Genomic DNA, 57,671 nt, shown 5'->3' with positions numbered 1-57,671 from the left:
CTGGTTGGCAGGTAAAGTAAAAGGAAAATCAAGACAAGCAGAGCTTGAAAAAATCAAAACTGGTGCGGTGCAAATGGTGGTGGGGACGCATGCTTTATTCCAAGAAGAAGTCGAGTTTTCCGACTTAGCATTAGTGATTATTGATGAACAACATCGTTTTGGGGTGCATCAACGATTAATGTTGCGTGAAAAAGGCGAAAAAGCAGGATTTTATCCCCATCAGTTAATTATGACGGCAACACCGATTCCAAGAACGTTGGCAATGACCGTCTATGCAGATTTGGATACATCAATTATTGATGAATTGCCTCCAGGCCGTACGCCGATAACAACCGTAGTGGTTTCTGAAGAACGTCGCACTGAAATTGTGATGCGTGTAAAAAACGCTTGTGTTAATGAAAAACGTCAAGCCTATTGGGTGTGTACGTTAATTGATGAATCAGAGGTGTTAGAAGCTCAAGCAGCTGAAGCGATTTGGGAAGATTTAACGAAAGCGTTACCGATGTTAAATATTGGTTTAGTGCACGGGCGCATGAAACCCCAAGAAAAACAAGATGTCATGATGCGTTTTAAAAATGCAGAATTGGATTTATTGGTGGCGACGACAGTTATCGAAGTGGGGGTTGATGTTCCGAATGCAAGTTTGATGATTATCGAAAATGCAGAGCGTTTAGGTTTATCGCAGCTTCATCAGTTACGAGGGCGCGTTGGTCGAGGCAGCACGGCTTCTTTTTGTGTACTAATGTATAAACCTCCGCTCGGCAAAGTTTCGCAAAAACGTTTGCAAGTGCTACGAGATAGCCAAGATGGGTTTGTTATTTCGGAAAAAGATTTAGAAATTCGTGGGCCAGGTGAAGTACTTGGAACGAAACAAACGGGAATTGCTGAATTGCGAGTAGCAAATTTAATGCGAGATAGAAAAATGATACCAACGGTGCAACATTATGCGAAATCACTTATCCAAAAATACCCTGATGTGGCAGAAAGCCTAATCCGTCGCTGGCTCAATAATAAAGAAATCTACTCGAACGCTTAAAAGTGCGGTCAATTTTCAAAGAGTTTTAAATGGATAAAAAAGAAAAACGCCCAACTGTACTTTTTTTTGACTCTGGAGTGGGTGGGTTTAGCGTATACCGTGAAGCCAAAAAACTATTACCAAATTGGCGTTATCTCTATTGTTTTGATAATGCCGGTTTCCCTTATTCAGAACGCAAAGAAGAAAGTATTATTCACCGCACTTTAGCGGCGTGTCAGCTTATTAATCAACGTTATCCATTAGATGCAATGGTGATAGCTTGCAATACAGCGAGTACTGTTGTGCTTCCGCCTTTGCGAGCTGCTTTTGATATTCCTATCATTGGGACTGTACCCGCTATTAAACCTGCATCAGAAATAACAAAGACAAAACATATTGGTTTATTAGCTACAAAGGGGACTGTAAAACGTCATTATATCGATGAGTTGATTGATAAATTTGCGCAAGATTGTATTGTTGAGAGACTGGGAACGACAAAATTAGTCGAAATTGCGGAGCAAAAAATTCGTGGTCATTCCGTTGATCTCATTAGTTTAAAAGATGAGTTATCTTCGTGGGCAGGCATGGCAGATTTGGATACATTAGTTTTAGGTTGTACTCACTTTCCTCTCATCAAAGATGAAATTCAGTTATGCTTGCCACAAGTTAAATATTTTATGGATCCGAGCGCAGCAATTGCTAAACGGATCAAATATTTACTTGATGATAAAAATCTACAAGCGCAAAATGAAAAATATAATCAAATGTTTTGCACCGCACATTTTCCCGAAGAATCTCAATTTAAAAAAGCTTTACATCTATGGGGATTTGAATCTTTGGAAGTAATCAAAATAGATTAAAAGTTAATAGATTAATTGTGTGATATTGATAAATTCACAATTTTTCCTAATTTTATAGGTGATTTTTCTACTTATATCATTTCTATATGTCACTTTTTTAAAATAAATTGTGATCTAGTTCTCAAAATAATTATGATTTTTATTGAATTTGTTAAAATAGTGTTATAATACTTCTCAGGTTTCTCACTATTTTATTGAATAAGAGGTAAAAATGATTATTTCATCAGCTAGCGATTATCGTGAAGCGGCGCGTCGCCGTGTTCCTCCCTTTATGTTCCATTATGCCGATGGCGGTTCTTATGCCGAGCAAACACTTGCGCGTAATGTGAGTGATTTGGAAAATATTGCTTTAAGACAACGTGTCTTAAAAGATATGTCTGAATTGGATACTAGTATAGAATTATTTGGTGAAAAACTTTCAATGCCAACTATTCTTGCACCAGTTGGGGCGTGCGGAATGTATGCACGTCGTGGAGAAGTACAAGCAGCACAAGCGGCAGATAATAAAGGTGTGCCGTTTACCCTTTCAACAGTATCAATTTGTCCAATTGAAGAAGTCGCTCCTGCGATTAAGCGTCCAATGTGGTTTCAGCTTTATGTGTTAAAAGATCGTGGTTTTATGAAAAACGCGCTTGAGCGTGCGAAAGCAGCAGGCTGTTCTACTTTAGTGTTTACGGTCGATATGCCTACTCCAGGTGCGCGTTATCGTGATATGCACTCAGGTATGAGCGGTCCCTACAAAGAAATTCGTCGTGTATTGCAAGGCTTTACGCACCCATTCTGGGCGTATGATGTGGGTATCAAAGGCAAACCGCACACCTTGGGTAATGTTTCAACTTATATGGGTAGACAAATAGGTTTAGATGACTATATTGGCTGGCTAACAGAAAACTTTGATCCATCAATTTCGTGGAAAGATTTAGAGTGGATCCGTGAGTTTTGGGAAGGTCCAATGGTCATTAAAGGCATTCTCGACCCTGAAGATGCGAAAGATGCGGTGCGTTTCGGTGCTGATGGAATTGTCGTTTCAAATCACGGTGGCCGTCAGTTAGATGGCGTGCTTTCAAGTGCAAGAGCGTTGCCACCGATTGCCGATGCAGTGAAAGGGGATATTAAAATTATTGCTGATTCAGGTATTCGCAATGGTTTAGACATAGTCCGTATGTTGGCATTAGGGGCAGATGCAACAATGTTAGGTCGAGCATTTGTTTATGCTTTAGGGGCAGCAGGTCGTCAAGGTGTTGAAAATATGCTCGACATTTTCAAAAAAGAGATGCGCGTAGCGATGACATTAACCAGCAATCGTACTATTGCCGATATTAAACCAGAGGCTTTGGTTGATCTAAGTAAACTTTAATTTATAAATTGAGATCACAAATCAACCGTTTGTTGGCGGAATTATGTATTTTACGTATTTATTTTCAACAAACGGTCGAGTTTTTCAAAAATTTTTGCAAAAAGTACTTGCAAGGGATTTGAAAATCCCTATAATGCACCGCACACAACGACGCACTGTTGTGAAGCATTTAAGTTTCCAAGTGCGTCGTTGTTTTTTGCTCTTTAACAATGTATCAGACAATCTGTGTGGGCACTTGTTGATTGACTTGTTTTAAAACTATTTTTAATTTTGAAGTCTTAATAGGTGCTTAACTGAAAATTCATCATTACTTTTTTAAGTAGTGTTTTATTTATAGCTAAGCAGTTTATTGAGCGATTGAACTTGAATTGAAGAGTTTGATCATGGCTCAGATTGAACGCTGGCGGCAGGCTTAACACATGCAAGTCGAACGGTAGCAGGAGAAAGCTTGCTTTCTTGCTGACGAGTGGCGGACGGGTGAGTAATGCTTGGGAATCTGGCTTATGGAGGGGGATAACGACGGGAAACTGTCGCTAATACCGCGTAGTGTCGAGAGACGAAAGTGCGGGACTGAGAGGCCGCATGCCATAGGATGAGCCCAAGTGGGATTAGGTAGTTGGTGGGGTAAAGGTCTACCAAGCCTGCGATCTCTAGCTGGTCTGAGAGGATGACCAGCCACACTGGAACTGAGACACGGTCCAGACTCCTACGGGAGGCAGCAGTGGGGAATATTGCGCAATGGGGGGAACCCTGACGCAGCCATGCCGCGTGAATGAAGAAGGCCTTCGGGTTGTAAAGTTCTTTCGGTATTGAGGAAGGTTGATGTGTTAATAGCACATCAAATTGACGTTAAATACAGAAGAAGCACCGGCTAACTCCGTGCCAGCAGCCGCGGTAATACGGAGGGTGCGAGCGTTAATCGGAATAACTGGGCGTAAAGGGCACGCAGGCGGTTATTTAAGTGAGGTGTGAAAGCCCTGGGCTTAACCTAGGAATTGCATTTCAGACTGGGTAACTAGAGTACTTTAGGGAGGGGTAGAATTCCACGTGTAGCGGTGAAATGCGTAGAGATGTGGAGGAATACCGAAGGCGAAGGCAGCCCCTTGGGAATGTACTGACGCTCATGTGCGAAAGCGTGGGGAGCAAACAGGATTAGATACCCTGGTAGTCCACGCTGTAAACGCTGTCGATTTGGGGGTTGGGGTTTAACTCTGGCGCCCGTAGCTAACGTGATAAATCGACCGCCTGGGGAGTACGGCCGCAAGGTTAAAACTCAAATGAATTGACGGGGGCCCGCACAAGCGGTGGAGCATGTGGTTTAATTCGATGCAACGCGAAGAACCTTACCTACTCTTGACATCCTAAGAAGAGCTCAGAGATGAGCTTGTGCCTTCGGGAACTTAGAGACAGGTGCTGCATGGCTGTCGTCAGCTCGTGTTGTGAAATGTTGGGTTAAGTCCCGCAACGAGCGCAACCCTTATCCTTTGTTGCCAGCGACTTGGTCGGGAACTCAAAGGAGACTGCCAGTGATAAACTGGAGGAAGGTGGGGATGACGTCAAGTCATCATGGCCCTTACGAGTAGGGCTACACACGTGCTACAATGGCGTATACAGAGGGAAGCGAAGCTGCGAGGTGGAGCGAATCTCATAAAGTACGTCTAAGTCCGGATTGGAGTCTGCAACTCGACTCCATGAAGTCGGAATCGCTAGTAATCGCGAATCAGAATGTCGCGGTGAATACGTTCCCGGGCCTTGTACACACCGCCCGTCACACCATGGGAGTGGGTTGTACCAGAAGTAGATAGCTTAACCTTTTGGAGGGCGTTTACCACGGTATGATTCATGACTGGGGTGAAGTCGTAACAAGGTAACCGTAGGGGAACCTGCGGTTGGATCACCTCCTTACCCAAGACGAGAGACAGCGAGTGCTCACACAGATTGGCTGATAGTTGTAGACAAGATTAAAAACGAAGCGAAAGCAACGTTGAAAAATAAACGTTAAAAGATAAAAAGAAAATAGAGTATCTTTAATTGATGTCCCCATCGTCTAGAGGCCTAGGACATCGCCCTTTCACGGCGGTAACCGGGGTTCGAATCCCCGTGGGGACGCCAATTAAAGATAACTTTATTAGATTGTCTTACTGTTCTTTAAAAAATTGGAAACAAGCTGAAAACAAGAGATTTTCGAGAGAAAGTCTGAGTAGGCAAGACAGGAAAGTGAAAAGAGGGAACTGAGAAGGAAACTCTAAAAACAAACCTGTTTTGTAAAAAAATCTTGATTGAACAAAAGTAATCAAGTGTTTAGTTGAATTAATGAGGCTGAAAGTGCAGTCAAAGCACGGTATCTATTTTATATTGAGTTTTGAAAACATTTGAGGTTGTATAGTTAAGTGACTAAGCGTACAAGGTGGATGCCTTGGCAATCAGAGGCGAAGAAGGACGTGCTAATCTGCGAAAAGCTTGGATGAGTCGATAAGAGGCGTTTAATCCAAGATATCCGAATGGGGAAACCCAGTAGATGAAGAATCTACTATCAACAAGTGAATTCATAGCTTGTTGAGGCAAACCGGGAGAACTGAAACATCTAAGTACCCCGAGGAAAAGAAATCAACCGAGATTTCGTCAGTAGCGGCGAGCGAAAGCGAAAGAGCCAGTAAGTGATAGCAATATAGTTAGGAGAATGTGTTGGGAAGCACAATCAAAGAGGGTGATAATCCCGTATCTAAAAACCATATTGTGGTACTAAGCTAACGAGAAGTAGGGCGGGACACGTGATATCCTGTTTGAAGAAGGGGGGACCATCCTCCAAGGCTAAATACTCCTGATTGACCGATAGTGAACCAGTACTGTGAAGGAAAGGCGAAAAGAACCCCGGTGAGGGGAGTGAAATAGAACCTGAAACCTTGTACGTACAAGCAGTGGGAGCCCCATCACTTAATCCGATTGGAAGGTGATGAAAAGCAACCGCACTTAAACAATGGTAAGAGGAGCGAAGCGAGTCAAACCACCCAAAAGAAGCAGTGGGATTAAGTGATGGGGTGACTGCGTACCTTTTGTATAATGGGTCAGCGACTTATATTTTGTAGCGAGGTTAACCGAATAGGGGAGCCGAAGGGAAACCGAGTCTTAACTGGGCGTTGAGTTGCAGGGTATAGACCCGAAACCCGGTGATCTAGCCATGGGCAGGTTGAAGGTTGGGTAACACTAACTGGAGGACCGAACCGACTAATGTTGAAAAATTAGCGGATGACTTGTGGCTGGGGGTGAAAGGCCAATCAAACCGGGAGATAGCTGGTTCTCCCCGAAATCTATTTAGGTAGAGCCTTGAGGTGACACCTTTGGGGGTAGAGCACTGTTTCGGCTAGGGGTCCATCCCGGATTACCAACCCGATGCAAACTACGAATACCAAAGAGTGATACTCAGGAGACACACGGCGGGTGCTAACGTCCGTCGTGGAGAGGGAAACAACCCAGACCGCCAGCTAAGGTCCCCAAGTCTATATTAAGTGGGAAACGAAGTGGGAAGGCTTAGACAGCTAGGATGTTGGCTTAGAAGCAGCCATCATTTAAAGAAAGCGTAATAGCTCACTAGTCGAGTCGGTCTGCGCGGAAGATGTAACGGGGCTGAAATATAGCACCGAAGCTGCGGCATCAGGCGTATCACTAATACGCCTTACGATTAACAACCTAGAATGGCGCAAAGCGACATGAAAGGTTGTTCAAGCAACCCGAACGTTGAGTCGGGTATCTTAGAGTGAGGATGATTAGTGATACGCCTGTTGGGTAGGGGAGCGTTGTGTAAGCGGAAGAAGGTTCATCGAGAGATGGGCTGGACGTATCACAAGTGCGAATGCTGACATAAGTAACGATAAAACGGGTGAAAAACCCGTTCGCCGGAAGACCAAGGGTTCCTGTCCAACGTTAATCGGGGCAGGGTAAGTCGGCCCCTAAGGCGAGGCTGAAAAGCGTAGTCGATGGGAAACAGGTTAATATTCCTGTACTTGGTAAAGCTGCGATGTGGGGACGGAGTAGGTTAGGTTATCGCACTGTTGGATATGTGCGTTTAAGTTGGTAGGTGGGAAGTTTAGGCAAATCCGGACTTCCTTAACACAGAGAGATGATGACGAGGCTCTACGGAGCTGAAGTAACTGATACCACACTTCCAGGAAAAGCCACTAAGCGAAAGGCTTTACTAAACCGTACTGAAAACCGACACAGGTGGTCAGGTAGAGAATACTCAGGCGCTTGAGAGAACTCGGGTGAAGGAACTAGGCAAAATAGCACCGTAACTTCGGGAGAAGGTGCGCCGGCGTAGATTGTAAGGGCTAGCCCCTGAAGGTTGAACCGGTCGAAGTGACCAGCTGGCTGCAACTGTTTATTAAAAACACAGCACTCTGCAAACACGAAAGTGGAGGTATAGGGTGTGATGCCTGCCCGGTGCTGGAAGGTTAATTGATGGTGTCATCGCAAGAGAAGCACCTGATCGAAGCCCCAGTAAACGGCGGCCGTAACTATAACGGTCCTAAGGTAGCGAAATTCCTTGTCGGGTAAGTTCCGACCTGCACGAATGGCATAATGATGGCCAGGCTGTCTCCACCCGAGACTCAGTGAAATTGAAATCGCCGTGAAGATGCGGTGTACCCGCGGCTAGACGGAAAGACCCCGTGAACCTTTACTATAGCTTGACACTGAACATTGAATTTTGATGTGTAGGATAGGTGGGAGACTTTGAAGTAGGAACGCCAGTTTCTATGGAGTCATCCTTGAAATACCACCCTTTAACGTTTGATGTTCTAACGAAGATTGCGGAACGTGGTCTCGGACAGTGTCTGGTGGGTAGTTTGACTGGGGCGGTCTCCTCCCAAAGCGTAACGGAGGAGCACGAAGGTTTGCTAATCACGGTCGGACATCGTGAGGTTAGTGCAATGGTATAAGCAAGCTTAACTGCGAGACAGACAAGTCGAGCAGGTACGAAAGTAGGTCATAGTGATCCGGTGGTTCTGAATGGAAGGGCCATCGCTCAACGGATAAAAGGTACTCCGGGGATAACAGGCTGATACCGCCCAAGAGTTCATATCGACGGCGGTGTTTGGCACCTCGATGTCGGCTCATCACATCCTGGGGCTGAAGTAGGTCCCAAGGGTATGGCTGTTCGCCATTTAAAGTGGTACGCGAGCTGGGTTTAGAACGTCGTGAGACAGTTCGGTCCCTATCTGCCGTGGGCGTAGGATGATTGATTGGGGCTGCTCCTAGTACGAGAGGACCGGAGTGGACGCATCACTGGTGTTCCAGTTGTCTCGCCAGAGGCATTGCTGGGTAGCTAAATGCGGAAGAGATAAGTGCTGAAAGCATCTAAGCACGAAACTTGCCAAGAGATGAGTCATCCCTGACTTTAAGTCAGTAAGGGTTGTTGTAGACTACGACGTAGATAGGTCAGGTGTGTAAGTGTAGTGATACATTGAGCTAACAGATACTAATTGCCCGAGAGGCTTAACTATACAACGCTCAAGTGTTTTTGGGAGCTAAGTGAAGTAAGAGATGAAAAGCGAAGCAAATAAAAGTAGAGCGGAAACCGAAGTAAAAGACTAAACAAAGAAAAGTAAATATAGAAGACTTAATAGAAAGGAAATTGAGTTCAGCTTGTGACCAATAAGAACGAGTGAAAGGTAGAGTAAAGACTGAGTAACGAGAGATAAAAGAGACGAGAGATAAAAGAGAAGACGAGTTATCAAAGAATTATCCTGGCGGCGATAGTGCGGTGGACCCACCTGAGACCATACCGAACTCAGAAGTGAAACGCTGTAATGCCGATGGTAGTGTGGGGTTTCCCCATGTGAGAGTAGGGCACCGCCAGGTTAGCAAATAAAAAATCTAAATATAAATCTATCCATTAAGGTAATTAAGATAGATAAAATTAAGTAAAAACAGAATTAAACAAATTAGATAAAGAATAAATATAGAACCCCAGTTTAAGGACTGGGGTTTTGTATTTTAACTAAAATAATTATCTAAATAATTAATTTTATTAATTAGCATATTTCTAATTTTAATGTATTATACTGGTTCCCTAATTCTTAATTTTATATGAATATTATTAATGAAACCAACCTTTCTAGAATTTAGACATCTTAAAACTTTATTGGCTTTAAAAGAGACAGGCAGCGTTTCTCTAGCTGCAAAGCGCGTATATCTAACCCAATCAGCACTTTCTCACCAAATTAAATTAATAGAAGAACAATTTGGCTTGCCTTTATTTGAACGTAAAAGTAATCCACTTCGTTTTACTTCAGCTGGTGAGCGTTTAATTCGTCTTGCGAATGAAGTAATGCCGAAAGTGATTGATGCTGAACGTGATCTTGTACGGGTAAAACACGGCGATGCAGGACAGTTACGTATAGCGGTGGAATGCCATACTTGTTTTGATTGGTTAATGCCAGCGATGGATGAATTCCGTCAGCATTGGGGGCTAGTAGAACTGGATATTGTATCTGGCTTTCATACTGATCCCGTTGGTTTATTACTTTCCCATCGAGCAGATTGGGCGATAGTATCAGAAATAGAGTATAATGATGATGTCATTTTTAAACCGCTCTTTTCTTATGAAATGGTTGGGATTTGCTCAAAAAATCATTCTTTAGCAGAAAAAGATATTTGGGAAGCGGAAGATTTTATTGATGAAACTTGGGTAACTTACCCCGTACCTGACGATATGTTAGATCTATGGCGTAAAGTGCTTAAATCAAAAGGCATTAATCCTACTCGCCGTACAACAGAACTTACTATTGCAATGATTCAACTTGTTGCGAGCAAACGCGGCATTGCCACAGTGCCTTATTGGGCTGCCTTGCCTTATTTGGAAAAAGGTTATGTTGTGGCAAGAAAAATCACAAAAGGTGGCTTATACAGCAACTTATATGCCGCGATTCGCAAAGAAGATGAATCTCTTTCTTATTTAGAAGATTTTTATCAAACAGTCAAATCTCAAAGTTTCTCAACTTTACCTGGACTTTCTGTTTTAAATTTATAGACATAATTAATGAATTTATCTCAACAAAATCAACACTTTAACCCAATTACTGAAGCGGCTAAAGCTGCTTTTCCCTATAGCGTACCAATGATTGCAGGATTTTTATTTCTTGGCATAGCATACGGTATTTATATGAAAGCACTTGGTTTCGGATTTTTATATCCTACTTTGATGGCTTTACTTATTTATGCGGGTTCTGTTGAATTTATTGCAGCAGGCGCACTTATTGCACCTTTCTCTCCAATCAGCGTATTATTAATTACCTTAATGATTAGTGCCCGCCAAATTTTTTATGGCATATCAATGCTAGAAAAATATGGCATACATATAGGAAAAAACGCTGGTATTTAATCACAACACTTGTAGATGAATCTTTTTCCCTAAATTATATGGCAAAAATCCCACCGCACTTAGATAAAGGCTGGTATATGTTTTTTGTGAGCTTATATTTGCATATTTATTGGGTACTTGGCGCAGCAATGGGGAATTTATTTGGTACTGTTTTACCTTTTAATTTAAAAGGTGTGGAATTTTCAATGACAGCACTATTCTTAGTTATTTTTGCAGAAAATTGGTTAAAAGAAAAATCCCACGAAAGCTCTCTCTTAGGTTTAGGCATCGCATTAGTTTTTTTACTTATTATAGGAAAAGAATATTTTTTAATTCCAACATTAATTGGCATTTGGTTAATTCTAACTATGCGCATAACTAAATTAGAAACAAAATTGGAATCTTTAAAATGACATTAATAGAACAAATCATTACCATCGGAATTTGTATAGTGGCGGTACAATTTACACGTTTATTACCATTTTTTGTATTTCCTGTTAATCGCCCCATTCCACAATATATCCGTTATCTTGGAAAAGTTTTACCCCCTGCAATGTTTGGAATGCTTGTCGTTTATTGCTATAAAAATATTGAGATTTTAACTGGCTATCACGGCATTCCTGATTTGCTTGCAGGGATAGTCGTGCTTGGCTTACATTTCTGGAAGAAAAATATGTTTCTATCTATTGCCGTAGGCACACTTTTCTACATGGCTCTCGTTCAACTTATTTTTATATAATTTTCCCTTGCAAACGGTTGCTTCTTTTTCTTATCTTTTCCTTGCGTTAAAAATCTTTTATCATACCCACCGTTTTTATTTTTAATCAAAGAGAACAAAATAATGGACTTTAATTTTATTGAGTTTTTAGGTTATATGGCGACTTTTTTTGTTGCTGCATCTTTCTTATTTAAATCTATTGTGCATTTACGCATTGTAAATAGTATCGGCGCGATTTTATTTGTTATTTACAGCGTAATTATCACAGCATATCCCGTTGCATTATTAAATGCCTTTTTAGTTGTGGTAAATATTTATCAACTTTGGCGATTAAAACAAGAAAATCTCTCTAAATAAAGGAAAAGTGCGGTAGAATTTTACCGCACTTTGTCATTTTAATGTTCGCGAGTTTTGTAAAAAACGACATCAGGATAACGTTCTTGAGCTAAATTTAGATTTACCATTGTTGGTGCAATATAGGTTAAATTATCGCCGCCATCTAAGGCTAAATTTTGCTCGTTTTTACGTTTAAATTCTTCAAATTTTTTCTCATCGACACATTCCACCCAACGAGCCGTGGCAACGTTCACATTTTCATAAATCGCTTCCACGTTATATTCAGTTTTTAAACGCGAAACCACCACATCAAACTGTAACACACCCACAGCCCCCACAATTAAATCGTTGTTTAATAATGGACGAAACACTTGCACTGCACCCTCTTCAGAAAGTTGCACCAAGCCTTTCAACAGTTGTTTTTGTTTAAGCGGATCTTTCAAACGAATACGACGGAACAACTCTGGCGCAAAATTTGGAATGCCTGTAAATTTCAGCGTTTCGCCTTGCGTGAACGTATCGCCAATTTGAATCGTACCGTGATTATGTAAACCAATAATATCACCAGCGTAAGCTTCTTCGGCGTGAGCACGGTCGCCAGCCATAAAAGTCAGCGCATCAGAAATAACCACATCTTTTCCAATACGGACGTGTTTAAGTTTCATCCCTTTTTCATATTTGCCCGAAACCACACGCATAAACGCCACTCTGTCACGGTGTTTCGGATCCATATTGGCTTGAATTTTAAACACAAAACCACTGAATTTTTCTTCCGCACTTTCCACCGTTCTTGTATCCGCTTGACGAGATTGCGGTTTCGGCGCCCATTGTGTTAAGCCATCAAGAAAATGATCCACCCCAAAATTACCTAATGCTGTCCCGAAAAATACAGGGGTAAGCTCGCCCTTAATAAAGGCATCTTGCTCAAATTCATTACTTGCGCCTTGCACCAATTCCAATTCATCACGAAGCTGTTGTGCTAAATCATCGCCAACAGCAACATCTAATTCAGGATTATTCAAGCCTTTAACAACACGCACTGCCTGAATGGTTGAACCCTGCCCTGATTGATATAAATAGGTTTCATCTTTTGCAAGATGATAAACGCCCTTAAACAACTTCCCACAGCCAATTGGCCAAGTAATTGGCGCACAACGAATTTTCAACACATTTTCCACCTCGTCCAACAATTCCATCGGATCACGAATATCACGGTCGAGTTTATTCATAAACGTAATAATGGGCGTATCACGTAAACGTGTGACTTCCATCAACTTAATCGTACGTTCCTCCACCCCTTTGGCAGAGTCAATAACCATCAAACAGCTATCCACAGCGGTTAAAGTGCGGTAAGTATCTTCAGAGAAATCTTCGTGTCCGGGGGTATCGAGCAAATTCACTAAACAATCATTATAAGGAAATTGCATCACAGAAGTGGTAATCGAAATCCCACGTTGTTTTTCCATTTCCATCCAGTCAGATTTCGCGTGAGCCGCCGAACCTTTGCCTTTTACAGAACCTGCAGTTTGAATTGCATTGCCGTATAAAAGTACTTTTTCAGTAATCGTTGTTTTACCCGCATCAGGGTGGGAAATAATCGCAAAAGTGCGACGTTTATTAACTTCTTCTAATGGATAACTCATTGTTTCTTCTTCGTTCAATTAAAAATGTGGGCTATTTTCCCTGATTTTAGGTTTTTGCTCAAACGAATTTGTAAATAAAGTGCGGTTGGTTTTCTTAGAAAAATTGGTCGGCTTTGTATAAAGACAAATTTTCGCTTATACTACGCAAGTTTTTTACGCTAACAACATAGGAAAAATTATGGGTTTCTTAACAGGTAAACGCATTTTAGTCACAGGTCTTGCAAGCAATCGTTCCATCGCTTACGGGATCGCAAAGTCAATGAAAGAACAAGGCGCAGAACTTGCTTTCACTTATTTAAACGATAAATTACAACCGCGCGTAGAAGAATTTGCCAAAGAATTTGGTTCTGATATCGTGCTTCCTTTAGATGTGGCAACCGATGAAAGCATCCAAAACTGCTTTGCAGAATTAAGTAAGCGTTGGGATAAATTTGATGGTTTTATTCACGCAATCGCATTTGCACCAGGTGATCAATTAGACGGCGATTACGTAAACGCGGCAACTCGTGAGGGCTATCGTATCGCTCACGATATTAGCGCATACAGCTTTGTTGCAATGGCACAAGCGGCACGCCCTTACTTAAATCCAAATGCAGCGTTATTAACGCTTTCTTATTTAGGTGCAGAACGTGCAATTCCTAACTACAACGTAATGTGCCTAGCAAAAGCCTCTCTTGAAGCTGCAACGCGCGTAATGGCAGCAAATTTAGGTAAAGAAGGTATTCGTGTGAATGCAATCTCTGCAGGCCCAATCCGCACTTTAGCCGCATCAGGCATTAAAAACTTCAAGAAAATGCTTTCCACCTTTGAAAAAACCGCCGCATTACGTCGCACTGTCACTATCGAAGATGTGGGTAACTCAGCGGCATTCCTATGCTCTGATTTAGCATCGGGTATTACTGGCGAAATCGTTCACGTTGATGCAGGTTTCAGCATCACTGCAATGGGCGAATTAGGCGAAGAATAAGTTTTCTTACATTCTTTTTTAGGCAGGCTTTTCAGTCTGCCTTTTCGCTTTTTTAAAATATAACGATGTTTCAAAATAACTATGTTTCAAGATAATCCTCTACTCGCACAACTTAAACAACAAATCCACGACAGCAAAGAACAGGTTGAGGGCGTGGTAAAAAGCACAGATAAGGTCTACGGTTTTTTAGAGTGCGATAAGAAAACCTATTTCATCGCACCGCCATCAATGAAAAAAGTGATGCACGGCGACAAAATCAAAGCCACTATTGAAAAACAGGGCGACAAAGAACAAGCCGAGCCAGAATCCTTAATTGAGCCAATGCTCACACGTTTTATCGCAAAAGTGCGGTTCAATAAAGACAAGAAATTACAAGTTTTGGTGGATCACCCAAACATTAATCAGCCCATTGGTGCACAACAGGCGAAATCTGTTAAAGAAGAACTGCAAGAGGGCGACTGGGTCGTCGCAAATTTAAAAACCCATCCATTACGTGACGATCGCTTTTTCTACGCCACAATTAATCAATTTATTTGCCAAGCTGATGATGAATTAGCCCCTTGGTGGGTCACATTGGCACGCCACGAACAATCGCGCTATCCCGTGCAAGGCACAGAACCTTATGAAATGTTAGATCAAAAAACACGCGAAAATCTGACCGCACTTCATTTTGTAACCATTGATTCCGAAAGCACAATGGATATGGACGATGCCTTATATATCGAACCCATAGCACAAAACAGCACACAAACAGGCTGGAAATTAGTGGTCGCTATTGCTGACCCAACCGCTTACATCGCCTTAGATTCTCAAATTGAACAAGAAGCCAAACAGCGTTGCTTCACAAATTATTTACCGGGCTTTAACATTCCAATGTTACCTCGTGAATTATCTGATGAATTATGTTCCTTAATCGCCAATGAAACCCGCCCTGCGCTTGTCTGTTATATCGAAACCGATCTTGCAGGCAACATCACAGCCAAACCGCATTTTGTTTCCGCTTATGTTCAATCTAAAGCCAAATTGGCTTACAACAAAGTGTCGGATTATTTAGAACAGGCAGACAATGCATGGCAGCCAGAAACGCCAGAAACAGCACAACAAATTCACTGGCTACATCAATTTACCAAAGCCCGCATTCAATGGCGCAAAACCCATTCCTTACTCTTTAAAGAAAAACCCGATTATGCCTTTGTGCTGGCAGAAAACGGCAAAGTGCAAGAAATCAAAGCAGAATATCGCCGCATTGCCAATCAAATTGTGGAAGAAGCAATGATTATTGCCAACATCTGCGCCGCCCAATTTTTACACGAACAGGCAAAAACAGGCATTTTCAACACCCACAGCGGTTTTGATAAAAAATACTTAGAAAATGCGCACCATTTCTTAATGGCAAATTTAGCCAATGAACAAAATCAAACTGAACTGGCAGAACGTTATTCAGTAGAAAACTTAGCAACCTTAAACGGCTATTGCCAAATGCGCAACGACATAGACCCCCTCGAAAGCGATTATTTAGAACTGCGTTTACGCCGTTATTTAACTTTCACCGAATTTAAATCAGAATTAGCACCGCACTTTGGTCTTGGTTTAGAAGGCTATGCCACTTGGACATCGCCCATCCGCAAATATTCAGATATGGTTAATCATCGCTTAATCAAAGCCGTGCTGGCAAAACAGCCTTATGAAAAACCACAAAATGACGTGTTGGCACGTTTGCAAGAGGCTCGCCGCCAAAATCGCCTAGTGGAACGTGATATTGCCGATTGGCTATATTGCCGTTATCTTGCGCCGAAAGTGGCTGAAAATGTGGAATTTAATGCAGAAGTGCAAGATGTAATGCGTGCAGGCTTACGCGTACAACTGCTCGAAAATAGTGCATCGCTATTTATTCCTGCCGCCACGTTGCACAACAACAAAGAAGAAATACAGCTAAACCCTGACGAACTCGCCCTCTATATAAAAGGCGAACGCACTTACAAAATAGGCGACATTGTGAAAGTGAAACTCACAGAAGTGAAAGAAGCAACTCGCAGTATTGTGGGCGAAATACTTCAATAAATTGCCGTTCCCTTTTGCCTAAAACCTGCTTTCAATGCCAGAAAGCAGGTTTTTCTTTTAATTTTTACCGCACTTTTCAACAAAAACACCTAAACACTATTAATGTTATTAAATAATGTTGATTTTGTTTCAACTTATGACACTGTTGAATTTGTCAGCGGTGCAAACGCAAATGTGAGCGTTACGACTGATGATAACAAAAAAACAACAGTCCGTGTGGATGTCAAAGATGAATTGACGGGCGTGAAGAGCGTGGAGTTTAAAGATACGGCGAATGGTGCAAACGGTGCAAGCACGAAGATTACCAAAGACGGTTTGACCATTACGCCGGCAAACGGTGCGAATGGTGCGGCGGCGACTGATGCCGACAAGATTAAAGTGGCTTCAGACGGCATTAGCGCGGGTAATAAAGCAGTTAAAAACGTCGCGGCAGGCGAAATTTCCGCCACTTCCATAGATGCGATTAACGGCAGCCAGTTGTATGCCGTGGCAAAAGGGGTAACAAATCTTGCTGGACAAGTGAATAAAGTGGGCAAACGTGCAGATGCCGGTACAGCAAGTGCATTAGCAGCTTCACAGTTACCACAAGCCTCTATGCCAGGTAAATCAATGGTTTCTATTGCGGGAAGTAGTTATCAAGGTCAAAATGGTTTAGCTATCGGGGTATCACGAATTTCCGATAATGGCAAAGTGATTATTCGCTTGTCAGGCACAACCAATAGTCAAGGTAAAACAGGCGTTGCAGCTGGTGTTGGTTACCAGTGGTAAAGTTTGGATTATCTCTCTTAAAAAGCGGCATTTGCCGCTTTTTTTATGGAAGGTATTATTGTTTCAAGCAAATGAATTTATGCTAAATTTCCTTTTGATGGTTAAAGCGTAATGTTTTTAAGTTGAATTAAAAAGATGAAAATAAAGACTTGACAAAACCTATAAATATCCTCTAAAAGAGAGCTGTAACAAAAAAATAACAAATCACATAACATCATATAAAGGGTATCTTATGAATATCGTTCCGATCAGTGAATCGGCGGTGGTTTGCTCTTTGCCACCCCCAGCTTCCATTCAACAACAACGCCAATTATGGGCGTTTGCTCGTCAATTGCAATCAGAACAAGATATTGTAGAAGTTGTCTTGGGAATGAATAATCTTACGGTTTTTACCGATTTTTTCGTGGATTTTAAGCCACTTGTGCAACGTTTAGAACAACTTTGGGCTGAGTTGAAAGTATCGGATTTTCAAGGGCGTCATATTGAAATTCCTGTTATTTATGGGGGAGAGCGAGGTCCGGATTTATCTGATGTAGCGAAATTTCATCAGACAACACCAGAGCGGATTATTCAGATGCACAGTGAGCCTATTTATACTGTGTATATGATTGGCTTCCAAGCGGGCTTTCCTTATTTAGGTGGTTTACCTGAAAATTTACACACGCCGCGTCGTGCCACGCCAAGAACGGTTGTTCCTGCTGGTTCTGTTGGTATTGGGGGGGCGCAAACGGGGATTTATCCTTTTTCTTCGCCAGGTGGGTGGCAGTTGATCGGTTATACTAAACAAGCACTTTTTGATAAAAATCAAGCACAACCAACTTTATTACAAGCTGGCGATACTGTGAAATTTATTGTGGAGGGGATTGAACTATGATTGATATTCTTGATGTGAAATCCCGCGCGACCATTCAAGATTTAGGGCGTTTTGGTTTACGTCGATTTGGCATTAGCCATTGTGGGGCAATGGATAAATTAGCATTACGCGCAGGCAATATTTTATTGGGCAATGCAGAGAATGTTCCTGCCATTGAAGTGCCTTTAGGCGGTATTACATTGCAATTTCAGCAAGATATGAATTTTTGTGTGACTGGTGCTTTTTATGAAATGATGTTAGATGATAAGCCCATTTTTGCTTATTGGCGTTATCAAGCGCGAGCAGGTCAAATATTAAAAATGGCACGTGCAAAAATTGGAATGTATGGTTATTTATGTGTTCAAGGTGGTTTTGTTTTGCCTCAAGCATTGAATTCTTGCAGCACGGATTTGAGAGCGGAAATAGGGGGCATTGAGGGGCGTTGTTTGCAGGCGGGCGATCAACTACAAACGGCAAATGATCATATTTTGCGTAGCGAAATTGGTGTTGCGCCGATTCCGCTTCGAGATGTTATTCGTGCTTTGCCATCTTCTGAATATCAGGCGTTTAAACGAAAATCCCAATATTATTGGTGGCGAAATGAATGGACGTTGCAAAGTAACAGTGATCGTATGGGTTATCGTTTTCAAGGTCAGACATTAGAATTAAAGCAGCCGTTGGAGATGCTATCTCACGCCATTCAGTTTGGTAGCGTGCAAGTTCCACCAAGTGGTCAGCCTATTATTTTGATGGCTGATGCGCAAACCACAGGCGGTTATCCTAGAATCGCTAATGTGATTGATGCTGATCTTGGGGTTTTGGCACAGGTGCGTTTAGGTTCAACGATTAAATTTGAAGCGGTTAGCTTACAAGAGGCTGCTAAATTACGCCGTAAAAATGAAATATACCTTGATCAAATTAGGAGAATTGTTGATGAAAAAAATTGATTTAAATGCAGATATTGCAGAGGGTTTTCCTTTTGATGAAAGTTTATTGCAGTTGCTTTCTTCTGCAAATATTGCCTGTGGCTTACACGCTGGGGGCGCAAAGGAAATGCAAAGTGCGGTCAAATTTGCGAAAGAAAATAAGGTGCGTATTGGCGCGCATCCTAGTTTTCCTGATCGCGAAAATTTTGGTCGTACGGCAATGGCGTTGTCTTCACAGGAATTAATCGCACATTTGCGTTATCAATTGGGGGCATTAAAAGCGATTTGTGATGGCGAGGGGGCGGTAATTAGTTATGTTAAACCTCACGGTGCGTTATATAACCAAGCAGCAAAAGATGAAAAAATAGCGCGTGTAATTGCACAAACCGTTTATCAATTTGATCCGAATTTGAAATTAATGGGGTTAGCAGGCAGTTTAATGTTGCGCATCGCAGAGGAAGAAAAATTGCAAACGATTTCTGAAGTTTTTGCCGATCGACATTATATGCCTGATGGGAGTTTAGTGACTCGTTCTCAACCAAATGCAATGGTGGAATCTGATAAGGAAGCCATTCAACAAGTGTTACAAATGGTAACAAAGGGGCAAGTCAATGCCATTGATGGAAGCCTTGTGCCTGTAAAAGCAGAAAGTATTTGCTTACACGGCGATAATCAACATTCTTTACAATTTGCTAAACGCATTGTGGAAGAATTAGAAAAAAATCATATCAAAATAACGGCATAAGCCGAATAAACACATAACATCAACTTAACAATGGAGGTGCTTTATGGCATCAATTACTCACAGACGAAATGCGGTTTTAGGGGCAGCTTTCTTAATGGCGACATCCGCCATAGGCCCTGGATTTTTAACTCAAACCGCAACCTTTACAAATACTTTATTAGCAAGTTTTGGCTTTGTTATTTTATTATCAATTTTGTTAGATATTGGGGCTCAACTTAATATTTGGCGAATTGTTATTGTGTCTGGCAAACGCGCGCAAGATATTTCTAATGCGGTTTTTCCGAAAGCAGGGTATTTTCTTGCTGCGCTGATTGTGATGGGCGGGCTGGCTTTTAATATTGGTAATGTTGGCGGCGCGGGGCTTGGTTTAAATTCTATTTTTGGTATAGCACCAGAAATGGGCGCAGTGATTAGTGGTATTATTGCTATTTTGATTTTTTTGCGTAAAGAAGCAGGCGTATTAATGGATCGTTTTGCGCAATTAATGGGTTTTATTATGGTTGCGCTCACATTTTATGTAATGTTTAAAACTGAACCACCTGTGGCTGAAGCAGCGTATCATTCCTTTATTCCAGAACAAATTGATCCTATTGCTATTGTTACATTAGTGGGGGGAACCGTAGGCGGTTATATTACTTTTGCAGGCGCGCATCGTTTATTAGATGCGGGCATTCAAGGCGAAAAAGCAATGGCTGAAGTGAGCCGTAGTTCTGTTTCAGCCATTTTAATTGCTTCAACAATGCGTGTTGTATTATTTCTTGCGGTGCTTGGTGTGGTGTCAAAAGGTGTGTCTCTTAATCCTAAAAATCCAGCTGAAACACCTTTTGAATATGTAGCAGGCAATTTTGGTCAAGTGTTATTTGGAGTGGTTATTTGGGCAGCGTCTGTCACATCTGTTATTGGTGCGGCTTATACTTCAGTTTCTTTCTTAACGACCCTTTGTCCAACCATTGAACGCAATCGTAATTGTTGGATTATTGCTTTTATTGTGATTTCTACTGTTGTTTTAGTCACTGTAGGAAAGCCTGCTGCGGTATTAGTCTTTGTGGGAACATTAAATGGCTTAATATTGCCGATTGCATTGGCATTAATTTTGTTAGCTGCTTACAGAAGTGATATTGTTGGCACTTATAAACACTCTGTTTTTTTAGCTTTTTCAGGCTGGTTTGTTGTGATTATTATGGCAATATTAAGTGGAAAAACGATTATTTCTTATATCTCTAGTTTTTTTAGCTAACTAATATTTTGTGAAAGGATCTGCATTTCATGATGTTAAATATCAGTCATTGAAATGCAGATTTTCTTATTTATTTTTTGCCTAATTGTGGCAATACGGAATCTTTAATTGCGCTTAATAAACCTGTTTGTGCATAGATGCCAAGTTTACCTCGGGTGTCTGATACATCTAAATTACGCATTGTTAATTGACCGATACGATCAATTGGATCAAATGGCGCATCTTCCACTTTTTCCATACTTAAACGCTCTGCTTCGTAGGTTAAGTTTGGCGATTCGGTATTTAAAATTGTGAAGTCGTTACCACGACGAAGTTCAAGGGTTACTGTGCCTGTAATTGCTTTTGCCACCCAACGTTGTGCTGTTTCACGCAACATTAATGCTTGCGGATCAAACCAACGACCTTGATATAACAAACGACCTAAGCGAATGCCATTAATACGATATTGTTCGATGGTATCTTCATTGTGAATACCTGTGACTAAACGTTCGTAAGCGATATGCAATAATGCCATTCCTGGTGCTTCATAAATACCACGAGATTTTGCTTCAATAATACGATTTTCGATTTGGTCTGACATTCCTAAACCGTGACGCCCACCAATACGATTTGCTTCTAGAATAAGATCAACAGCATTATCAAAATGTTTGCCATTTAATGCCACAGGCACGCCATCTTCAAAAGTGACTGTGACTGTTTCAGGTTTAATTTCAACCTTTTCATCCCAAAATGCGACACCCATAATCGGCTTAACAATTTTCATTCCTGTGCTTAATTGTTCTAAGTCTTTTGCTTCATGGGTTGCGCCGAGCATATTGGAATCAGTGGAATAGGCTTTTTCAACGGACATTTTATAGTCAAAACCATTTTCAATAAGAAATTGAGACATTTCTAAACGACCGCCAAGTTCTTCAATAAATTGTGCATCTAACCAAGGTTTATAGATTTTTAAATTCGGGTTCGTTAATAAACCATAACGATAGAAACGTTCAATATCATTACCTTTGAAAGTGGAGCCGTCGCCCCAAATGTTTACATCATCTTCTTTCATTGTCGCAACGAGCATTGTGCCAGTTACTGCGCGACCAAGTGGTGTGGTATTGAAATAAGGAATGCCGCCTGTAGAAATATGGAATGCACCACATTGAATTGCGGCAATGCCTTCATGAGCAAGTTGAGAGCGGCAATCAATTAATCGAGCATTTTCAGCACCATACGCCATGGCTTTTTTAGGGATTGCATTGTAATCATCTTCATCGGGTTGCCCTAAATTAGCGGTGTAGGCATAAGGCACTGCGCCTTTTTGACGCATCCAAAGTAATGCTGCACTAGTGTCTAAACCACCAGAGAAAGCGATCCCTACTTTTTGTCCTTTAGGTAAATTCTGTAGAATAGTATTTGACATATATTTTCCTTACCAATAATTAGAGCTGAATAAATAATCGATTTTTGTGAATAAAAATTCGATAAAGTATAACCGCACTTTTCCTCTTTGTCTAGTGTTTTGTACATTAAAAGCAAAAATCTTTATTTAGCTTTGTGCATAAAAAATCCTAATTTTCATTTTGTTAATAAATCCAGTGCTTCCTGATATTTATCAACGGTTTTCTGAATAATATTTTATGGCACTTTAGGTGCGGGAGCTTGTTTATTCCAGCCGTTATTTTCTAACCAATCGCACACAAATTGTTTATCGAATGATGGGGGATTTGTTCCTGCTTGGTAAGTATCCGCAGACCAAAAACGGCTAGAATTTGGCGTTAATACTTCGTCCATTAAAGTGAGCGTGCCATTTTCATCTAAACCAAATTCAAATTTTGTGTCGCAAATAATAATCCCTTTAGTGAGTGCATATTCTGCAGCAGCAGTATAAAGTGCGATAGCTTTTTCTTTTACTTGTGCGGCTAAATCAGCCCCGATAAGTTTTTCGCATTCTGCATAGCTAATATTTATATCGTGGTTGCCAACTTCTTCTTTGCTTGATGGCGTGAAAATAGCTTCGGGTAATTTACTGGCTTCCACCAAGCCTTCAGGCAATTTTAATCCGCAAATCGTGCCAGTTTGTTTGTAATCTTTTAAACCACTGCCAGTTAAATAACCACGTACGATAGATTCAATTTTAATGGGATTCAAACGTTTACACACGACGGCGCGATCCCTGATTAAATCCGCTTCTTCTTTTGGTAACACATCATAAACGCTGTCGCCAGTGAAATGATTGGGCATAATGTGAGCAAGTTTATTAAACCAAAAATTGGAAATTTGAGTTAGGATTTCGCCTTTTCGTGGAATGGGATCATCTAAAATAACATCAAAGGCAGATAAGCGATCAGAAGCAACCATTAACATACGTTTATCATCAATTTCATAGAGATCGCGTACTTTGCCTGAATAGATTTTTTTTAGACTTAAAATGGGGAGTTGTTGTGTCATTGTTTTGCACCTGTATGAAAGTAAAAACTGGTGCGTATTGTACCGCACTTTTAAATCAAATAAAGCAAACGTTTGCTATTTTTAAAAAGAAATAAAAACCCTCTGAAATGTTAGGGGAAGTATAGGGGAAAATGTTTATTATTGGAAATTTAGTAAATCCTACGGCTTAATTATTGAGCGGGTGGATTGGGATTATCCAATACGTCCCACAGGCTTTCTTGTGGTGGTGTTTCTGTTTCAGTTGTTGGCGTGAGAGAGGGAAATGATGTTTCGCCACAGAAATTCTGACCATTATTTAGCCAAATAGGAATTGTTCGATAACTCTCACAATCCCAGTCACCGTATTGATTTATCCCCACCCATTTCACTGTTGTAGGGGGAGTAATTGTTAATTTTTCAATATTTGTACGGTTTAAATAATCTTTATAAATTTGCAATGCGCCAGAAGCACCAGTCAGTTTTGTTTCGCCATTATCATCGCGACCAAGCCAGACGGTGCTGATATTTTTTCCGTCAATTCCCACAAACCAGGTATCGCGTGATTCATTGGTTGTGCCTGTTTTGCCTGCTAAATGTAAATCAGCGTAATCCTTTTGCAAACTGCGAGCTGTACCACGTTCAACAGTTTGTTGCATTGCAAATAAGGTTTGGAATGCCGCTTCTTGTGGCACCACTTGTTTTGCACTTTTATCGTGTTGAAAAATTAGGTTACCTTGACGATCTGCAATACTATCGACGGTTGTAAGCGCAATTCTCCCACCTTGATTGGCAAGGGTTTGATAAAGTTTTGTGACATCATAAGGCGAAATGGTATAAGAACCGAGCAACATCGCAGGCACTTTAGGAATTTCCACATTATCCCAGCCCATCGCTTTTTGCGTGTCAATGACTTTGCTCAAGCCAACTTTCATACCAATATTTACAGTGGGAATATTTAAAGAACGGGCTAAGGCATCCATTAACATTACTGAATCACTATATTTTTTGTCATAGTTGCGTGGCTGCCACGGCGGGCTACCTTTGACATTAATTGTTATTGGTTGGTTATTAATTGGGGTATTCAAACGGAACTGTTCTGGGTTAGAAAGTGCGGTCAAATAAATAGAAGGTTTTACTAAAGAACCAATCTGACGTTTTGCCATTAATGCACGATTAAAGCCTGCATATTGCGTTTGTAAACCGCCAACTACTGCACGAATTTCGCCTGTGCGATAATCCGTTATAATCATCGCCCCCTCTAAATGGGGATTTTTCATTTTCAGTTGTAATTGCGAAACGGTATTGACCACTGCATTTTCTGCTTGAGCTTGTTGTTTTAAATCCATTGTGGAAAAAATACGTGCACCAAGTAAGCTCGATATTTTGTGTTCGCCCAGTTCACGACGTAAATCCGCCTGTAAAGTTTGAATAAACGCAGGGTATTTACGCGAGATTTGCCCTTTCTTTTGCACACCTAAAGGTCGCTGACTTAATAATTGATAAAGTTCATCGCCGATCATTTTATGTTCAAGCATTAGCCTTAAAACAATGTTGCGACGTTCGAGCGCGTTTTGTGGATTACGCCATGGATTATAAAGTGAAGGGCCTTTGACCATCCCCACTAAAAGGGCAATTTGATCTAAGCTAATTTCACGAATTGAACGTCCAAAATAAAATTGGCTGGCTAATTCAAAACCGTGAATTTGCGTATCGCCATTTTGCCCGAGATAAATTTCATTGAGATAGGTTTCGAGAATTCGGTTTTTATCGTAACGCCAATCTAACACCAATGACATCAAGGCTTCGTTGGCTTTGCGTGTAATGGTGCGTTCGCGCGATAAAAATAAATTTTTGACTAATTGTTGAGTGAGCGTACTGCCACCCTGTACCGTTTGACCAGCACGAATATTGGCAATTAATGCGCGTAAAATCCCCACTGGATTAATGCCATTATGTTCATAAAAGCGGCGATCTTCCGTTAAAATTAATGTATCAATTAATAAACGGGGATAATTTTGTAAAGGAATAGCTAAACGATCTTCGTTGTCTGATTGCAACATCGCAATCAACTTTGGTGCAAGACGAAATTCATCAACAGTTTTGACTGTGACTAAATCTTCAATGCGAGATAACTTATTATGGCTAAAACGCAAGCGCAAAACTCGCTGAGGCTCTGCTTTATCGGGGAAAGGAAAAGCGCGGCGAAGCACTACAATGCTATCATCTTCTAATTTGAAATCGCCAGGGGCGGCAACCATTGTAGTTTGGCGATATTCGTTATCTAATAAAATTTGAATGACTTCATCAAAAGCGAGATTATCGGCAATTTTCACACTTTCTAAGCGACTATAAACTTCCGCAGGCAAATGCCAAATTTGACCGTCCATTTTAGAACGAATTTGCCAATCGAGATAACCGCCGTAAAAAATCGTTAAGACAAGTGCAGTGAAGCTAAATTTAAGTAAAAAACCTTTAAAAGTGCGGTTATTTTTTGGCGTGTTTTTCGATGATTTTTTAGCGGAGTGTTGAGAAGTCATAGTGAGTTAAGCAATAAAATCAACATAAGATTGGAGAAAATGAATAAAATCTTGCGTACCGCAAAAAGCAAGGCTTTCTTCGTCATAATAATGGAAATCTTGTTCTAAAATTTCATCTGATTCAATGGCGAGATTGTTGGCACGCACCATTACTTCACCAGCATTTAAAAATAATGTATATTCCGCACCGACTAAGACTTTTTCTTGATTTTCAATAAGTGATTTTGCAGTAGAAAGTGCGGTTAAAATCTTGTCTGAATTTGACCGCACTTCTGTGTTGAACCAGTTAGCAAGGGCAATGTGTTCCATTGAACATTTGACGGATACATTGCCTTGATAATGTGTAAATTGAAAATCCATCTTAGATACTAAAGGATGAACCACAGCCACAAGTGCTGGTAGCATTTGGATTATTTACAGTAAAACGTGAACCCTCTAAACCTTCTGTGTAATCGACAGTGCCACCAATTAAATACTGTAAGCTCATCGGGTCAATCACAAGTTGAACCCCTGATTTTTCAATGGTTAAATCGCCGTCATTGACTTTTTCATCAAAGGTAAAACCATATTGGAAACCGCTGCAACCACCCCCTGTGATATACACGCGTAATTTCAAATCAGTATTTTCTTCTTCGCTGATTAAACTTTTTACTTTATTTGCCGCTGCATCAGTAAATGTCAGTGGCACCGCCATATCATCTATCATAACTATTTCCTACTTTCCTAAAATTTCAATCCCGCCATTATCTAATAACCCTTTACTCCATTCAAGTGCAATCCAGTTTTTTCCTAGAAATCGTGCTATAATCTCGCAAAGTTTTTTCAAAAAAGTGAGATAAAAATGGCTATTCCAATTAGAACTGAAAAAGAAATTGTAAAGTTACGTGAGGCATGCAAATTGGCTTCCGATGTGCTTGTGATGATTGAACCTTACGTAAAAGCAGGCGTAACCACAGGCGAACTTGATCGCATTTGCCATGAATATATGGTCAATGAACAAAAGGTTATCCCTGCTTGTTTGAATTATCACGGTTTCCCAAAGGCGACCTGTATTTCCATTAACGAAGTTGTCTGTCACGGTATTCCAAGTGACGATAAAGTGTTAAAAAATGGCGATATTGTGAATATTGATGTTACCGTGATTAAAGACGGTTATTTTGGCGATAACTCAAAAATGTATATCGTGGGCGGCGAAACAAATATTCGTAGTAAAAAATTAGTGGAAGCGGCACAAGAAGCATTATATGTTGGGATACGCACTGTAAAACCCGATATTCGTTTAAATGAAATAGGTAAAGCTGTGCAAAAATATACGGAAAGCCAGACTTTCAGCGTTGTGCGTGAATATTGCGGACACGGCGTTGGTACGGAATTTCACTGCGAACCTCAAGTATTGCATTATTATGCCGATGATGGCGGCGTGATTTTAAAACCCGGAATGGTGTTTACCATTGAGCCAATGATTAACGCAGGCAAAAAAGAAGTGCGCGTAATGGGAGATGGTTGGACAGTAAAAACCAAAGATCGCAGCCATTCAGCACAATACGAACATCAACTTGTTGTCACGGAAACTGGTTGTGAAGTGATGACTATTCGCGATGAAGAAATTGCAGAAGGTCGAATTTCGCGGATTATGGTAAATGTGTAATTGACATTAAATTATAGGATAAGGGCGTAGATATACGCCCTTTTTGTTTTTCTTTATAATAAAACGACTTCGATCTAACAAAAGGCAATTCATATGCTGTTTTCTCCGACACTATCTTCTCCTTTAACGCCAAGTGCGGTCAAAATTGAACGAGAAAATCTCAAGCAATTTGAGCTCGAGAATTTTTCTTGTTATTCCATTTTTGAGCTTATTGAAAATCGCTGTGATTTTTATGATGCCTTATTGATTCAACTTTGGCAGGAAATAGGATTAAGTGAACAGCAAGGCATTTCTTTAATTGCGGTGGGCGGTTATGGACGGCGTGAGATGTTTCCTTTGTCGGATTTAGATTTTTTGATTTTAGTCGAGCAAACCCCAAGCCCAAAGATTGAAGAAAAGATTACCCAATTTATCCAATTTTTATGGGATTGCGGTTTTGAGGTGGGAAATAGTGTTCGAACCTTAGCACAATGCGAATCGGAAGGAAAACAAGATATTACGATTGCCACCAATTTATTAGAAGCAAGATTTCTCACTGGAAATCGACCGCACTTTGATGCGCTAAATGAATTGGTAAAACGTGCTGATTTTTGGTCGAAAGAAGATTTTTTTAATGCCAAAGTGCAAGAGCAAATAGAACGTTATCAGCGTTATCACAATACGGCTTATAACCTTGAGCCAGATATTAAGTACAGCCCTGGTGGTTTGCGTGATTTGCATTTGTTGTATTGGGTGGCGTTGCGTCATTCTGGGGCTTTGACCCTTGAGGCCATTTTACAAAGTGGTTTTATTTATCCTCAAGAATATCAGCAACTACAAGAAAGTCGCGCATTTTTATTTAAAGTGCGGTTCGCTTTGCATTTGATTTTGAAACGTTACGATAATCGTCTGTTGTTTGATCGCCAAATTAAAGTCAGTGAATTGTTGGGCTTTCGAGGGGAAGGCAATCCAGCTGTGGAAAAAATGATGAAATGTTTTTTCCAAGCATTGCACCGAATTTCGCTTATTAGTAATTTGTTGATTCAGCATTATCAAGAAAATGTGCTTTCATCAAATCAGGACAGCGTGATTGATCAGTTAGACGATGATTTCCAACTGATTAACCAATGCTTGTGTTTGCGTAATAGTCGTGTTTTTCAAGAAAAACCAGAGCGAATTTTGGATCTATTCTTTTATTTAACGCAGTACGAACAGGCGGATATTCATTCTGATACTTTGCGTCAATTACAAATTTCCTTAGATCAACTACCACAAAAATTATGTGAAATTCCTGCAGCTCGAGAAAAATTTCTGCGTTTGTTTAATCAACCTAATGGGATTAAGCGTGCGTTTATGCCGATGCACCAATATGGCGTATTAACTGCTTATCTTACGCAATGGCAAGCCATTGAGGGATTAATGCAATTTGATTTGTTCCATATTTATACGGTGGATGAGCATACATTGCGCGTGATGTTGAAATTGGAAAGTTTTCTGTCACAGGAAAGTGCGCAAGAACATCCCATTGCTCATCGAATTTTTAGCCAACTTTCTGACCGCACTTTGCTTTATATTGCGGCGTTGTTCCACGATATAGCAAAAGGGCGGGGTGGCGATCACGCAGAACTTGGTGCAGAAGACGTGGCAGACTTTGCGCAATTACATGGTTTAGATCGCCGAGAAATTGATACCCTTGCTTGGCTCGTAAAATCCCATTTGCTGATGTCAATTACGGCGCAACGCCGTGATATTCATGATCCTGAAGTAGTCATGAATTTTGCGGAAGCCGTGCAAAATCAAGTTCGATTAGATTACCTGACTTGCTTAACGGTGGCGGATATTTGCGCAACTAACAGCAATTTATGGAATAGCTGGAAACGTTCGCTTTTTGCCTCTTTATATGAATTTACTGAACAGCAATTTGCTCAAGGGATGAAAGAATTGCTTGATTATTCAGAAAAATCGGCAGAAAACCGAAAACTTGCACGACAAATTTTAACGCAGGATTATTCCGATATTACGCCAATTTCGATTGAGCAATTATGGGATCGTTGTCCTGAAGATTATTTTGTGCGTAATACGCCAAAACAAATTGCGTGGCATACAAGTTTGCTGGTGGATTTCGCAGAGGCATTATTAGTGAAAATTAGTAATCGCTTTTCACTTGGTGGCACAGAAGTGTTTATTTATTGCCAAGATCAACCGCACTTATTTAATAAAGTTGTGAGTACCATTGGCGCAAAAAAATTCAGTATCCATGATGCGCAGATTATTACGACGCAAGATGGTTATGTTTTTGATAGCTTTATCATCACAGAACTTAACGGAGAATTGGTTGAATTTGATCGTCGCCGAGAACTAGAGCAAGCCCTAACAGTAGCTCTTCAAAGTGAAAAATTACCCGCACTTTCTATTGTGCCTAATCGCCAGCTTCAACATTTTACTGTACAAACCGACGTGCGTTTTTTACAGGAAAACAAAAAAGAGCATACTGAAATGGAACTGGTTGCCTTGGATAAAGCAGGGTTATTAGCCCAAGTGAGCCAGATTTTTACTGAGTTAAATCTCAATTTATTGAATGCGAAAATTACCACCGTAGGCGAAAAAGCCGAGGATTTTTTTATTTTGACGAACCAATTTGGGCAAGCACTTGCAAGAGAGGAAAGGGAAAGATTGAACCGTGTTATTATTCAGCAAATTAGGTAAATATCTCTATTTTATCAATGATATAAAACAACAAAGTAAAGATTTCTTTTAATGAATAGAAATAAATAGAGAAGAAAGTGAATTAAAACACATTTTTTATTCAGTTTTATGTTAGAATCCGCAACCTTATTACTTGACACAGGAAAATTTATTATGAAAATCGAAGCAAGCAAGCAAGCAAGCAAGCAAGCAAGCAAGCAAGCAAGCAAGCAAGCAAGCAAGCAAGCAAGCAAGCAAGCAAGCAAGCAAGCAAGCAAGCAAGCAAGCAAGCAAGCAAATAGTAATCGACTTTTAACTCGTCCACATCAATTATTTTCATTTATTGCAGGTATTTATGCTCTAACCCTGCCCCATCTCGCCCTTGCTGACACCGCAAGTGATTTAACAAAATATGTAAAAATTACCAACGATACTGATGTAACAGCTAGCGGAACAGCTCAAAATAATGACGCTAAAATTGAGAATTCTCGGTTAAGTATTGCTATTGGGCATAATGCGTTAGTTAAAGATTCAGATACGAAATATACACACCCAAAGGATATGACAACTAATAATCCTGCTGCATCAATAGCTGTGGGGGCAGATGCTAATGTAACAGTATCTCCATACTCAATAGCCTTAGGTAAGAATGCTAAGGTTCTTAATTCTGAGTATAGTTTAGCCGCAGGAACGAATGCAAAAGTAGAAAAATCTGGAAAAATAGTGGCTTTAGGCTTAGATGTTAATGTAACAGACTCTCAAAATTCTGTTGCAATAGGCTGGAAAGCAACTTCTAATAAATCTTCTAATGCCTTTATTGGTGGGTATAACGCAACATCTGTTAATTCTGATAACACTGTAGTCGTGGGGGTTGGAGCTAATATAACAGAGTCTCACAGAGCAATTGCAACTGGTTCAAATGTAACCATTAGTTCATCAAAAAATGCGATTGCAACTGGTTCAAATGCAACTATTAATTCATCAGAAAATGCGATTTCAACTGGTTCAAATTCAACTATTAGTTCATCAAAAAATGCAATTGCCACAGGTGTAAATACAACCGTTAATTCATCAGAAAAAGCGATTGTAACTGGTTTCAAATCAAAGGCAGATAAATCAGAAAAAGCCATTGTGCAAGGTGTTGAAGCTAATGCAACAAATTCAAATATTTCTATTGTTACTGGTTTCGCAGCAAAAGCAGTAAATTCCGAAAATACGATTGTATTGGGAAGTAAGACAGAATCAGAAAAATCAAACAAAGCGGTAGTTTTAGGGAATAGAGCTAGCGTGACAAGTTCTGATAGTGCTTTTGTTGGTGGCGATCACGCTTCAGCAACAACTTCTGTAGGAGCTTTAGTATTAGGAAATGGCGCTAAAGCGGAAAATGCAGCAGGTTCTGTAGTTCTAGGCGAAGGAGCCAAGAGTTCGATTTCAAATGGGGTGGCATTGGGAAGCGCTTCATCTGCGAAGGTGGATAGGTTAAAAGAGGGTTATGGCTTAACTGATTTAACTAATAATGAAATTCAAACTCAAGTGAAGAAATTTAAAGATGGCGAAGCACAGCTAGTAGCTGATTTACAAACAGCTAAACAAAATTATGAAACTAAAGAAAAAGCTTATGAAAATGAAAAACTGCTAGGATTTGGCATTCAAAATATACCTGGTTTCGGTAATCTAAATCTAGGTGGGCTTTTAGATGAGTTAGGAGTGTCCGCACCAGTAAGTAGCACTGCTAAAGTACAACGTGACGAAGCGAAACGTAGCTATGAAGCGAAACAAGCCGAATTGAAAGCCAAACGTAAAGAAGTTAGCACTTGGCTTTCTACTGCTGCGGCAGTTTCTCTCGGCGATGAAGAAGAAGGAATTACTCGCCAATTAAATAACCTTGCTGCAGGGACAAAAGACACCGATGCAGTGAACGTGGCTCAATTAAAATCATTAAAAACCGCAGGTTTAAAATTTGCGATGAATGATTATGATAAAACTAAAGATAGCACCCAAAACAAATTGATTAAAACAGAAATTGGTAATATTTTGCATATTCAGGGCAAAAGTGGTTTGGTTTATAACGATGATAATAAAGCTAAGTACAGTTCTGATAATTTAGTGACGTTTAACGATGCTGGCGTATTGCGTATTGGAATGTTGAAATCCCCAAGTTTTACTGGTGTTACATTGGGAGAGGGCGATAAAACCGTTTCACTTACTGCTGATAATGGTGTTTTAAAAGCTGGCGGTAAAACTATTTTTACAGAAGATAACTTTAAAACGTTTTTTACAAAACTTTATACTTTTGAAGGCGGTTTGAAAGCAGAAGAAAAGGACGGAAAAACCGTTGTTTCATTAGATAAAGAAGCCATTAAGCAAATGCCTGAATTAAAAGGCGAAAAAGGCGAACGAGGAGAAAGAGGTCTTCAAGGAGAGCGAGGAGAAAGAGGGCTTCAAGGAGAACAAGGAGAACGAGGTCTTCAAGGTGAGAAAGGAAAATCTGCTTATGAAAGTTGGAAAGAACTGCCTGCTAACCATGGGAAATCAGAAACTGAATTTGCTGAGATGTTAAGTGGCGGAGCGAGTAAAGTGGAGTTACAACAGCTTCGTACTGAACACGATAGCTTGAAAGCACAAATCCGCAAAGATCAGCAATCTATTCAACAACTCGATCGCAATATGCAAAAAATGAACAAAGATTTTCGGGCAGGGATTGCGGGTGCGACAGCGATTGCTTTCTTGCAAGGGGGAAATTTTGCTGGAGAGTCTGCGGTTTCTGTGGCAGTTGGCACTTATAAAGGCGAACACGCATTAGCAGTCGGTTATGGCAGACGTTTAACCAATAATAAAATTGAGGTTAAATTGGGGGCGAGTGTCAATAGCCGAAGTGATGTTAATGCGGGTGGTAGTGTAGGATTCCACTGGTAAAATAAAGGATAAGAGTAAAAGTGCGGTCAATTTTGACCGCATTTTTTATAAAAATACGGGTGCTGAAGTGAAAAATAGTGGTTCTTGAAAAATATATTTCTAGGTAAATTTGCCTTATGTTATCCTTTGCAAAAAATTTTTAGGATCACATTATGTTGAGTATTTTTGTTACTTTTCTTGGCGCGTTTTTAACATTGATTGTGATGCGACCCGTTGCCAATTGGATTGGATTAGTTGATAAGCCAAACTATCGTAAACGTCATCAAGGCACAATTCCACTAATCGGTGGCGTATCGCTTTTTGTTGGAAATCTTTGCTATTATTTGATGGAATGGGATCAACTTCGATTACCGTATCTTTATTTGTTCAGTATTTTTGTTTTATTGGCGATTGGGATTTTAGATGATCGCTTTGATATTAGCCCTTTTTTAAGAGCAGGCATTCAAGCAATATTGGCGATTTTAATGATCGATCTTGGGAATATTTATCTTGATCATCTTGGTCAAATTTTAGGGCCTTTCCAATTAACGCTCGGTTCAATTGGTTTGATTATTACCGTCTTTGCCACTATTGCGATTATTAATGCCTTTAATATGATTGATGGTATTGATGGATTGCTTGGGGGACTCTCTTGTGTTTCTTTTGCGGCGATTGGTATTTTAATGTATCGAGATGGGCAAATGGATATGGCGCATTGGAGTTTTGCTTTAATCGTATCGATTTTACCTTATTTGATGCTCAATCTAGGGATTCCATTTGGACCAAAATATAAGGTGTTTATGGGGGATGCTGGGAGTACATTAATTGGCTTTACCATTATTTGGATTTTGTTATTAAGTACGCAAGGAAAAGGGCATCCTATGAATCCAGTAACCGCACTTTGGATTATTGCGGTTCCTTTGATTGATATGGTTGCGATTATTTATCGCCGTGTACGTAAAGGTAAAAGCCCATTCCGTCCAGATCGTTTACATGTTCATCATTTAATGGTAAGAGCGGGTTTAACATCAAGACAAGCCTTTTTATTGATTACGTTTGTTTCTGCAGTTTGTGCAACTATCGGTATTTTAGGGGAAGTTTATTATGTGAATGAGTGGGCGATGTTTGTTGGCTTTTTCATTTTATTTTTCCTTTATGTCTATTCAATTACGCATGCATGGCGAATTACCCGTTGGGTAAGAAGAATGAAACGTCGTGCAAAACGATTGAAGAAAGCATAAAAAATAAAGGCTTGTGTTATTAAATCACAAGCCTTTATTTTTTGAGAAAATTCACCGCACTTTTTAACATTTTGATGATCTATTTTTGTAGATAGAAAAAATCCCCAGCCTTTTGGCTAGGGATTGAAATTTGGAGCGGGAAACGAGGCTCGAACTCGCGACCCCGACCTTGGCAAGGTCGTGCTCTACCAACTGAGCTATTCCCGCAGTTCACATCAGTGAATGAGCCCACATTATACAAATATTTTTAGGGCTTGCAAGGGCAATTTCATAAAAAGAAATTTTTTGTTGAAGTTTTCGTCAATCTAATTTCATGAAGTGTTCGCGATAATAAGCCAGCTCTTTAATGGATTCTCGAATATCATCTAGCGCTAAATGCGTATTCTCTTTTTTAAAGCCTTCTAAAATTTCAGGTTTCCAACGTGCTGCAAGTTCTTTTAATGTGCTCACGTCTAAATGGCGATAATGAAAATAATCGGCTAAATCTGGCATATATTTCACTAAGAAGCGTTTATCTTGGGCAATGCTGTTACCGCAAATTGGCGATGCACCTTTGGGAACCCATTTTTTTAAAAAGTCTAAGGTTTGTAATTCTGCTGCTCGTTCGGTAAGTTTGCTGGCTTTTATGCGTTCAATTAAGCCGTTTTCACTATGCGTTTTTTGGCACCAATCATTCATTTTATTGAGTAATTCATCAGACTGATGAACCGCTAATACTGGGCCCTCTGCCAAAATATTTAAATTTTTATCTGTCACAATAGTCGCAATTTCAATAATACGTTCTTTTTCCGGTTCTAAACCAGTCATTTCTAAATCAATCCAAATAAGATTTTGTTTATCGAATGGCATAATATCAGGTATCCTATGCAAAAATTTTTTTCATTTTACCAAAAACAAGGGAAAAAACGACCGCACTTTTATGGCTAAACGTAAATTAACTCAAAACCAAACCAGAAGAATTCAATCGAATAATGCAAAAACATTACATCGCCATAAGAAAAAAGAGATTGAATGGTCAGATGAAATGCTTGGCGAATCGCAAGAAGGCGTAGTGGTCACACGTTATTCTATTCACGCAGATGTCGAAAATGAACAAGGCGAAATTTATCGTTGTAATTTGCGTCGTACCTTGTCGAGTTTGGTGGTGGGAGATAAAGTTGTTTGGCGTAAAGGCAATGAACAATTACAAGGTGTGAGCGGCGTGATTGAGGCGATCCATCCCCGAGAAAATGAAATTTCCCGCCCTGATTATTATGATGGTTTGAAACCTATTGCGGCGAATATTAATCGTATTATTATTGTATCAGCAGTATTGCCAACGCTTTCCTTAAACATTATCGATCGTTATCTTGTTGTGTGTGAAATTGCGGGAATCACGCCTCTCATTGTTTTGAATAAAGTGGATTTACTGGCGCAGGAACAGCGTCAAGAAATTGAAGACCAACTTAAAATTTACCAAGATATTGGCTATGAAATTTTAATGATTTCAGCAAAGAGCGGTGAAAATATGGAAAAATTGACCGCACTTTTGGCACAAGGCACGGCGATTTTTGTTGGGCAATCTGGTGTTGGTAAATCGAGTTTAATTAATCATATTTTGCCTAGCGTAAACGCTCAAGTAGGGGATGTGAGCGAAACATCAGGCTTAGGGCAGCATACCACGACATCGTCACGTCTTTACCATTTGCCACAAGGCGGTAATTTAATTGATTCGCCTGGAATTAGAGAATTTGGGCTTTGGCATTTAGATGCAGAGCAAATCACAAAAGGCTATCGAGAATTTCAATATGTTTTGGGCACCTGTAAATTCCGTGATTGTAAACATTTGAGCGATCCAGGGTGTGCATTGCGTGAAGCCGTTGAGCAAGGGAAAATTTCGCCTGTTCGTTATGATAATTATCATCGATTAATTGAAAGTTTAAGTGAAACAAAATCACAACGTCATTTTTCATTAGTTTAACGATTGAGATTGTGAATAATAAATAAACTATTTAGCTTATTTTTATGATTTAATTCAGGCTTTTTGGTGTTTATTCTTGATTATTTTGTTTTGAAAAAGGATACTAGGGCAATTTTCTGGTTTTATATTTTTAATTATTGATTAGTCGAGGTAGCATTATGTATTCAAAAGATGTGGAAATTATTGCACCAAACGGTTTACACACGCGCCCTGCTGCACAATTTGTGAAAGAAGCGAAAGCATTTTCTTCTGAAATTACAGTAACCTCTGGGGGGAAAAGTGCAAGTGCAAAGAGCTTATTTAAGTTGCAAACATTAGCTTTAACGCAGGGAACAACACTTACCATTTCTGCTGATGGAGAAGACGAGCAACAGGCAGTTGAACATTTAGTCGCGTTAATTCCAACTTTAGAATAATTCTTACTTAGCCATAAAATTGTGAAATTTTATGGCTATTGTTTATTTATTACTTTGTTAATTGTTTCGGAAGGTATCTATGATTTCTGGCATTCTCGCATCTCCAGGTATTGCCTTTGGTAAGGCACTTGTTCTTAAAGAAGAAAAGATTGTTCTTGATACACAAAAAATTACTGATGATCAAATTGACGCAGAAGTCGCTCGATTTTATGAAGGGCGTAACGCGGCGGTAGAACAACTTAATTCAATTAGAGAACGTGCATTAATTTCTTTAGGCGAAGAAAAAGCGGCAATCTTTGAAGGTCACTTGATGATTCTTGAGGATGAAGAATTAGAAGAAGAAATTCTTGATTATCTTCGTTCAAATAAAGTGAATGCAGGCGTTGCGGCGAGTAAAATTTTAGATCAACAAGTGACAATGTTATCTGAAATTGATGATGAATATTTGAAAGAACGTGCAGGCGATATTCGGGATATTGCTAACCGTTTAGTTAAAAATATTTTGGGAATGTACATTGTTGATCTTGGTGATATTCAGGAAGAATCTATTCTTGTTGCTTATGATCTGACTCCCTCAGAAACAGCTCAACTTAATCTTGAAAAAGTATTAGGGGTTGTCACTGATATTGGTGGTAGAACCTCACATACTTCTATTATGGCGCGTTCTTTAGAATTGCCAGCGATTGTCGGCACAAATAAAGTGACTAAATTAGTCAATACGGGCGATTATTTAATTTTAGATGCTATCAATAACCAAGTTTATATTAATCCAACAGCATCTCAGATTGATGAATTAAAAGCACTTGAAGCGAAAATTTCTGAGGAAAAAGCAGAGTTAGCTAAATTAAAAGATCTTCCTGCAATCACATTAGATGGACATAAGGTTGATGTGGTTGCGAATATCGGGACGATTCGTGATTGTGACGGCGCAGAACGTAATGGAGCGGAAGGGATTGGGTTATACCGAACTGAATTCTTATTTATGGATCGTGAACAGCTTCCCACAGAAGAAGAACAATTTATTGCCTATAAACAAGTGGTAGAAGCAATGAACGGACGTTTAACAGTGCTTCGTACTATGGATATTGGTGGCGATAAAGAGCTTTCATATTTAGATTTACCAAAAGAAATGAATCCATTCTTGGGATGGCGTGCGATTCGCATTGCATTAGATCGTCGTGAAATTTTAAATGCACAATTACGTGCGGTGTTACGTGCTTCAGCTTTTGGTAAATTGGCGGTAATGTTCCCGATGATTATTTCTGTAGAAGAAATTCGGGAATTAAAAGCGGTTATTGAAACATTAAAAGCGGAATTACGTGCAGAAGGGAGACCGTTTGATAATAATATCCAAGTTGGTGTAATGGTCGAAACCCCCTCTGCCGCGGTAAATGCAAAATTTTTAGCAAAAGAAGTGGATTTCTTTAGTATCGGTACTAACGATTTAACTCAATATACTTTGGCTGTAGATCGCGGTAATGAGTTTATTTCCCATCTTTATAATCCGATGCACCCCTCTGTGCTTGGTTTAATTAAACAAGTGATTGATGCCTCTCACGCAGAAGGAAAATGGACGGGAATGTGTGGGGAATTAGCAGGGGATGAACGTGCGACTTTATTATTGCTTGGTATGGGATTAGATGAATTTAGTATGAGTGCGATTTCTGTACCTCGAATTAAAAAATTAATTCGTAATGTAAATTTTCAAGATGCAAAAGTGCTTGCTGATACTGCATTACAAAAACCGACCGCTGCAGAAATTGATCAATTAATTGAAGAATTTTTGCTGGAAAATTCATTAAATTAAACAAAATTATTTGATTTTACGTTAAAATAGCAGCCATCTTGAATGGATAGGAGATTAAAATGGGCTTATTTGACAAGTTATTTGGTTCAAAAGAAAACAAATCTGTGGAAGTTGAAATTTATGCACCGATCTCTGGCGAGATCGTTAATATTGAAGATGTTCCCGATGTGGTTTTCTCTGAAAAAATTGTTGGTGATGGTGTTGCTGTTCGTCCTATTGGTAACAAAATCGTTGCGCCAGTAGATGGTGTGATTGGTAAAATTTTTGAAACCAATCACGCTTTTTCAATGGAATCAAAAGAAGGGGTAGAATTATTTGTACACTTTGGTATTGATACTGTTGAGTTAAAGGGGGAAGGCTTTACTCGTATTGCGCAAGAAGGGCAATCTGTTAAGCGTGGCGATACTGTGATTGAATTTGATCTTGCGCTATTAGAATCAAAAGCAAAATCTGTCTTAACACCAATCGTAATTTCAAATATGGACGAAATTTCTTGTGTCGTAAAAAAATCAGGCGAAGTAGTGGCTGGAGAATCAGTGGTATTAGCCTTAAAGAAATAATTTGTTTACGGTAAAAAAAGTCCGCCTTTGTGCGGACTTTTTTATTTATTATAGTTACCTAGGGTAAGTATACCCTAGGCTAATTTAAGTGCTACCCCGTTGGGGTAGTTTGAAGTTCCTCAAAGAGGAACGACTATAATTAACCGTGGGTATACTTACGCCACGTCAGCAAAAGATTTCGCTTTGCAAAATATTCAATATGAATGTGGCGAAACACATCATTTAAAAGCACAAAGTGCGAGTATTTTATTAGTAATGAAAGGGCAGTTAAATTTACGCTCAGAAACGACCGCACTTTCTTTGAAACAAGGTTCATTATTGCAGGTGCGGCTTATGAAGTGGAAGGATTAATTGAAGGCTATGCAGTGGTCGCAAAATTGCCTTGATAAGGTCTTACCAAAAAAGTATAGTCCTCTTAATCTTTTATTAAGATTTATTTGTTTTAATACACACATCCAAGCAATGGAGCTTGAAATTAACTAACTTAAAAAGGAAACATTATGAAAAAATTTGCATTAGCAACAATCTTCGCATTAGCAACCACTTCAGCATTTGCTGGTTTTAATGGCAATAATAGTCAAGGTGGTTTTCAACAAGCAGCCCCTGCTGCAATTAGTGTAAAACAAGCTTTATCTGCGGCTGATAATTCAATGATTACTTTAGTGGGGAATATCACTCAGCAAATTGATGACGATGAGTTTTGGTTTACTGATGAGACTGGGCAAATCAAGATTGAAATTAAAAAACGCGTTTGGAATGGTTTAAACGTAGATTCTAAGGATAAAGTGAAAATTTATGGAAAATTGGATAATGAGGTATTTGAGAAAGCGGAGCTTGATGTATTACGTATCGAAAAAGTAGAATAATCATTCTTTCAAAATGGCGGGCATTAACTCGCTATTTTTGTTTATAAAGTGCGGTCAATTTTTATGAGAATTTTATTGATAGAAGACGATAATCTAATCGGCAATGGGTTGCAGATTGGTTTAACCACACTTGGTTTTGCGGTGGATTGGTTTACTGATGGAAAAACAGGAATGGCTGCTTTAACCTCTGCGCCTTATGATGCGGTGGTATTGGATTTAACCTTGCCTAAACTTGATGGATTAGAGGTATTGCAACAATGGCGATCTAATCATCAAGATGTTCCCGTATTAATTTTGACTGCTCGCGATACTTTAGATGAACGAGTTAAAAGTTTACAAAGTGGTGCAGATGATTATCTTTGCAAGCCTTTTGCTTTGGCTGAGGTCGCCGCACGTTTACAAGCCCTTATTCGTCGTTATGGATATCATCATTCTGTGATAGAACAGGCTGGTGTTAAGCTCGATCAAAATCAACGTTCTGTTTGGCTGAATAATCAACCCATTTCTTTAACAAGCCGTGAATATAAATTGCTTGAATTATTTATGCTGAATAAAGATCGCGTATTGTCTCGCTCATCCATTGAAGAAAAATTATCCAGTTGGGATGAGGAAATTAGCAGTGGCGCATTGGATGTGCATATTTATAATTTACGCCAAAAATTGGGGAAGCAATTTATTCGAACAATACACGGTGTTGGATATGCTTTGGGACAAGTTGAAAAATGAAAAATAGAAGCCTTACGTTGCGTCTTATTTCTGTGCTTTGTTTAACCGCACTTTTTGTTTGGCTGGGTTCTACGCTTGTGGCTTGGTGGCAAGTGCGCCACGATGTGAATAAAGTTTTTGATGCACAACAAGTTCTCTTTGCTGAACGGCTCGCAAATTCAGATTTAAGTACTATTTTGTTGGAATCTAGCACAACGCTAAATAAAAATTCACAGTCGGTATTAAAAAAAAGTTATGACGATGATGCCTTAGCCTTTGCTATTTTTTCTAAAACTGGGAAACTTTTATTCAGTGATGGGCGAAATGGAAAAGATTTTATTTTTAATAATAAAATGGGTTTTCATAATTCTCATACTTATGATGATGACGATAACTGGCGAATTTTCTGGCGTATGGCAGCTAATGGAGAATTAGTTATCGCAGTAGGGCAAGAATTAGATTATCGTGAAGATTTAATTGAAGAAATGATTTTTGGGCAAATGTGGATTTGGTTTGCCAGTTTGCCTATTTTGATCATTGTTTTAGGATGGTTGATTCATAAAGAACTTCGACCGATTAAACGTTTAAGCCAAGAAGTACAAACGAGAAAATCTGGCGATGTGTCATTGCTGAATACGGAGGGGCTACCCGTTGAGATTTTACCCTTAGTAAAAAATTTAAATCAATTTTTTGACCGCACTTCAGCTATGTTGCAACGCGAACGCCGTTTTACTTCTGATGCAGCTCACGAATTGCGTAGTCCATTGGCGGCATTGCGTATTCAAACTGAAGTTGCGCAACTCGCTGGCGATGATGTAGCGTTACGAGAACAAGCACTTTTACATTTAACGCAAGGCATTGATCGGGCTTCGCAATTGATTGAACAATTATTAACGCTTTCCCGCTTGGATAATTTGCAAGCCTTAGAAACACTACAGCTGCTTGATTGGGAAGCTATTGTTCAATCATTAATTTCTGAGCGTTATTTTGTGGCAGAAAAACGTAAAATTACCTTGGTTTTTGAGAAAGAAACTGAACCAAAGCAAAAACAAGGGCAATCAATTTTAGTTTCATTGATGCTTAGAAATTTACTCGACAATGCTATTAAATATTGTCCTGAAGATACAATCGTTTCAGTAAAAATTTCATCCTCACAGATTATTATTGAGGACAATGGTGGTGGCGTTGAACCTGAAGATTTGAAAAAACTTGGACAGCGTTTTTATCGTCCAGCTGGGCAAAATGAAAAGGGAAGTGGCTTGGGGCTTTCTATTGTTATGCGAATTGCGGAATTACACGGATTTAAAGTGCGGTTAGAAAACATTGTAAAAGAGGGGAGAAGAATTGGCTTAAAAGCAATAATATCCTTGTAGAAATGGCTTTAAAATAAATGATATTTGTGCGGTAAATTATTTTGTAAATTTTACCGCATTTTTTAGTTTAGCTTTCACTAATTTGAAATAATGACTGTATTTTGTTAATATACACAAGTTTTTGGAAACAATCCTTCAATTCCTACTGAACGTTTCCTTCAAAATCGCACTTCTATGTGCTGTCCTTTGTAGTGGTTCCATTACATATTTTTGCCTCTAGGCAATGTTTATTAAATCTATTTTTAATCTATTCATTTAATCGTTAAGGGGAAAAGTTTGTCTTTATCTCAATTTATGACAAAGCGAACGTCATTTAATCCTTTGGTAATTGGCGTTACATTATTTTTTGTGTTGTTACTGATAGCAATGATTTTTATTGCGCCAGAGCAAACACAGGCATTATTGAATCAAGCTAAAAGTAGTATTTTTGCTAATTTTAGTTGGTTTTATGTACTCACTTTTTCAGTGTTTTTAGGATTTTTATTAATTTTATCAGTAAGTAGTCTTGGCAATATAAAACTAGGGCAAGATGAAGAAGAACCTGAATTTAGTTTCTTATCTTGGCTTGCGATGTTATTTGCCGCTGGAATGGGGGTTGGGCTGATGTTTTTTGGCGTAGCAGAACCATTAACCCATTATCTTTCTGACATTACAGCAGGTTCTGCAGAACATAAACAACAAGAGGCTTTACTTCATACTTTGTTCCACTGGGGTATTCACGCTTGGGCAGTATATGGCACCATTGCTTTAGCATTAGCTTATTTTGGGTTTCGTTATAAATTACCTTTAGCGTTGCGCTCTTGTTTTTATCCTTTATTAAAAGATCGTATTAATGGCAAAATTGGCGATGCGATTGATGTTATGGCATTACTTGCCACATTATTTGGGATTATTACCACATTAGGTTTTGGTTCATCACAGCTTGGTGCAGGGCTTGAACAAATAGGTTGGATAAGTCAGAACAGCTTTGCCTTACAAGTTGGCGTTATTGTTGTGGTGATGTGTTTAGCGGTGTTTTCTGCCATTTCTGGTGTTGGAAAAGGCGTGAAAATATTAAGTGAAATTAACTTAACTTTAGCATTTTGTTTACTTCTCTTTGTTTTAATTGCAGGGCCTACGTTATACCTTTTATCTGCATTTAGCGACAATATTGGTAATTATTTCAGCAATTTAGTGCAACTCAGTTTTAAAACCTATGCTTATGAACAAGAACATACTAGCTGGTTTAGCGGATGGACTGTGCTTTATTGGGCTTGGTGGTGTTCTTGGGCTCCGTTTGTGGGTTTATTTATTGCGCGTATTTCTAAAGGGCGAACTATCCGTGAATTTATTTTTGGCGTATTAGTTATTCCAAGTTTATTTGGTATTTTATGGTTTACTGTTTTTGGTAATACAGCAGTATGGCTAAATGATGGCATTGCTGCGGGCGGGCTTGGCGAATTTATTTCTTCTCCAGAAATTTTATTATTTAAATTTTTAAATTATCTGCCTTTACCAACAATAACAGGCTTTGTGAGCTTATTAGTGATTTCATTGTTTTTTATCACTTCAGCGGATTCAGGTATTTATGTGTTAAATAACATTGCATCTCGAGATAAAAGTTTAGCTTCGCCTGCGTGGCAAGCCATAATGTGGGGCACTTTGATGTCAGTTGTTGCAATTGTGCTAATGCAATCTGGTGGACTTGCTAATTTGCAAACAATGACATTAATTGTTGCCTTGCCTTTTGCTTTATTGATGTTGGTAATGTGTTTTAGTTTATGGAAAGGCTTAATTGCGGATAAAAAATATTTTTCTACTAAAGTCAATCCAACTAGTATTTTCTGGAGCGGCGATAAATGGAAATCACATTTAGAGCAAATGATGAACCAAACGCAAGAGAAAGATATTTTACGTTTCCTTAAAAATACGGCGTTACCCGCTATGCGAGAATTACGTCAAGAATTAACAGGAAAATATAATTTAAGTGTAGAAATCAACACATTATTTGAACAAGAAGAGCCAGCTTTGGAATTGGTAATTCATAAAGAATCAATGCGAGATTTTATGTATGGTATTAAATCTGTTGGGCGAGAAGTGTCAGAGCAATTAATTAACGATGAAAATCTACCGCACATTCAGCATAGTGTTACTTACGAGCCTTACACTTATTTTTTTGATGGACGAGTCGGTTACGATGTTCAATATATGGATCAAGATGAATTGATTGCCGATATGTTGAAACAATATGAACGTTATCTAAGTTTGCTTGATGATGTGGGTCAGGAACTGATGGCACACGAGCAAACCGAACTAGCAGAGTAATCGATTTAAAGGTGCAACGTGTGCCAGTTTTGTGGTTATTTAACCTGATTAATTAAAAATTGGGTTAATAGCGAAACAGGGCGACCTGTTGCACCTTTATTTGCGCCTTGTAACCAAGCAGTGCCTGCGATGTCTAAATGTGCCCAGCGATATTTTTTCGTGAAGTTAGACAAAAATGCACCCGCTGTAATTGCACCACCCCAGCGACCGCCAATGTTGGCAAGATCGGCGAAAGGCGATTTCAGTTGCTCTTGATATTCTTCGCTTAATGGTAAACGCCACGCTTTGTCAGTGGTTTCTGTTGCGGCTTGGAGTAGTGCATTGGCAAGATTGTTATCTGTAGAAACTAAGCCGCTATTGTGTTGCCCTAGTGCAACCACACAAGCACCAGTCAAGGTTGCAACATCAATAACAAGCTCAGGTTCAAAACGCTCAACATAAGTAAGGGTATCACAAAGCACTAATCGACCTTCTGCATCAGTATTAAGAACTTCTACGGTTAAACCATTCATAGTGGTAAGAATATCGCCTGGGCGATAAGCATTGCCATCTGGCAGATTTTCACAACCTGCTAAAACACCAATAACGTTTAATGGCAAGTTCAACTGTGCAATGGCTTTCATTGTGCCGAAGACAGAGGCTGCACCGCACATATCATATTTCATTTCATCCATATCTGCGGCGGGTTTAAGTGAAATACCGCCTGCATCAAAGGTTAATCCTTTGCCTACAAGTACAATGGGTTTGGCGTTTTTATCTGGCGCATTATTGAATGTTAAAACAGACATATAAGCACGGTTTTCAGAGCCTTTTGAGACGGCAAGATAAGCGTTCATTCCAAGTTTTGCCATTTCTTCTTCATCCACAACGTTCAATGAAAGTGCGGTAGAATTTTCTGCTAAATTTTTTGCTTGCTCAGCAAGATAAGCTGGATTACAAATATTTGGTGGCATATTTGCGATGTTGCGTGCTGCTTTTATGCCTGAGCTAATGGCATTGGCGTGAGAAATAGCTTGTTGTGCTTGAGCACAATCCGTATTGAAGATGAAAGATTCTAAAACAGAGGTTTCTGCTTTTTGAGATTTGAAATGATCAAATTGATAATTGGTGTGTTCAATCGTTTCAATGGCAAAGCGGATATTCCAATAAAGATCGCGATCTTTTAATTCAATTTCAGTTAAATAAGAAATGACTTCACGCGTGTTGGTTTCTTTTAGTGTCTTTAATACAGCTTGGATGATTTGTTTATATTGACGCTCTGTGAGTTCTCCTTTTTTGCCACAGCCAACGATTAATAGGCGTTTAGCATATAAACCTTGAAGATCACGAAGTAAAATGGTTTGGGCTAATTTGCCAGTGAGCTCACCTGATTTCACTAAATCGTTTAAATAACCTTGGGTTAATTGATCGATTTCATTAAAACTTTTTGAAAATTTATTATTTTCATAGACGCCTAAAACAATGCAATCAGTGGCTTGAGAAAGTGCGGTATTTTTTGCTTGATATTTCATTTGTTGTCCTTAAATTTCTGTTTAATTCAGCTAAAATAAGTTATCATATGCGACCGATTTTATCCAGTTTTCCTCCGTTTTAGATTTAGAAAAACAAACGAAATAAGATGATTTTAATTCGATATTTAATAAAAGAAGTTTTCAAAAGCCAAATCGCAATTTTACTAATTTTGCTATTGATTTTTTTTAGTCAGCAGTTTGTGCGTGTATTAGGTGCGGCGGCAAATGGGAATGTGCCAGCTGATTTGGTTTTCTCTTTATTAGGCTTAGGAATGCCGATAATGGCGCAGTTGATGTTGCCACTATGTTTATTTATTGCGATTTTACTGACTTTTGGTCGCCTTTACGCTGAAAGTGAAATCACAGTGATGCGTGCATGCGGTGTGGGGCAACGGATTTTGGTTAAAGTGGCACTGATTATGTCTTTATTAACGGCAGGTATTGCCGCCTATAACGCATTATGGCTTTCGCCTTGGGCAATTCAAAAACAAGTGAATATGGTGGAAGATGCAAAGGCTAATCCAACCGTTGGCGTGCTGTCTTCAGGTCAGTTTATTTCTACTAATAACAATAACGTTGTGTTATTTATTGATAAGATTAAAGATAATCAAATCCGCAATGTTTATTTATTTCAAATGACACCTCAAAAACAAACAAAACCTTCAGTGATAACAGCTGAAAAAGGGGAATTAATTGCGTTGCCAAGTGGTGATCAAGTCTTAAATTTGAAAAATACAAAACGGGTTGAAGGAACCTCCGCTTTGCCAGATTTTCGCATTACGCATTTTGATGAATATCACGCCTATTTAGGTTATCAATCTGCAGAAAATACCAATGATGAAGTAGCAGAATTAACATTGTCTCAACTTATCGATTTAGATTCTTCTTCTGCGAAAGCTGAATTGCATTGGCGTATTACCTTAATTTTGGCAGTGCCATTAATGGCATTGATTGCTGTACCATTAAGTCGCGTAAATCCTCGACAAGGTAGATTTGCCAAAATTTTACCCGCACTTTTACTCTATTTAATTTATTTCTTGTTACAAAGCTCTTTTAAATCTGCAGGTTCAGCGGGAAAATTAGAGGCTGAACTCTTAATGCCGCTTGTTAATATCGGATTTTTCTTACTTGCTGTGGTGTTGAATAGCTGGGACAGTGAAATAATGTATAAATTTCGCTATTTATTCAGTAAGAAAGGATCGGCAAAATGATAAATACCCTTGATCGTTATATTGGAAAAAGTATTCTTGGTGCGATTTTTTCTACTTTAATGACTTTAGTGGGATTGTCGGCGATTATTAAATTTGTCGAACAATTTCGTAGTGTAGGTAAAGGCACTTATGATATTTGGCAAGCGGTAATTTTTACTGGTTTAACTATACCAAAAGATATTGAAACTTTCTTTCCTATGGCAGCATTGCTTGGAGCATTAATTGCACTGGGTAATCTTGCTAGCAGAAGTGAACTTGTTATTATGCAATCAGCTGGATTTTCTCGCTTTAAAATAGGTATAGCGGTAATGAAAACTGCATTACCATTAGTAGTATTTACAATGATTATTGGGGAGTGGGGAATTCCACAAACAGAACAATTTGCACGAGATATGCGCGCTAAGGCTCTTTCTGGTGGTTCAATACTTTCAATTAAAAATGGTGTGTGGGCGAAAGATGGTCATCATTTTGTATTTGTTAGGCGTGTGACGGATGATACAAAATTAGACGATATTTATATTTATACCTTTGAACAACAGCATAATTTAATAAAATTAAAACATGCAAACCAGGCGAGTTATTCTGAAGATGAAGCTAAATGGACATTGCGTCAAGTTAATCATTCAACGATTACGAAAGATGAAATCATCACAACGAATCATTTATCAGAAACTTGGGAAACTAGTTTGACGCCAGATAAATTAGGTGCGGTTTCTTTGCGTCCGACATCATTATCTATCTCAGGTTTATATCATTACATTTCATTTCTGCGTGAAACAGGGCAAGATGTGAGTCGTTTTGAACTCACGTTTTGGCGTAAAATTTTCCAGCCTGTATCCGTTGGCGTAATGATGTTATTAGCCTTATCTTTTATTTTTGGCTCGCTACGCAGTGTGACTGCAGGCGCAAGGATAGTTACTGGGATTTGTGTAGGATTCTTATTTTATGTCGTTAATGAAATTTTAGGACAAACGAGTGTAGTTTACGGTATTCCTGCTATTTTTGGTGCACTGATCCCGAGCTTGCTTTTCATTGTAATGATTTGGTGGTTATTAAGTCGTAAGCGAGATTAATTTTAAGGAAATAAGTTAGCTGAATTGATTCATCGTTATTTGATAGATAAAAGAATGCTTGATTATGAATTTATTTAATGTAAACCCTGAAAATAATAAGTTTGCATAATAAATGAAGATCAAGCATTCTATATTGGTATAGACGTTTAGCCGTCTAAATGATTAAAAAAATTACTTTAAATTGGGAGTTATTATGACAACATCACATATTTTAGGCTTTCCTCGTGTAGGGGCAAAACGTGAATTAAAATTTGCACAAGAACGTTATTGGCGTAAAGAATTAGCAGAGCAAGATTTATTAGATTTAGCGAAAGCGTTGCGTGAAAAAAACTGGAAACATCAAGCAGCGGTGAATGCGGATTTCGTTGCAGTGGGCGATTTCACGTTCTACGATCATATTTTAGATTTACAAGTGGCAACAGGGGCAATTCCTGCTCGTTTTGGTTTTGATAGCCAAAATTTAACCCTTGATCAATATTTCCAACTTGCACGTGGTAACAAAGATCAATTCGCAATTGAAATGACCAAATGGTTTGATACGAACTATCACTATCTTGTGCCTGAGTTCCAAAAATCGACCGCTTTCAAAGCTAATCCGGCACATTATGTAAACCAAATCCGTGAAGCAAAAGCGTTAGGCTTAAACTTCAAACCTGTGATTGTTGGCCCATTAACATTCTTATGGTTAGGTAAAGAAAAAGGCGAAGCATTTAACCGTTTCGATTTATTAAATCAATTAGTGCCTGTTTATGTTGAAATATTAAATGCATTAGTGGCTGAAGGGGCAGAGTGGATTCAAATTGATGAACCTGCATTAGCATTAGATTTACCAGCAGAATGGGTTGAAGCCTATAAATCTGTTTACGCTGAATTAAGCAAAGTGAACGCAAAATTATTATTAGCCACTTATTTTGGTTCAGTTGCAGAACACGCTGAATTATTAAAAGACTTACCTGTTGCAGGCTTGCATTTAGATTTAGTTCGTGCACCAGAACAACTTGCGGCATTTGAAGATTACAGCAAAGTGTTATCAGCTGGTGTGATTGAAGGTCGTAATATCTGGCGTGCAAACTTAAACAAAGTGTTAGATGTATTAGAGCCATTAAAAGCAAAATTAGGTGAGCGTTTATGGATTGCACCAAGCTGTTCATTATTGCATACCCCATTTGATTTAGAAGTGGAAGTACAATTAAAAGAAAAAAATACCGCACTTTACAGCTGGTTATCTTTCACGCTACAAAAAGTAGAAGAATTAAACGTATTAAAACAAGCGTTAAATAATGGCAGAGCGTCTGTACAAGCAGCATTAGATGCAAGCCAAGCGGCAGCAGATGCACGTGCAACGTCAAAAGAAATTCATCGCCCTGAAGTGGCAGAACGTTTAGCAAACTTGCCAAAAGGTGCGGATCAACGTAAATCGCCATTTGCAGAACGTATCGTTAAGCAAAATGCGTGGTTAAATTTACCGCTTCTGCCAACTACAAACATTGGTTCATTCCCACAAACTACTGAAATTCGTCACGCACGTGCAAGTTTCAAAAAAGGCGAGTTATCTCTTGCAGATTACGAAGCGGCAATGAAAAAAGAGATCGAATATGTAGTACGTCGCCAAGAAGAATTAGATTTAGATGTGTTAGTTCACGGCGAAGCAGAACGTAACGACATGGTGGAATACTTTGGGGAATTATTAGATGGTTTCGCATTCACTAAATTTGGTTGGGTACAAAGCTACGGTTCACGCTGTGTAAAACCACCAGTAATTTACGGTGATGTTACCCGCCCTGAGCCAATGACAGTGCGCTGGTCACAATATGCGCAAAGTTTAACTAACCGTGTAATGAAAGGAATGCTCACAGGCCCTGTGACTATTTTACAATGGTCATTCGTGCGTAACGATATTCCACGTTCAACCGTATGTAAACAAATCGGCGTAGCATTATCTGATGAAGTGTTAGATTTAGAAGCAGCAGGCATTAAAGTCATTCAAATTGACGAACCAGCCATTCGTGAAGGTTTACCACTTAAACGTGCAGATTGGGATGCATACTTACAATGGGCAGGCGAAGCATTCCGTTTAAGCTCAATGGGCGTGCAAGATGATACGCAAATTCACACACATATGTGTTATTCCGAGTTTAACGATATCTTACCTGCCATTGCGGCATTAGATGCAGACGTGATTACCATCGAAACTTCACGTTCAGATATGGAATTATTAACCGCATTTGCAGATTTCAAATATCCAAATGATATTGGCCCAGGTGTTTACGATATTCACAGCCCTCGTGTACCAACGGCGGCGGAAGTGGAACATTTATTACGTAAAGCATTAAATGTAATTCCAAAAGAACGCTTATGGGTAAACCCAGACTGCGGTTTAAAAACGCGTGGTTGGACAGAAACCATCGACCAATTAAAAGTGATGGTGGATGTAACCAAAAAATTACGTGCGGAATTAGCGTAAGTCATAATACATAAAGAATAATTTTCAAACACAACATAATTAAAGCCGAATCTCTATGGGATTCGGTTTTTCTTATAGATAAAATGTTGAATATAATAAAAAAGCCTTGAATTGATCTGCACCCCAAAAGTTGGACTAAACAACTAACTAAGGTGCAGATTTTTTATGAGCAAATACAATTTTCTTTTCAAACAACAAGTCATCGAGTTTTATAAGCAAATTATTCTACATAATGGGCTTTCCAATAACCAATCCACTCTTTTAATAAAACCATATTGCTATTCAATGCACCTAAGTCAGGAATAAAAGATTTTGCAGATAGATTTCCTTTGCTGCCATAGTTTGCCGCTGCAGCAGGGAGTACATCAAATCCTTGTTTTTCAAAAAGATATTTGGCTCGTTTCATATGCCATTGATTTGTTACTAAAATAATTTTTTGAATATGATCTTTAATTAAAATATTTTTAGTGAAACTGGCATTTTCTTCCGTATTACGGGCTTTATTTTCGATCCATTGTGTTGGCACATTAAAGAATTGGTTAAGTTCTTTTGCCATTAAATCGCCTTCAGAAATGCCTATCAAAGAATAGCCCGTGGTTAAAATAGGCAAGCCCGTTTCCTTTTGTAAAAATGCCGCATAACGTAAACGTTCTAGTTGTGGTGCACCAGAAGCCGTTTCTGCATACAGCTCTTTGGTTGGGTAAGATCCACCGCCTAATATCACGATGGCTTGAGCTTGTTTATACTCATCTAGCGTAAGGGCTGGAATGTCATCATTATCTGTTAGCAATAAACCAGTAAAAGGCGCACTCATGATATAAAGCCAGGTGAAACTGATAAGCGCAATAAATTTGGCTAATTTTTTGAAATGAACACAATAAATAATCGCTGCAATAATCAGTAATACAAAGGTATTAAGAGGTGGTGCGATAAGTGCGGTAAGAAGTTTTCCGAATTCTAACATAGATAAGATCCTTGATATAGAGCGGTTTCATTATAATGATTAGTCATAGCTTGTCTATGTTGATTTTGTTAAAATAAGCCCCTTATTTTTTGATAAACGAACGCTCGAATTCATCAAAAGTGCGGTGATATTTATGAAAGTTTTTAAAGACAGTGTTATTTACCTTGTTGGGGAATTATCGTCAAAGTTAGTTCCTTTTTTGCTTTTGCCTTATTTATCCCGTAAATTGGGCGTAGAAGGGTATGGCTCACTTTCTTATTATCAAACTTTTTTAAGTTTATTTTTAATTGTGGTTTCTTTAACTCAAGAAGGCGCAATTTCCCGTTATTTTTATTTTTACGGAAAACGTTCATTAAATTTAGTGGTAAATACCGGCTATGCTTATACCACGATAATTGGCTGTATTATTTTAATGGGTTGTTGGATTGCTCAGTCTGAAATATTATTTTACGCTGCACTTTCCTCAATTTTCCAATCTTTCTTAAATGTTCAGCTAAGTGTAAGACAATGCCAGAAAAAGGCTTGGTCTTATGCTTTTATTCAATTTTCACTTACTGTTACGGGAGCTGTATTTACGGTCGCATTGCTTGAGTATTATCAAAATGATCTTGTTGAAAAAAGAATTTTGGCAATTTTATTGAGTAATTTAGTCGTCTGGTTTTTTTCTTATTTTCTTTACAGAAAGAGTGCAATATCTAAAAAATATCAATTTAAACATTATCAATCCGCATTATTTTATATTTTAGGATTTGGATTGCCGCTTATTTTACATTATGCAAGTTTTTTCTTAAAAGGGCAGTTAGATCGTATTTTTATTTATCACAAATTCAGTGAAACAGATTTAGGGCTTTATGCTATGGGGGCTCAACTTGCTTTAATTTTTTCTATTGCTATTCAAGCACTTAATAAAGCGATTATCCCCTATTTTTATGAAGCCTTAAAACAAAAGAAATTAGTTATTCAACAGCTACATAAATGGGCGTTATTTTCCTTTTTGCTAATACCTATTCCTGCCTTAATAATGTGGATTATTCCTGAGGATGTGTTAGTTTGGATTTTAGGTAGTCAATTTGTGGGAATGAAATATTATTTTATTTTATTTTTAATTTCGACCACATTAAGTATTCCTTATTTGATTTTAGTTAATTATCTTTTCTATTATGGGAAAAATAAACTTATTTCCCAATGTTCCGTTTTATCTACAATCATTTATGTGGCAAGCCTTGTAGCTTTAACTTTTACAGAAATTAAATATATCCCTTATGCTGGAATTATTGGTTCGCTTTCCATTATTCCTATTCTTTATTTTATGACATCTAAAGTGAGTAAAACCCTATGAATCTCATTCTTTGTTGTACACCATTGCAAGTATTAATTGCGAGAAAAATAATTGAATTACATCCTAACGAGCAATTCTTTGGCGTAATGTTTGGTGGGGTATGGGATAAAAAAAGAACCTTGTATGCGAGTAAATTAGCGGAGGTTTGTAGTGATTCGATGAATATTGATACGGGAAAAGATCTAAAAGGTTTCGATTTTCTCAAGTTAATGCGCCAGCTTAAGAATAAAATTACGCACAAAGGTTTTGATAAGGTTTTTCTCGCCAATCTTAATTCATTATGGCTACAAACTTATCTTAGTCATGTTTCATTTAAAGAGCTTTATACCTTTGATGATGGTTCAGATAATATTTTCCCACATCCTAATTTATTGAGAGAGCCTGACACATTTAAATATAAACTGATTAAAGCTTTTATTGGCGATAAATATAGTGTGAATAAATTATTTAAAAAAATAAAAAAACATTATACGGTTTATCCTAATTACAAAAATATTGTTTCTAATATTGAACCAATTTCTTTATGGGATAATCAAATAGATTGCGAGATAGATGGTGAGGTCTCATTTTTTATTGGGCAACCATTGTTAAATACAAAAGAGGAAAACATCTCATTAATAAAAAAATTAAAAGAACAAATTTCTTTTGATTATTATTTCCCCCATCCAGCAGAAGATTATCGAGTTGATGGGGTAAATTATGTTGAATCTGAATTAATTTTTGAAGATTACGTATTTAAACATTTATCAAATAAAAAAATAATTATTTATACGTTCTTCAGTTCTGTTGCATTTAATTTATTAAGTCATCCTAATGTAGAAATTCGTTTTATTAGAACGAGTATTCCAAGATGGCAATTCTGTTACGATTCATTTCCAGACCTTGGATTAACGATTTATAAGGAAATTTAAAATGAAAAAAATTGGTTTCTTTATAATGAATATCGAAAGTGCGGGGGGGACAGAGCGTGTTCCCATTAATGTTGCTAATACTCTTGCTAAACAGGGATATGATGTTTCTTTTATTAGCATTGGCGGTAACAAGCCTTTTTTCCAAGTTGATGAAAAAATTAATATTTACGCAATGAATAAATTGCCCTATTCATTGAAAAAAGATTATTTTTCTATCACTAAAAAATTAAGAGAATTAGTTAAAGAATTACAGCTGGATACCTTAATTGTGGTTGATGGTGCAATTATGCTTTTTTCTGCTTTGGCGTTGGTTAATTTAAATATAAAACATATTTTATGGGAGCATTATTCTTTTAATTTTACGGGCAATCGTCTCGTTCGCACGCTCGGTAAATATTTAGCTGTAACAACTTGCGATAAAATAGTTACATTGACAGAAGCAGAAAAAACGCTGTGGCAAGAAAAATTTAAAACGAACAATATAATCACTATTGCTAATCCAAATACGCTTTTGCCAAAGAACAAATTAGCAAAATGGGAAAATAAAACTATTCTATCTGTAGGGCATTTATTTTCTTATAAAGGTTTTGATTATTTATTAAAAGTTTGGCAAGTTTTGGCAAAAAAATATCCAGATTGGAATTTAAAAATAGTGGGATCGGGTGAGGAAGAAGAGAATTTAAAAAATCTTGCTAAAGTATTGGATATTGAAGATTCAGTTAATTTTATTCCTCGTACTAATGATGTTTCTTTTTATTATGAAAGCAGTTCAATTTATTGTTTACCTTCACAAACAGAAGGCTTGCCTTTAGTCGTTATTGAAGCGATGGCATTTGGCTTACCTATTGTTGCCTTTAATTGTTCTCCTGGCGTAAAGCAATTAGTGGAACATAAAGAAAATGGTTTTCTTTGTGAAAAAAATAATATTGAAGAAATGGTTAAAGGTTTAGATTTATTAATGAATAATCCTGAACTTTATCTACAAATGTCAGACAAATCTCGTTTAATGAGTGAAGATTATGGCATTGAGAAAATTATTGAAGAATGGAAAGCGATTTTATAAGGAATAATTTTATGTTAAAAAAATATTTGATCTCTTTAGATAAAGATATTCAACGTCGGAAATTATTCTTTTCTCAAAAAAATACTGAGGATTTCCAAATTTTTTCTGCCATTAATACCATGCAAAAAAATTGGGATGAATTAGCTGCTATTTTTAATATTGAACAATTTAAAGCATATTATTTTCGTAATGTCACTAAGGGCGAGATCGGTTGTACATTAAGCCATCTTTCGGTATATCAAAAAATTGTTGAAGACAACGATATTGCTGAAGATAGCTATGCGTTAGTCTGTGAAGACGACGCTTTATTCCACCAAAATTTTCAGCAAAATTTAACCGCACTTTTATCAGAAAAACTTGAGGCTGAAATTATATTGCTTGGACAGTCAAAAATTAATAATTTCAATGATACTGATTTAGAAATTAATTATCCCACAACCTTTTCTTTTCTATGCAAAAAAACAGGGAATGTAAATTACGCTTTCCCTTATAAAAGTTATTTTGCCGGCACAGTGGGCTATCTTATAAAAAAATCAGCGGCAAGAAGATTTATCCAGCAAATTTCTCAAAATAAACCTTTTTGGTTAGCGGATGATTTTTTACTCTTTGAACAGAATTTTAATATAAGAAATAAAGTGGTTCGCCCTCTCATGGTAATTGAAAATCCTGTATTGATAAGCAATTTAGAAAGTGTTCGTGGATCCTTATCCAATAATTTATTTAAAAAATTAATGAAATATCCATTGAAAAAAATCTTTGCGATTAAGAAAAATTTGGCTAATTAAAGGAAGGAATTATGTTAAGCATTATTGTGCCTTCTTATAATCGAAAAGCAGAAGTGCCAGCTTTATTAGAAAGTTTAACTCAACAAACATCGAGTAATTTTGAAGTGATTATTGTGGATGATTGTTCGAAAGACCCCGTTGAAGTGACACAATCTTATCCATTTGTGGTAAAGGTCATCCGTAACGAAACCAATCAAGGTGCAGCGGAAAGTCGTAATATTGGTGCGCGTGCATCAAAGGGAGATTGGTTGCTTTTTCTCGATGATGATGATCGTTTTATGCCAGAAAAATGTGAAAAAATACTACAAGTGATTGAGCAAAATCCAGACATTAATTTTATTTATCATCCAGCTAAGTGTGAAATGGTCAATGAAGGGTTTACTTATGTGACTCAACCGATTGAACCCCAAGAAATCTCGACAGAACGTATTTTGTTAGCCAATAAGATTGGTGGCATGCCAATGGTTGCGATTAAAAAAGAGATGTTTTTAAAAATAGGTGGATTATCCACCGCACTTCGTTCTTTGGAAGACTATGATTTCTTGTTAAAACTGCTACAAGAGCCAAGTTTTACCCCTTATAAAATTAATGAACCACTAACTTACTGTACTTTCCATACTAAACGCTCAAGTGTGTCTACGGATACCACTAATACGCAAAAAGCCATTGATTATATTCGTGAGCATTATGTGAAAACGGTAGAGCAAGCTCGTAATTTTGATATTAACGCGAGCTATATTTTGGCTTATCCCCATATCATGAATTTATCGCGTAAAGCGACAAAATATTATTTTGATATTTTTAAGAAAACAAAAAGCATTAAGCAATTCATTATTACGTTGGTTATTTTAATTTCGCCAAAATTAGCCATTAATTTAAAACGGTTGGGAAATTAAAATGAAATTTTCAGTCCTAATGTCCTTATATATTAAGGAAAATCCTCAATTCTTGCGGGAGTGTTTTGAAAGTCTTGTGGCTCAAACTCGTCAAGCAGATGAAATTGTCTTGGTTTTTGATGGCGTAGTAACGCCAGAATTAGAATCTGTTGTGACAGAATTTGAAACAAAATTGCCATTAAAATTAGTCAAATTGCCACAAAATCGAGGATTAGGCAAAGCCTTGAACGAAGGTTTATTGCATTGTGCTTATGACTGGGTTTTCCGTATGGATACCGATGATATTTGCGTGCCTTATCGTTTTGAAAAGCAAGTAGCGTTTATTGAACAGCACCCTGAAAGCATCATTTTTGGCGGACAAATTGCTGAATTTGGTAAAAATGTAAATGATATTGTGGCATATCGTAATGTGCCAACGTCGGCTCAAGAAATTATCAAATTCACGCAAAAACGTTGTCCGTTTAATCATATGACGGTGGCATATCAAAAAAGTGCGGTCATTAATTGTGGTGGATATGAAGATCTTCAAGAAGATTATTATTTGTGGATCAAACTTGTCGCACAAGGTTTATATATGGCGAATTTGCCAGATATTTTAGTTTATGCTCGAGTAGGAAATGGCATGGTAAGTCGCCGCCGTGGTGTCAATCAAGCTAAAGCAGAATGGCGTTTGTTCAAATTGAAATACCGTTTGGGAATTCAGGGTTTGTTATCTGGATTATTTACTTTTGCATTGCGTTTTGGTTCTCGTTTATTACCAACCTCGTTATTGAAAAAACTTTATCAAACTTTTTTACGTAAATAGGAAATCTGATGAAATTAAATATTTTATTTAAAATTTTGTTTGATTTGGATTTTCTATATAAACTTCACTTGAAGTGCGGTCAATTTTTCATTATTTTAACTGCATTTTTACATCATAATGAAAAAAAATATGTACACTCAAAGCATTAATCAACCAACCAGAAATTATGGCATTGATTTATTAAAAATACTTGCCATGTTTATGATTACAATTTTGCACACACAAGGACACGGCGGTATTTTATGGGGAGGACGTCTCACCTTTGACCAAGCCCATTTCTTTTCATCAAATTATGCTTGGGCTTGGGGATTAGAAATTCTCTGTTATGGCGCAACTAATTGCTATGCAATGATTAGTGGATATGTTAATTGGAAAAATCCAATACGTTATGAAAAAATTGTGAATTTATGGGTGCAAG

At 38.4% G+C, this 57,671-nt stretch carries 44 protein-coding genes, 2 tRNA genes, 3 rRNA genes and 2 pseudogenes (2 of these 51 only partly in view); 41 read left to right on the top strand and 10 right to left on the bottom strand.

Annotated elements, in window-relative coordinates; all coding sequences use genetic code 11:
- From recG to DQN49_RS09380, 11 genes and pseudogenes are all read left to right on the top strand, one after another.
- Positions 1–1,036, top strand: partial view of an ATP-dependent DNA helicase RecG gene (gene recG / locus DQN49_RS09435; protein WP_006995755.1) — the final stretch only. The gene continues 1,046 nt to the left of window position 1, outside the view; only the last 1,036 of its 2,082 coding nucleotides appear in the window; its start codon lies off the left edge, out of view; it ends in the stop codon at positions 1,034–1,036.
- Between the two features lie 29 nt (positions 1,037–1,065).
- Entirely contained in the window at positions 1,066–1,875 is an 810-nt protein-coding gene (murI, locus tag DQN49_RS09430) for a glutamate racemase (protein ID WP_006995756.1), read from the top strand.
- Positions 1,876–2,086: 211 nt separating this feature from the next.
- Positions 2,087–3,232, top strand: coding sequence for an FMN-dependent L-lactate dehydrogenase LldD (gene lldD, locus DQN49_RS09425; protein ID WP_005649913.1), 1,146 nt, complete (start codon positions 2,087–2,089; stop codon positions 3,230–3,232).
- 365 nt (positions 3,233–3,597) lie between these two features.
- Positions 3,598–5,137, top strand: a 16S ribosomal RNA gene (locus DQN49_RS09415).
- Positions 5,138–5,268: 131 nt separating this feature from the next.
- Positions 5,269–5,344, top strand: a tRNA-Glu gene (locus DQN49_RS09410).
- Between the two features lie 272 nt (positions 5,345–5,616).
- A 23S ribosomal RNA gene (locus tag DQN49_RS09405) occupies positions 5,617–8,730 on the top strand.
- Positions 8,731–8,972: 242 nt separating this feature from the next.
- Positions 8,973–9,088: ribosomal RNA gene (rrf, locus tag DQN49_RS09400) — 5S ribosomal RNA — on the top strand.
- The 16S, 23S and 5S rRNA genes sit together here with 1 tRNA gene alongside, the layout of an rRNA operon.
- A 241-nt stretch (positions 9,089–9,329) precedes the next feature.
- Complete coding sequence (locus DQN49_RS09395) at positions 9,330–10,259, top strand: LysR family transcriptional regulator (RefSeq protein ID WP_013527544.1); 930 nt, start codon at positions 9,330–9,332, stop codon at positions 10,257–10,259.
- Positions 10,260–10,268: 9 nt separating this feature from the next.
- Positions 10,269–11,002 (top strand): annotated as a pseudogene (azlC, locus tag DQN49_RS09390) (azaleucine resistance protein AzlC).
- The gene (locus DQN49_RS09385) at positions 10,999–11,328 is read left to right on the top strand and encodes a branched-chain amino acid transporter permease (protein WP_005658306.1); all 330 of its coding nucleotides are present in this window, start codon (positions 10,999–11,001) and stop codon (positions 11,326–11,328) included. Before azlC ends, DQN49_RS09385 begins: the two are co-directional and overlap by 4 nt.
- A 102-nt stretch (positions 11,329–11,430) precedes the next feature.
- On the top strand, positions 11,431–11,664 hold the full coding sequence (locus DQN49_RS09380) for a YgjV family protein (protein ID WP_005649925.1): 234 nt from the start codon (positions 11,431–11,433) through the stop codon (positions 11,662–11,664).
- A gap of 38 nt (positions 11,665–11,702) precedes the next feature.
- Here DQN49_RS09380 and prfC read toward each other — a convergent pair whose 3' ends face one another.
- Positions 11,703–13,286, bottom strand: coding sequence for a peptide chain release factor 3 (gene prfC, locus DQN49_RS09375; protein ID WP_006995761.1), 1,584 nt, complete (start codon positions 13,284–13,286; stop codon positions 11,703–11,705).
- 178 nt (positions 13,287–13,464) lie between these two features.
- Here prfC and DQN49_RS09370 point away from each other — a divergent pair, with 178 nt between their 5' ends.
- From DQN49_RS09370 to DQN49_RS09340, 7 genes and pseudogenes are all read left to right on the top strand, one after another.
- Positions 13,465–14,253 carry an SDR family oxidoreductase gene (locus DQN49_RS09370; protein WP_006995762.1) on the top strand — a complete coding sequence of 263 codons (789 nt, stop codon included), beginning with the start codon at positions 13,465–13,467 and terminating at the stop codon, positions 14,251–14,253.
- Between the two features lie 81 nt (positions 14,254–14,334).
- A complete protein-coding gene (gene rnb, locus DQN49_RS09365; protein WP_006995763.1) occupies positions 14,335–16,314 on the top strand; it encodes an exoribonuclease II in 1,980 nt (659 codons plus the stop codon).
- 420 nt (positions 16,315–16,734) lie between these two features.
- A pseudogene (locus DQN49_RS10685) lies at positions 16,735–17,082 on the top strand (YadA family autotransporter adhesin); the annotation flags it as partial.
- 232 nt (positions 17,083–17,314) lie between these two features.
- Complete coding sequence (gene pxpB / locus DQN49_RS09355) at positions 17,315–17,956, top strand: 5-oxoprolinase subunit PxpB (RefSeq protein ID WP_006995765.1); 642 nt, start codon at positions 17,315–17,317, stop codon at positions 17,954–17,956.
- Positions 17,953–18,882: a 5-oxoprolinase subunit C family protein gene (locus DQN49_RS09350; protein ID WP_006995766.1), complete on the top strand. Its 930-nt coding sequence runs from the start codon at positions 17,953–17,955 to the stop codon at positions 18,880–18,882. The genes pxpB and DQN49_RS09350 overlap by 4 nt, the downstream gene beginning before the upstream one ends.
- Positions 18,869–19,606, top strand: coding sequence for a 5-oxoprolinase subunit PxpA (gene pxpA, locus DQN49_RS09345; RefSeq protein ID WP_006995767.1), 738 nt, complete (start codon positions 18,869–18,871; stop codon positions 19,604–19,606). Before DQN49_RS09350 ends, pxpA begins: the two co-directional genes overlap by 14 nt.
- Positions 19,607–19,649: 43 nt before the next feature.
- Positions 19,650–20,843, top strand: coding sequence for an NRAMP family divalent metal transporter (locus tag DQN49_RS09340; protein WP_006995768.1), 1,194 nt, complete (start codon positions 19,650–19,652; stop codon positions 20,841–20,843).
- Positions 20,844–20,913: 70 nt separating this feature from the next.
- Here the strand turns inward: DQN49_RS09340 and argG are convergent, their stop codons facing one another.
- The 5 genes from argG to erpA form a co-directional block, all read right to left on the bottom strand.
- Positions 20,914–22,248, bottom strand: coding sequence for an argininosuccinate synthase (argG, locus tag DQN49_RS09335; RefSeq protein ID WP_006995769.1), 1,335 nt, complete (start codon positions 22,246–22,248; stop codon positions 20,914–20,916).
- A 215-nt stretch (positions 22,249–22,463) separates the two neighbouring features.
- Complete coding sequence (locus DQN49_RS09330) at positions 22,464–23,276, bottom strand: phosphoribosylaminoimidazolesuccinocarboxamide synthase (protein ID WP_006995770.1); 813 nt, start codon at positions 23,274–23,276, stop codon at positions 22,464–22,466.
- A gap of 170 nt (positions 23,277–23,446) precedes the next feature.
- Positions 23,447–25,792 carry a penicillin-binding protein 1B gene (gene mrcB / locus DQN49_RS09325; protein ID WP_006995771.1) on the bottom strand — a complete coding sequence of 782 codons (2,346 nt, stop codon included), beginning with the start codon at positions 25,790–25,792 and terminating at the stop codon, positions 23,447–23,449.
- Between the two features lie 6 nt (positions 25,793–25,798).
- A complete protein-coding gene (locus DQN49_RS09320) occupies positions 25,799–26,152 on the bottom strand; it encodes a YacL family protein (RefSeq protein ID WP_006995772.1) in 354 nt (117 codons plus the stop codon).
- Position 26,153: 1 nt separating this feature from the next.
- The gene (gene erpA, locus DQN49_RS09315) at positions 26,154–26,495 is read right to left on the bottom strand and encodes an iron-sulfur cluster insertion protein ErpA (RefSeq protein WP_171034761.1); all 342 of its coding nucleotides are present in this window, start codon (positions 26,493–26,495) and stop codon (positions 26,154–26,156) included.
- Positions 26,496–26,633: 138 nt separating this feature from the next.
- Here erpA and map point away from each other — a divergent pair, with 138 nt between their 5' ends.
- From map to wecA, 4 genes are all read left to right on the top strand, one after another.
- On the top strand, positions 26,634–27,440 hold the full coding sequence (gene map / locus DQN49_RS09310; protein WP_005649958.1) for a type I methionyl aminopeptidase: 807 nt from the start codon (positions 26,634–26,636) through the stop codon (positions 27,438–27,440).
- A 93-nt stretch (positions 27,441–27,533) separates the two neighbouring features.
- The gene (glnD, locus tag DQN49_RS09305; protein ID WP_006995773.1) at positions 27,534–30,125 is read left to right on the top strand and encodes a bifunctional uridylyltransferase/uridylyl-removing protein GlnD; all 2,592 of its coding nucleotides are present in this window, start codon (positions 27,534–27,536) and stop codon (positions 30,123–30,125) included.
- Between the two features lie 153 nt (positions 30,126–30,278).
- On the top strand, positions 30,279–33,020 hold the full coding sequence (locus tag DQN49_RS09300) for a YadA-like family protein (protein ID WP_231902539.1): 2,742 nt from the start codon (positions 30,279–30,281) through the stop codon (positions 33,018–33,020).
- A 152-nt stretch (positions 33,021–33,172) separates the two neighbouring features.
- On the top strand, positions 33,173–34,240 hold the full coding sequence (gene wecA / locus DQN49_RS09295; protein ID WP_006995776.1) for a UDP-N-acetylglucosamine--undecaprenyl-phosphate N-acetylglucosaminephosphotransferase: 1,068 nt from the start codon (positions 33,173–33,175) through the stop codon (positions 34,238–34,240).
- Positions 34,241–34,371: 131 nt separating this feature from the next.
- On the opposite strand, the gene DQN49_RS09290 is transcribed toward wecA, so the two are convergent.
- Positions 34,372–34,447, bottom strand: a tRNA-Gly gene (locus tag DQN49_RS09290).
- Between the two features lie 93 nt (positions 34,448–34,540).
- On the bottom strand, positions 34,541–35,089 hold the full coding sequence (gene orn / locus DQN49_RS09285; RefSeq protein ID WP_006995777.1) for an oligoribonuclease: 549 nt from the start codon (positions 35,087–35,089) through the stop codon (positions 34,541–34,543).
- A 70-nt stretch (positions 35,090–35,159) separates the two neighbouring features.
- Here orn and rsgA point away from each other — a divergent pair, with 70 nt between their 5' ends.
- The 9 genes from rsgA (at position 35,160) to DQN49_RS09240 (ending at position 44,231) form a co-directional block, all read left to right on the top strand.
- On the top strand, positions 35,160–36,200 hold the full coding sequence (gene rsgA / locus DQN49_RS09280) for a small ribosomal subunit biogenesis GTPase RsgA (protein ID WP_006995778.1): 1,041 nt from the start codon (positions 35,160–35,162) through the stop codon (positions 36,198–36,200).
- A 158-nt stretch (positions 36,201–36,358) separates the two neighbouring features.
- Positions 36,359–36,616: a phosphocarrier protein Hpr gene (gene ptsH / locus DQN49_RS09275; protein WP_006995779.1), complete on the top strand. Its 258-nt coding sequence runs from the start codon at positions 36,359–36,361 to the stop codon at positions 36,614–36,616.
- Positions 36,617–36,695: 79 nt separating this feature from the next.
- Positions 36,696–38,423, top strand: coding sequence for a phosphoenolpyruvate-protein phosphotransferase PtsI (gene ptsI / locus DQN49_RS09270; RefSeq protein WP_006995780.1), 1,728 nt, complete (start codon positions 36,696–36,698; stop codon positions 38,421–38,423).
- A gap of 59 nt (positions 38,424–38,482) precedes the next feature.
- Positions 38,483–38,983 (top strand): PTS glucose transporter subunit IIA, encoded by a 501-nt coding sequence (crr, locus tag DQN49_RS09265; RefSeq protein ID WP_006995781.1) that lies wholly within the window; start codon positions 38,483–38,485, stop codon positions 38,981–38,983.
- Between the two features lie 183 nt (positions 38,984–39,166).
- Positions 39,167–39,334 carry a hypothetical protein gene (locus tag DQN49_RS09260; protein ID WP_006995782.1) on the top strand — a complete coding sequence of 56 codons (168 nt, stop codon included), beginning with the start codon at positions 39,167–39,169 and terminating at the stop codon, positions 39,332–39,334.
- A gap of 149 nt (positions 39,335–39,483) precedes the next feature.
- Complete coding sequence (locus DQN49_RS09255) at positions 39,484–39,849, top strand: YgiW/YdeI family stress tolerance OB fold protein (protein WP_006995783.1); 366 nt, start codon at positions 39,484–39,486, stop codon at positions 39,847–39,849.
- Between the two features lie 63 nt (positions 39,850–39,912).
- Positions 39,913–40,575, top strand: a complete 663-nt coding sequence (locus tag DQN49_RS09250) for a response regulator (protein ID WP_006995784.1) — start codon at positions 39,913–39,915, stop codon at positions 40,573–40,575.
- Positions 40,572–41,927: a quorum sensing histidine kinase QseC gene (qseC, locus tag DQN49_RS09245; RefSeq protein WP_006995785.1), complete on the top strand. Its 1,356-nt coding sequence runs from the start codon at positions 40,572–40,574 to the stop codon at positions 41,925–41,927. Before DQN49_RS09250 ends, qseC begins: the two co-directional genes overlap by 4 nt.
- A gap of 276 nt (positions 41,928–42,203) precedes the next feature.
- A complete protein-coding gene (locus DQN49_RS09240; RefSeq protein ID WP_006995786.1) occupies positions 42,204–44,231 on the top strand; it encodes a BCCT family transporter in 2,028 nt (675 codons plus the stop codon).
- Positions 44,232–44,266: 35 nt separating this feature from the next.
- Here DQN49_RS09240 and DQN49_RS09235 read toward each other — a convergent pair whose 3' ends face one another.
- Positions 44,267–45,742, bottom strand: coding sequence for a leucyl aminopeptidase (locus DQN49_RS09235; RefSeq protein WP_006995787.1), 1,476 nt, complete (start codon positions 45,740–45,742; stop codon positions 44,267–44,269).
- Positions 45,743–45,849: 107 nt separating this feature from the next.
- On the opposite strand from DQN49_RS09235, the gene lptF reads away from it, so the two are divergent.
- The 3 genes from lptF (at position 45,850) to metE (ending at position 50,490) form a co-directional block, all read left to right on the top strand.
- Positions 45,850–46,953: an LPS export ABC transporter permease LptF gene (gene lptF / locus DQN49_RS09230; RefSeq protein WP_006995788.1), complete on the top strand. Its 1,104-nt coding sequence runs from the start codon at positions 45,850–45,852 to the stop codon at positions 46,951–46,953.
- Positions 46,950–48,026, top strand: a complete 1,077-nt coding sequence (gene lptG / locus DQN49_RS09225; protein WP_006995789.1) for an LPS export ABC transporter permease LptG — start codon at positions 46,950–46,952, stop codon at positions 48,024–48,026. Before lptF ends, lptG begins: the two co-directional genes overlap by 4 nt.
- Positions 48,027–48,219: 193 nt before the next feature.
- A complete protein-coding gene (metE, locus tag DQN49_RS09220; protein ID WP_006995790.1) occupies positions 48,220–50,490 on the top strand; it encodes a 5-methyltetrahydropteroyltriglutamate--homocysteine S-methyltransferase in 2,271 nt (756 codons plus the stop codon).
- 220 nt (positions 50,491–50,710) lie between these two features.
- Here the strand turns inward: metE and DQN49_RS09215 are convergent, their stop codons facing one another.
- Positions 50,711–51,454, bottom strand: a complete 744-nt coding sequence (locus DQN49_RS09215) for a YdcF family protein (RefSeq protein WP_006995791.1) — start codon at positions 51,452–51,454, stop codon at positions 50,711–50,713.
- Positions 51,455–51,587: 133 nt separating this feature from the next.
- Between DQN49_RS09215 and lsgA the strand changes: the two genes are divergently transcribed.
- The 7 genes from lsgA to DQN49_RS09180 form a co-directional block, all read left to right on the top strand.
- Positions 51,588–52,793: a lipooligosaccharide flippase LsgA gene (gene lsgA / locus DQN49_RS09210; protein ID WP_006995792.1), complete on the top strand. Its 1,206-nt coding sequence runs from the start codon at positions 51,588–51,590 to the stop codon at positions 52,791–52,793.
- Positions 52,790–53,704, top strand: coding sequence for a lipooligosaccharide biosynthesis sialyltransferase LsgB (gene lsgB / locus DQN49_RS09205; RefSeq protein ID WP_013525672.1), 915 nt, complete (start codon positions 52,790–52,792; stop codon positions 53,702–53,704). Before lsgA ends, lsgB begins: the two co-directional genes overlap by 4 nt.
- Before the next feature lies 1 nt (position 53,705).
- Complete coding sequence (lsgC, locus tag DQN49_RS09200; protein WP_006995794.1) at positions 53,706–54,767, top strand: lipooligosaccharide biosynthesis family 4 glycosyltransferase LsgC; 1,062 nt, start codon at positions 53,706–53,708, stop codon at positions 54,765–54,767.
- A gap of 11 nt (positions 54,768–54,778) precedes the next feature.
- The gene (lsgD, locus tag DQN49_RS09195) at positions 54,779–55,552 is read left to right on the top strand and encodes a lipooligosaccharide biosynthesis galactosyltransferase LsgD (RefSeq protein ID WP_013525673.1); all 774 of its coding nucleotides are present in this window, start codon (positions 54,779–54,781) and stop codon (positions 55,550–55,552) included.
- 11 nt (positions 55,553–55,563) lie between these two features.
- A complete protein-coding gene (gene lsgE, locus DQN49_RS09190) occupies positions 55,564–56,448 on the top strand; it encodes a lipooligosaccharide biosynthesis N-acetyl-glucosamine transferase LsgE (RefSeq protein WP_006995796.1) in 885 nt (294 codons plus the stop codon).
- Position 56,449: 1 nt separating this feature from the next.
- Positions 56,450–57,253 carry a lipooligosaccharide biosynthesis galactosyltransferase LsgF gene (gene lsgF, locus DQN49_RS09185; RefSeq protein WP_006995797.1) on the top strand — a complete coding sequence of 268 codons (804 nt, stop codon included), beginning with the start codon at positions 56,450–56,452 and terminating at the stop codon, positions 57,251–57,253.
- Between the two features lie 129 nt (positions 57,254–57,382).
- On the top strand, positions 57,383–57,671 hold the start of the coding sequence (locus DQN49_RS09180) for an acyltransferase (RefSeq protein WP_223395572.1). It continues 833 nt past the right edge of the window; only the first 289 of its 1,122 coding nucleotides appear in the window; its start codon is at positions 57,383–57,385; its stop codon lies off the right edge, out of view.

Source organism: Haemophilus aegyptius, assembly GCF_900475885.1.
GTDB lineage: Bacteria > Pseudomonadota > Gammaproteobacteria > Enterobacterales > Pasteurellaceae > Haemophilus > Haemophilus influenzae.
Note: the sequence above shows the minus strand (reverse complement) of the source record. Positions and strands in the feature narration are given on the sequence as shown.

Coding starts and splice junctions, on each gene's coding strand:
- murI (WP_006995756.1), top strand. CDS start 1,066: ATGGATAAAAAAGAAAAACGCCCAACTGTACTTTTTTTTGACTCTGGA.
- lldD (WP_005649913.1), top strand. CDS start 2,087: ATGATTATTTCATCAGCTAGCGATTATCGTGAAGCGGCGCGTCGCCGT.
- DQN49_RS09395 (WP_013527544.1), top strand. CDS start 9,330: ATGAAACCAACCTTTCTAGAATTTAGACATCTTAAAACTTTATTGGCT.
- DQN49_RS09385 (WP_005658306.1), top strand. CDS start 10,999: ATGACATTAATAGAACAAATCATTACCATCGGAATTTGTATAGTGGCG.
- DQN49_RS09380 (WP_005649925.1), top strand. CDS start 11,431: ATGGACTTTAATTTTATTGAGTTTTTAGGTTATATGGCGACTTTTTTT.
- prfC (WP_006995761.1), bottom strand. CDS start 13,286: ATGAGTTATCCATTAGAAGAAGTTAATAAACGTCGCACTTTTGCGATT.
- DQN49_RS09370 (WP_006995762.1), top strand. CDS start 13,465: ATGGGTTTCTTAACAGGTAAACGCATTTTAGTCACAGGTCTTGCAAGC.
- rnb (WP_006995763.1), top strand. CDS start 14,335: ATGTTTCAAGATAATCCTCTACTCGCACAACTTAAACAACAAATCCAC.
- pxpB (WP_006995765.1), top strand. CDS start 17,315: ATGAATATCGTTCCGATCAGTGAATCGGCGGTGGTTTGCTCTTTGCCA.
- DQN49_RS09350 (WP_006995766.1), top strand. CDS start 17,953: ATGATTGATATTCTTGATGTGAAATCCCGCGCGACCATTCAAGATTTA.
- pxpA (WP_006995767.1), top strand. CDS start 18,869: ATGAAAAAAATTGATTTAAATGCAGATATTGCAGAGGGTTTTCCTTTT.
- DQN49_RS09340 (WP_006995768.1), top strand. CDS start 19,650: ATGGCATCAATTACTCACAGACGAAATGCGGTTTTAGGGGCAGCTTTC.
- argG (WP_006995769.1), bottom strand. CDS start 22,248: ATGTCAAATACTATTCTACAGAATTTACCTAAAGGACAAAAAGTAGGG.
- DQN49_RS09330 (WP_006995770.1), bottom strand. CDS start 23,276: ATGACACAACAACTCCCCATTTTAAGTCTAAAAAAAATCTATTCAGGC.
- mrcB (WP_006995771.1), bottom strand. CDS start 25,792: ATGACTTCTCAACACTCCGCTAAAAAATCATCGAAAAACACGCCAAAA.
- DQN49_RS09320 (WP_006995772.1), bottom strand. CDS start 26,152: ATGGATTTTCAATTTACACATTATCAAGGCAATGTATCCGTCAAATGT.
- map (WP_005649958.1), top strand. CDS start 26,634: ATGGCTATTCCAATTAGAACTGAAAAAGAAATTGTAAAGTTACGTGAG.
- glnD (WP_006995773.1), top strand. CDS start 27,534: ATGCTGTTTTCTCCGACACTATCTTCTCCTTTAACGCCAAGTGCGGTC.
- DQN49_RS09300 (WP_231902539.1), top strand. CDS start 30,279: ATGAAAATCGAAGCAAGCAAGCAAGCAAGCAAGCAAGCAAGCAAGCAA.
- wecA (WP_006995776.1), top strand. CDS start 33,173: ATGTTGAGTATTTTTGTTACTTTTCTTGGCGCGTTTTTAACATTGATT.
- orn (WP_006995777.1), bottom strand. CDS start 35,089: ATGCCATTCGATAAACAAAATCTTATTTGGATTGATTTAGAAATGACT.
- rsgA (WP_006995778.1), top strand. CDS start 35,160: ATGGCTAAACGTAAATTAACTCAAAACCAAACCAGAAGAATTCAATCG.
- ptsH (WP_006995779.1), top strand. CDS start 36,359: ATGTATTCAAAAGATGTGGAAATTATTGCACCAAACGGTTTACACACG.
- ptsI (WP_006995780.1), top strand. CDS start 36,696: ATGATTTCTGGCATTCTCGCATCTCCAGGTATTGCCTTTGGTAAGGCA.
- crr (WP_006995781.1), top strand. CDS start 38,483: ATGGGCTTATTTGACAAGTTATTTGGTTCAAAAGAAAACAAATCTGTG.
- DQN49_RS09255 (WP_006995783.1), top strand. CDS start 39,484: ATGAAAAAATTTGCATTAGCAACAATCTTCGCATTAGCAACCACTTCA.
- DQN49_RS09250 (WP_006995784.1), top strand. CDS start 39,913: ATGAGAATTTTATTGATAGAAGACGATAATCTAATCGGCAATGGGTTG.
- qseC (WP_006995785.1), top strand. CDS start 40,572: ATGAAAAATAGAAGCCTTACGTTGCGTCTTATTTCTGTGCTTTGTTTA.
- DQN49_RS09235 (WP_006995787.1), bottom strand. CDS start 45,742: ATGAAATATCAAGCAAAAAATACCGCACTTTCTCAAGCCACTGATTGC.
- lptF (WP_006995788.1), top strand. CDS start 45,850: ATGATTTTAATTCGATATTTAATAAAAGAAGTTTTCAAAAGCCAAATC.
- lptG (WP_006995789.1), top strand. CDS start 46,950: ATGATAAATACCCTTGATCGTTATATTGGAAAAAGTATTCTTGGTGCG.
- metE (WP_006995790.1), top strand. CDS start 48,220: ATGACAACATCACATATTTTAGGCTTTCCTCGTGTAGGGGCAAAACGT.
- DQN49_RS09215 (WP_006995791.1), bottom strand. CDS start 51,454: ATGTTAGAATTCGGAAAACTTCTTACCGCACTTATCGCACCACCTCTT.
- lsgA (WP_006995792.1), top strand. CDS start 51,588: ATGAAAGTTTTTAAAGACAGTGTTATTTACCTTGTTGGGGAATTATCG.
- lsgB (WP_013525672.1), top strand. CDS start 52,790: ATGAATCTCATTCTTTGTTGTACACCATTGCAAGTATTAATTGCGAGA.
- lsgC (WP_006995794.1), top strand. CDS start 53,706: ATGAAAAAAATTGGTTTCTTTATAATGAATATCGAAAGTGCGGGGGGG.
- lsgD (WP_013525673.1), top strand. CDS start 54,779: ATGTTAAAAAAATATTTGATCTCTTTAGATAAAGATATTCAACGTCGG.
- lsgE (WP_006995796.1), top strand. CDS start 55,564: ATGTTAAGCATTATTGTGCCTTCTTATAATCGAAAAGCAGAAGTGCCA.
- lsgF (WP_006995797.1), top strand. CDS start 56,450: ATGAAATTTTCAGTCCTAATGTCCTTATATATTAAGGAAAATCCTCAA.